Below are 51,753 nucleotides of genomic sequence, written 5' to 3'. Positions count from 1 at the left end.
TGGCTAATGGCTAATGGCTAATGGCTAATGGCTAATGGCTAATGGCTAATGGCTAATGGCTAATGGCTAATGGCTAATGGCTAATGGCTAATGGCTAATGGCTAATGGCTAATGGCTAATGGCTAATACTATAACCGCAAAATATTCCCATGAGCAATTAGCAATTAGCTATTAGCAATGCCAACTTGGGTTATTTAACTAACCACAGCGGGAAGAGAGTATTGTGGTGTAGGCGTCCCGCCTGCTAATAACCAATTGACCAATTAGCAATTAGCAATTAGCAATTAGCAATTAGCAATTAGCAATTAGCAATTAGCAATTAGCAATTAGCAATTAGCAATTAGCAATTAGCATCAAAAACTAAAAGTTGTCCGAATTGTGCCTAGATAAATTGTGTCGTTATCCCGGTTGTGTTCGGGATTGGTAACCACCAAAAAACCCAAGGTAACGGCGATATTATCCATGACTGGATAGCGATAGAAAGCTTCGAGTTGCAATGAGGTATCGGGGTCTTCATAGTCGCTACCATCAACGGCAAAATCGTTACTCAAGACCTTTGGCGGTACACCAATCATTAAACCAACTAAACTGCCTTCTTTAATTAAATCCTTCGCCGCCAGCGTCAGCGCCCAGTTTAAAATGTTTGCTTGAGGATTGTCGGGTAAATCGGTAGCGGTGGCGCGGGTGAAGCCCACCCAGCCTGATAAAGTTAAATTAGGTGTGAATTCGATACTAGATTGCACTCCTAAAGAGTCGGCAGATATCGCTTCACTTTCGTCATCAAAGGGATCCTTGGCGCGATCGCTTCCCGTTCCCGTATTGATGTTATTGTAAGACCGCACGTAGGTTAAACCAATCGCCGCCGAGTCATTGGGTTCGAGGGTGAGTTGCGCGATCGCACCATAAGCACCCCCGCCAATTCCAATTCCCGGATCGTTCGCTTCTTCTGCTAAATATCCCAAACTCAAACTAACAACATCGTTAAATTCATAAGTCACGCCTACGCCGCTACCGCCGCCTTGTCTATAGATGGGATTTCTCGTTGCGAACCGAGAAATTGCCCCCTCAGAAGAGGAACCAAAAAGAGGATTGAGAGTATCGGCTATATCGTTCAATCCACCCCCTACTGCTTCAAGTAAAATTGTTGCTTTTTTCCCCAGGGGAAAGCGATAGTTCAAGCGATTTATTTCAAATTGATTGCCGCTATCCCCTTGAAAGGATAAGCGAGCCATACTTGTTTCCGTCGCTCTATCTAATCTGGAAATATTACTAGCTTGGATGCGAGTTCTCAAACGATCTTTGCCAGTAAAACTGGTATCAAAAGTCAGCCTGGTTCGCTGACCAAATGTGAGGTTATTGTCCGTGCGTTCCCCACTCCCATCTGCTCTTTCAGTATCCCCCACACTGCTGACTGCAAACAGCACTTGCCCAGTCAGTTTAGTACTTAAAGAAAATGGCTCTGCCGTCCCCTGGCGATTTTCGATTCTCTCAAATTTTCCTTTAATTTCTGCTAACTCTGTGGCAAATTCTGCCTGCAATCGGTTGATTGCTTCTATCTCTTCTTTTGTTACTGGACGCAGATACTCCATCGCCGCGTAAAGTGCTGCCGCAAATTCATAGCGGCTGATCGGACGGTTTCCCCGCCATGTTCCGTCTGGATAACCTTCAATTACTCCGTAGGTTTCTACTAAAGATCGGAGTGCTTGATAAGCCCAATCTGTGGGCTGAACATCGGTTAATTGCCACACTGGAGTAATGCGTTCTCTGGGTTTATTTTGTTGATTGGGGTTGGTTGGAAAAATGGGAGTTTGCGGTTGTGTTGTCTGAGCAAATGGCAGGTGGATCGCGAAGGAATTTTCGATGTAAATTAAGCTTAAATAGCTCCCCAATATAAGACTTTGACCTAAGTTTAACAACCTGTTCAATTCACCCTCAACCACTGTTTTTGCTCTACTACTTGCAGCCAAATTATATTAAAATTTTATAATTTTTTCATGAATCATAAATGAGAAAATTCTCACAATTGGTAATTGGTCATTGGTAAAATTGGTTTTCATTACCCATGACCAATTACCCATGACCGATTACCCTCGTTCCCACGTCTGAAAAGGGAACGCCATTACCGATTACCGATTACTCCGGAGTTTATAACCGATCCCTCTGACTGTCTCGATATAGTCGCCTTTGAGCTTTTTACGCAGATATCCCACATAAACATCTACGATATTGGAACCGGGGTCGTAGTCGTAACCCCAGACATGTTCTAACAAGCGATCGCGACTCAAAACTTGCCCCGGATGACGCAGAAACATTTCCATTAAAGCGAATTCCCGCACAGAAAGATCGAGAGTGCGATCTCCTTGCTTCACCCCGCGCTTGCGTAAGTCTAATGTAACATCTTCTACCCGTAAAACCATCTCTTCGTTTGCTTTTGGTGAGCTAGCATCGCGCAACCGCAAGCGTACCCGTGCCACTAATTCTTCCAAGCTAAACGGCTTGGTCATGTAATCATCGGCACCACTTTCTAATCCAGCCACGCGATCGCTAACATCGCCCCTAGCTGTGAGAATAATAATTGGAATTTTCTCTCCCCGACCCCGTACTTCTTCGAGTATCTTCCATCCATCTTTACCAGGCAGATTTATATCCAAAATCAGCAGGTCGAAATTTTCGCTACAAGCTATAGAAGCGGCTTCATTACCGTTGGTAACCTGGGTGGTGGTGAAGCCATTTGCTTGTAGACCTTTTTCCAGAAATTTGGCAATTCGCTCTTCGTCTTCAGCAATTAGAATGCGGTTCATTTAAAAATACCTCCTGGGGGGGTTCCGGTGGTAAAATCAGGGTGAAAGTAGAGCCTGCACCCGGTTTGCTAACCAGTTCGATTGAACCGCCGTGAGCTTCTGCGATCGCGCGGACAATAGCTAATCCTAAACCCATCCCCTCCGGACGACGGCGACTCGCAGAAGCACGAGCAAACCGTTCAAAAATCCGCTTTTGGTCGGCAAGGGAAATTCCCGCACCCGTATCCCTTACCCAAAGATGAACTTTACCCTGAATTAGCGTCGAACCCAAAGCAATTTCATCTCCTTCTTTTGTGTGCTGAGTTGCATTCTGCGCCAAGTTCACTATCGCCTGAGTTATCCGCTGACGATCCGCGACAATGCGTCCTTTTCCCTTACCTTCCAAACGCCAGTTGCGATCGCCTAAAGCTTTTGCCTTAGCAAAAATTTCCTCAGTCAGCAAACCAATATCCACCAGTTCTAGCATTAAAAAATCCGGTTGTTCTGCTTTAGCTAGCAGCAAAAGGTCATTGACAAAACGATTCATTCGATCCAACTCATCCGTCACCAACTCGATCGTTTCCCTTTGCTTGGGAATTTCGCTTCCCAACAATTCCAAATAACCTCGAATAATTGTAATCGGCGTTCGCAATTCGTGTCCCACATCATCGATAAAGTTTCGCTGATTTGCAAAAGCAGTTTCCAAGCGCTCCAACATTTCGTTAAAGGTAGCAGATAATTCGGCAATTTCATCGTAACCCTGCACGGGAATTCGTCGAGTCAAGTCAGATTCGCTAATTTCGCGAGCCGTTTCTGTAAGTTCGCTTAGGGGAGCCAGCACCCGTCCAGCCGTAATCCAAGCTAAAGTTGAGGCTACAGCTAAGACAAAAATTCCCACCTGAATCACAACAAAAACAGCTTCATCTACTTCCTCACGTTCACCCGAAAGCCAATGGACGACCACAAACACCCCTCGAACTTCGCCTTCAACGAGCACGGGTTCTGCTGCATAAAGGATCGTAGCTTCAGGCGTTAAAACTTCTCCCCGACTTGGCTGGGTTACTTGCGCCCATTGCTTGATAATGTTTGAATCCCCGCTTAAAGGTGGTGGCACCGCTCTGGGGCTAGCTCTCTCCAGTTTTCCGTCTAAAATAGCGAGCAAAAACTCATCATCCTCGGGAATATTTCGCGCCATAAATAGCTTGAAAATTCCATCCACATCACTCCCAAAAGGTTCTCCCGTCTTGGGGTTTTTCCCCTCCCTAACCAGTTGGCGGAACTCTTCTACTTCTTGAATCAGCGACTTTTCAATTCGCCTTTCTAAGCGGGCAAATAGAGTTTGACGAATTGCCAGAATAGATATTACGTCAGAAAAAGCAATCAGCAAGATTCACCAGCCTAGAATACTTGTGCGTGTCCCAAAAAGTACTCGGCGCCATCCTGTCTGCTGATTCTTCATGCATCACTTTAAATTTCTTTGATTCATCATCATATTTTATGACAATAGTTCGCCATTCGTTGTTCCTTGTTTTTTGCCACAATCAACAAAAGCACAGCCCAGCCATACTCCCAAGAAAATTGAGTATCAATGGTCACAAGTATTTATGCTGTTCGTAGTCAGGACTAAAGTCCTGATAGCGGTTTGCCACGGGCGAGAAATACACTTGTAGCCATTTGCAGTCGAATCAACGGGGGTAGGGACTAAGGCTAAAGTAAGTGTCCCATTCCTCAAAGTTTTTCTCCTGCCTTGTCCCTACTAAGCAGATTGCTGTAAAATCCAATCTTGTAAAATTGGATTGACTAATTCCGGGGCTTCATCTTGCGGACAATGTCCCACACCTTCCAAAGGTATAAACTTTTGTACTTGTGGGTAATTTGCCAATTCTCGCCCTAAATCAAAGGGTTCCCAAGGGTCATCTGTTCCCCACAACATGATGGCAGGACAGGGTAAAATTGGCAACAAATCTTCCGGTAATGGCCCGGAAGAATAGCGGGTAAAGGCAGCAAATACATCCACCGCACCCGAATCGAAAGCGGGTGAAATTAGCATATCAACCAATTCATCTGTAACGGCTTCGGGATGCTTGTAAGCTTGCAGGAGAATTTTACGTACCGCTTTAGGGTTGGCAATTTGACTGAAGAATAGCTGTGCAATCCATCTCACCCCTAGCAACTGTTGAACCACAGATGCGCCAAAGCTGCGATACCAAGGCATGTGGATGCGCTTGCGTTCGTGCAGCATCCGCAGGGAACAGTTGATTAAGGCAACTTGTTTGGCAATATCTGGATAATCTACCGCAGCTTGCATAACAACGATACAGCCAATCGAATTACCGACTAAAAAAGCGGCACCGCCGACGACTTCTTTACAGAAATCGGCTATTTGCTTTCCCCAGGTTTCAAAGGTGTAATTCATCTCGACTCCAGGGGTGGGTTTTGCCGAACCGCCAAAACCAATTAAGTCAATCGCGTAAACTCGTGCATTTTGTGCTAGGACGGGGATATTTTTGCGCCAGTGTCCCCAGGAAGCGCCAAATCCGTGGACTAGAACGACTGCGGGACCAGAGTTTCCTTGAGTTTGATAGCAGATGGGGAAACCTTGCCAAGTCCAAGTATGAGTCGTGGTGGTGGAAGCAGTATCGATCATCGGAGTGGGAATGAATGGTGCGATTGCCTATGGCAGCGTGCCATCTATTATTGTTACAATTCTTTATAGATTATGGAATGTGGGCTGTGATGGTTTTTCCGCTACCCGTGCAGCCTGGGTCAAAATTATGTCAGGATCGAGATAATGACTTGGTGATTTTTGCAGAGGCTGGTGCAAACTCCTATCTGGAAAAACCGACCAAACGGCAGATAACCGATTAAAATTCAATTGTTAAATCCAAAATCTCAAATCTCAAATCTCAAATCTCAAATCAAAAATCTCCCTGATATGGAAAAAACCGGCACAACCATTGGCAGCTACGCTCCCGATTTTGAACTGCCGGGAATCGATCGAGCAGTTCACCACCTGGCTCGCTATCTGGAAAAGTACCGAGGGGTTGGCGTTATTTTCATGTGCAATCACTGCCCTTACGTTAACGGGTGTATCGACCATCTCAAACAAATTCAGGCGGATTTTGAGAGCGAAGGGTTTACCTTGATCGGCATCAACGCCAACGATGCTAGCTTGTATCCCGAAGATAGCTTTGACAACATGCTTTGCTTCGGGGACGAGTATCAACTCAACTTTCCCTACTTGCGAGATCCAACTCAGGATGTGGCGAAGAGCTTTGGTGCGACGGTGACACCCCAGGCATTCCTGTTAGACGATAAAGGCGTGCTGCGTTACTGCGGCAGTATTAACGATCGTCCTCAAGCACCGGAATTGGTGGAGATGGCTTATTTACGCAATGCGATCGCTCAATTGCTCAAAGGAGAACCAATCAACCCATCCTTTACCGAACCCGTCGGTTGCTCTTTAATCAAATGGCGACCCTGAAGACGTGGCAATAGGTCATGAACCCCACGCATAAATGCGGGGGCTGGTAAAAAAAACATTCTTGGCATAGCTCGAATATTGCAGCCTGCCCACATCACCAGACTAAGACTTACTTTGTCACGGTAGGAACAAGCGTTAAAATTCCTACCTACGAATGCATGAACCAGTTTGAGCTGCTAGAACTTCAGCATTAAACAGGTGTACAAGGGTTAAGCCAGTGTGTTGAAGAAAGTACCGATTCTGAACATTGTCGTTAGCGAAGCGGGGCGTTAGCCCTGTTCACATTACCCCGCAAGGGAGATTAAAACTCATGTTTGTGTTTGTTTCAACCGTTGTCGTCAAAATTTGCAAAAAACTCATTGGCTAGATGCTGCAAATGTAGGAGCCTCAACCCCTGATGCAAAAATTTTGGTGTCAAACCCTTTGATTATCAAAGCGACAGGGAATGGCAATCGTCTGTGGGGAACAAATGCTTTTGGTTTTCCAATTCGACATCGCTCAAATACCAAGAAACACTTTGGTTTTAAAACAGGCGATATAGTTAAAGCTGTTGTCACCAAGGGCAAAAAAATTGGCTCTTATGTGGGTCGGGTTCAATGCCCTCGCAACAGGTAGTTTCGAGAGCGCAACGGCTACAGGTCGGGTAGCAGGGATTAGTTATAAATATTGTTCGTTTATTCATAGGAGCGACGGTTATGCCTATCAATAAAAATACTCAAAACAAATCAAAGAAGACTTACAAAAAGAAAACCCGTCACTCAAAATCGCTCTCGACAAAACCTCAACCCAACAGTGTGCAGAAAATCAGGCTATATCCTAGCCCCGAACTGCACAAGGTCACAGAAGTGCTGGCTGGCTCAGTACTGTAACGGCAAGCAGCTTGTTTTGCAGCTGACGATGCCTTCCGCAGCGGCAAAAAATATGGAGGGATTGCCAAGTTTAAATCGGCATCAGCCACCAGCCAAACAATACAGTTCAAGCCTGGTAATTAACGCAAGTTGCTAGTTATAAACAAGCGCGTTGCCAGCTTGCTAATTGCCAGCTTGCTAATCTTGGATTTTTACCAATCTCGCCATTAGCCATTAGCCATTAGCCGCTCCCAGAGAGATCACTAGCAACTTGAGTTAATTACAAAAATGCAACGTGGTATTGCCAAGGGAGACATCGGACGCATTCAAAAGCAGTGTAGACACCTTGACAAACTAATTAGCCGTTCTACCAAGGTTTCTTGCCGACAGGGGAGAAAGATCACGATTGCTGCTGGTCGAATCAGAGAAAGAATCCAAAATATGAGCAAATATTTGCACAACAAAAACACTAATTTTTTGGTAAAATACTACATGGATTTTTCTTCCTACTTTTGAATAAAGTCAGATGGCGAGCCAAAATAATTCGGAAAAACCCCGCATAATTAACAACAATTACGCGACTAAACTGTTGATATTTTTAATAAAACTTTGAGCCAAAAATAAAGCAATAAAAGGCGTGATTGTTGTTCTGTGCAACGAATCATAGAGGTAAAAAAAAGGCGGAAACTGTGGCTACATTCACCACAAGCTTGGTGGCGTAAAAGTGTTCAAATGCCCAGATTGTGGGATTCGTATCCCCCGTGATGTCAAGGGCGCACGTAATATTTTATTGCGTGCAAAGCAGGCAACTGCCTTTACCGTAACCCATGATTATATCGTGCTTTCTGATTTGTCAGAATTGACGGATGCTATAGTTAATCACGTTTGGGCGTTTTGATTAGCTTAAAAGTTGCACATCTGCCCCCTGTACTGCTATCTTAGGTTGGAGATTGTTTGACTTGATAAACAATAATTATTGTGGTGGGAATATTCTGGCGGAGGTCTAGATGGGGATAGCATACCGGCGGGTATTGCTAAAGCTGAGCGGTGAAGCCTTAATGGGTAACCTTGGCTACGGAATCGATCCGGCGGTGGTTCAAGAAATCGCTCAGGAAGTGGCAGAAGTGATCAACAGCGGCGTTCAAATCGCTATCGTTGTTGGTGGGGGTAACATCTTTCGCGGCGTCAAAGCCGCGTCAGCAGGGATGGATCGCGCAACGGCAGACTATATCGGCATGATCGCAACGGTAATGAATGCCATGACGTTGCAGGATGGGTTGGAACAAATCGGCGTGCCGACGCGCGTGCAAACCGCGATCGCCATGCAGGAAGTCGCAGAACCATACATCCGGCGTCGCGCCATTCGTCACCTGGAAAAAGGACGAGTGGTAATTTTTGGCGCTGGATCGGGAAATCCTTTCTTTACCACCGATACAACGGCGGCGCTGAGAGCGGCTGAAATTAACGCCGATGTGATTTTTAAAGCCACAAAAGTAGATGGGGTTTACGATAGCGATCCCCACGTGAATCCAGATGCCAAACGCTACCAAAGCTTGACCTACGGTCACGTTTTGGTTAACGATCTGCGAGTGATGGATGGGACTGCGATCGCTCTATGTAGAGAGAACAACATCCCAATTATGGTGTTTGACCTGGGAGTTCGCGGCAATATCCATCGCGCAGTCATGGGAGAACCTGTGGGAACAATTGTCGGAGGTTTTTGTGAAGTTAGCTGATGCTGAAAGTCATATGCAAAAAGCGATTGAGTCTACTCAACGCTCGTTTAATTCTATCCGCACGGGTAGAGCCAATGCCGCACTCCTCGACCGGGTAATGGTAGAATACTACGGGAGTCCAACACCTCTCAAATCTCTAGCCAACATCAATACCCCGGATGCGAGTACGATTGCAATTCAACCCTACGACCGCAGCAGTTTGAACTTAATCGAAAAAGCCATTTCCATGTCGGATATCGGCTTAACTCCTAGTAACGACGGTTCGGTGATTCGGTTGAATATTCCTCCCCTTACCAGCGAACGCCGCAAAGAATTAGTCAAAGTAGCTGCTAAGTATGCCGAAGAAGGAAAAGTTTCGATTCGCAATATCCGCCGCGACACCGTAGACAACATCCGCAAGCAGGAAAAAAGCAGCGAAGTTTCTGAAGATGAAGCGCGGAACATGCAAGATAAAATTCAAAAACTGACCGACAAGTACATCGCCAAAATTGATGAACTGTTAGCCGAAAAAGAAAAAGACATCACCACGGTATAAAGTAACCGATGCACCAGCGATTAGCCTCAAAGGGATTGCCGTTCGTAGTAGGCGCTGTCTTCGCCGTTCCGTTCCAGTTCGTAGTAGGCGCTGTCTTCGCCGTTCTCGCGGACAACCCTAAAAGGCACTCGCTGGCTGGACAAAATGTTTTGGGCGAACAATGTAAGCACAGTGGAGTGGATAACCCAGGATTTGATAGATCGCATCTACATACTTGATCGCAATTTCCCGACTTTGGTAAGAGCGAACGATCCGTTCGGTGCCGTTGGCGTAGCGAATGCAAACTTCCCAAATCATAAGGCAAGGCTCGCATGGGTAAAAAAATAAATCGTTCCGGTCGTAAGTTAACCAAAACTTCATCAATAATCCTATTACCTACACAAAAAATTTGCATACCGTGTAACTAATGAATTGTATGCTGGGTAAACTTACTTGTGTAAATTTCTGGGGAAAATTTGAGTAGCGAAAATTACGGAAACGCCAATATCAAAGAAATAAAGATGACAAATGAGGTATAAAGGAGTTACCAATGAGTTGTTAAAGCAATCGGCTGCTAGGGTAACACCCTCAGGACTTACGCTCAAAGGAGGCCAGAAACCCGGTTTCGACCGTCGAACGCGAGTGCGTGCCGGAGGCATATCTCTGGTTGCCTTTCCCAAGGATTTTGCGGAGAAACCGTGAATATGAGCGTAAGTCATAACCCTTTTTTGTCAAAATCTAAACCCCTTTTTTATTCAGGAGCAAAATTTCAGCGATATGTTTGACTGCATTATTGTCGGTGCTGGCGCTGCAGGTGGAGCCGCAGCGTATCATTTAGCAAAGCGAGGGCGCTCGGTTTTAGTGGTGGAAAAAGAAAGCCTGCCACGGTACAAACCATGTGGGGGTGGGGTATCGCCCGCAATCGCCGAGTGGTTTGATTTTGACTTTAACCCAGCAATTTCCCTGAAGGTGAATGCAATTCGCTACACCTGGAATATGGAAGATCCCGTAGATATACAGCTGAGCAAGCTGGAACCGATTTGGATGGTACGGCGGGATGTATTTGACCATTTTTTGATCGAGCAGGCACAGAAACAAGGAGCCGAACTGCGAGAAAATACGGAAGTTAGCGGGATTCAGTTTAAGAGCGAAGTCTGGCAAGTACTCACCCCCAACGGTCCGGTTGAAGGTCGCTACCTGATCGCCGCCGATGGAGCAAAAGGCCCAATGGCAAAATGGCTCGGTTTCAAAGACCGTAAAAGCCGACTCGCGGGTGGTTTAGAAGCACAAACCCCCACAGCCAATGGCACCGATGCCAAGATCAACTTCGAGTTTGGCATCCTCAAAAACGGCTATATTTGGAACTTCCCCAAAGCAGACGGCTATTCTATCGGCGCCGGAACGTTCCAAGGCGGGGAACTGCAAGACTCTAACGGCGTTTTGACTAACTACGCCACCCAGTTTGGCTTAAACGGCGCCACCAGCAAGCTTTTCACCCATCCTATTTGCTTGTGGAATGGCAATCAAAAACTCCATACCCAAAACGCCGTATTAGCTGGGGAAGCCGCCTGCATGGTCGATCCGTTTACCGCAGAAGGCGTTCGTCCTTCTATCTTGAGCGGCGTGAAAGCAGCGGAAGCAATCGACCGCGCCATTGGCGGCGATTTAGACGCCCTCGAACAATACACCCAAATTATTAACGAAGAATGGGGTGCAGATATGGTATGGGCGCAACGCTTAGCAGCTGTTTTCTTCCGTATGCCTAAAGTTGGTTACAAAGTCGGCGTCAAACAACCTGTTGCTAGCCAAATTATGGCTCAAATCCTCTGCGGTAAACAGCGTTATTCAGACGTAGCAACCTATGGGATAAAACGACTGAGTGCCAGTTTACTTCCCGGTTTTAAAGGCTAGTAGGTTGGTCGCCAGAACGCACTCAGCGTTCTGGCGATCGCGATGGCAAAGAGAAATATTGTTGAAAGGGATAGTTGAGAATTCCTAGTACTTGGTTTAGTTGAGGCAAGACAAAGTAGTCGCTCAAATCAATTTCTAGAACGGATGAGGAAAGTCGCAGGAATTTCCAGTTAGTTCCGGTTGTGACAGCTCCATATACAGGTAGCGTTATTCCCTGTCTATTGTTAAAGCGCTGTGCGCCTACCAGTTGGGCTGTACACTGTCCTAATCCAGTTTTAATATTGTCGTCTTTGGCTTCAACAACGGTCACAATTGGGGTTGAGATTTCAATTTGGTTAGATGAAGCCGATAGGATAAAATCACATTCGCCGTTAAGTCCTTGTTCGACATCGACTGTCAATGTGTTGCCAGAAAAGTAGCTAACCTGTCCACCATAGCGCGAGTAAACGTCTAATAAAATTGGGGCAATTATTAGCTCTGATTTTGCTTTTTCAGTGCCAATGTTGGTGGCCAGCAACTGATAGCGATTGAGGAATTCTGATAATAAATTTGTGGGTTCAATTCTAGGAATTGCTGCAAATAAATTGGGGGTATTAACCAAGGTGAGCTTAAAGGATGCCAATGCTAAATTGAGGCTCTTGAAATCCCTATATGCCATCTCTATACTCCTCGTCCCCAACCTTTTATGGTGGACTGTTAAGTTGCTGCTATTTTGACATTAGTTTAAAGATCGCTGCTGGTAGGCAAGATACACCGCTTCTAGAAACACATCCGGCGTTACGCCCGATGGTAGAGGTGGCGAGTCAATAATACTTCTAACTTGGCGAGTTAGTTCTAAACTCAATTCGGATTTAGCTGTGGGTAACATGGCATTGCGACGCCGTAAATACTCGCGAATAGTCGCAAAGTCATCGGGTAATAGCTGGGATAAATTAGTCATTTCTGGCAATTTTTGAGCGAGTTGTTGGGCAGATTCGGAAATGGGAAAATTGGCAGGGGCGACTTGAAATTCTTCTTGCACTACAATCGTTCCCGCGACTAAATCTCCCAGTCGCTTTTCCCGACGATTTAAGAAAATTAAAAATGCGCCTATAAATAGTAGGTCATCCACTGGACGCAGTAATGCTCGCAACGTCGCTTGTTGAATACCAATTCGCCGTCCATCGTCGCGAATCACGCGAATTTTAGCCCAGCGTTTTCCGGGGGTTTGTCCCTGCCACATTACCTCAAAAAAGACAAAGTAACCAACATAGATAAAAAAGTTAATTAAGATAGCGATCGCAAATAACCAAAGTAATATTTTTGGTTGATTGGGAAACGCATCCGCGATCCCAACAGTGAAAATTCCCCAAGCAATCCAAAACAAAAGGATGCTTAAACCCAAAGCAATATAATCGAGCAGCAGTGCTAAGGCGCGATTACCTATTCCCGCCAGAGTAAATTCTAGTTCTACACTTTCTGGTGTTTGGAGTGTAACTCGATTAAAAAAGCGCATAAAATTCGATAATTTGTGTTTTGATGGGTAACTGAATAGATTTAGCGATCGCGCATCTGCAAATCCAGCCCTTCGCGACGGCTGCGAAGGTCGTAATACATAACAGCTTTAATCGCTTGCCAAAAAGGCATCACAACTGTCCCACCCAATAAACTAAAAGCCAAATTAATAAAATAAACAATCCAATATTCTGGGGTATTCTGCTCAAAACGCAACTGGAAAATAGATGGGATATATCCAGTTACCATCTGAATCGGCAACGTTACCAAGAATGCCACAACAACAATGTATTGTATTCTTCCTACTGCCCCTTCAGTCAACTCCCAACTTCTATCAATACTTTGACCTCCTCCTCTAATATTCTCTTCCACGGCTAGGGGTACTTCAGCGATTGACCAGCGAGAGTAAAAACGAATAATCATAACTATCCCAACTATGAATAAGACTATAGCCGCGATCGCACCAAGGATAGCGCCTGTTTGTTGTCCCAAAATGAGAACGGGAATCAAGAAAGCCAGGAATATTGCTACATAAATTGCTATGTAAAGCCCAAACAGTCGAAGCGCGATGCCAAAACCAACACCTAGAAACGACCACATGCGCGGATTTATCGTTTCCCTTGCATGACTAACGCTTTCAGGTTTGCTAATCAATTCTTTAAAAGCCAAGCGCGAAATTAACCCAGAAATTGCCGAATACTTTGCCCACCCATAAATAGGTAGCAAAATCCACAGATGAGCAAATATAGATTGGACAAAATAACTTTTGAAATTCGAGCGGTACAGCACCAGTCCAGCACTGACGACGTTCCCGACACTCATAGGGCGGAGAGGACTTTGAGACATTGCTTGTACTCCTGCAACAACATTCGGTTTGAGGCGATCTTAAGTTACTCTGGACATAGTCGGCAGAAAATTTTATGAATATTCAACGTTGGATTGCACGGCGGGAACCCGATTGGAAGCGTCTGGATGCACTTTTAAAGCAAGTTGAAAAAAAAGGACTTAAATCTTTACAAGCAAATGAAATCAAAGAACTAGCTAGCTTATACCGTTCCGTTTCGGCAGACTTAGCTCGCGCGCGCACCCAGCAAGTCGGCAACACCTTAGTGCAAGACCTGCAAATCCTCACATCTCGCGGCTATAACCAAATTTACCAAGGTTCCCGACGCCAAGAATGGCAAGGCGTAGTTGAGTTTTACCGCTGGGGACTACCCGCAGTCGTGCAGCAAACCTGGGGATATATTGCCGCTGCAACGGTTTTATTCCTGCTAGGATGCCTTGTCGCTTGGTGGTATGCGTGGCAAGATCCCGCGTTCCTATCCCTAATCGTACCGGAACATTTGAGCCGAATGGTGCGCGATGAGGGTAAGTTGTGGATGGGACGAATTGTCGGAATTGAACCTTTAGCATCCAGCGATATTACTATTAATAACCTGAGAGTATCATTTGGGGCAGTTGCCGGTGGAATTACCGCCGGAGTATACACGGCATTTTTGCTTGTATTCAACGGACTTTTAATTGGTGCAGTTGCTACCCTCGTCGGTCAAAATAATCTCGCCTATCCGTTTTGGGCATTTGTATTTCCTCACGGTTCTTTGGAATTACCCGCGATATTTTTTGCAGGAGGTGCGGGTTTTTTAATTGCCAGAGCGATTTTATTTCCCGGTCAATATCGCCGCGTCGATGCGCTGCTAGTTTACGGTTCTCTGGCAGTTCAACTGGTATTTGCCATCGTACCGATGCTGATGATTGCGGGGACGATTGAAGGCTTTTTCTCGCCCAATCCCTTAGTTCCAGAACCTTTAAAGTATCTTGTAGGTATAGTATTGTTTACTCTTTTGGTGAGGTATTGCAGTCGCAAGAAAGTGGCTAATGGTTAATTGCTAATTGCTAATTGCTAATTGCTAATTGCTAATCGAGCATTTTTCGTTCCATTAGCCATTAGCCATTAGCCATTACAGCGTATCAGGATCGATGCCCCTCGATCTCAATTGAGCTAATAATTCTTCCCGCAACTGACGCTCTTGTGCTGCTTTCTCTTCGGCGGCGATCGCTTTTTGTTCGGCGGCGATCGCTTTTTGTTCGGCGGCGGCGGCGCGTTCATCACCAATTAAGAGTAAATTGCCTTGCATATCCCACCAGCGTAACCAAAGTCGCGTCTGGTTTTGATAAGTTCCCTGCCAAACTCCTAATTCTACCTCCAAGGGCGTAATCGGATAGTGACCACGTTCGTTTGGAGTCATTTTTTGATAATTTGCTTCGATTAGGTGGTACATTTCCAAACTGCCGTTGTTGACTTGGAATATGCCGTAAAAAGGAATTCGCATAATCGTTTCATACACCCAAAATTTTCCGGGTTTTTGCACCTATCCGCTAGTAAAAATACGTAATGGTGTTGTATCTTTTTCTTCACTGCTATCACCAGAAGCAAATTCTAGCGCAATAGTTGGGGTAATAAACTCTCGCCACAGCACGTAGGAACGACGAACGACACCATCGAGGTCGGGAGGTACGCCCAGGACGCAAAACCAATCTGGAGCTTCAGCACCTTTCTCTGGTGGGTCGGTTTCTCGCCAGTAAATGCCGCTGTCTTGTCCGATACAATATTGTCCATCTGGTCGCAGTCGCTGCAAAACAGGGCCAATTGAGTCGGTCAAAATAATGCTTTGGGGATGTTCCTGAAAATTTTTCACAAACCTGCCATCCGACTCTGGGAGTTGGGTATGGTCTGGAAAACTAGGAGGAAGATCGATTTGCGGTACTGTCTCAGTCATCTAAAAATCCTCGGAAAGTGTGGAAACCGTGTGTATGCGCGACCAGGTCGGAACACGACGCGGCGGTAATAAGAGCAGTCACAATTAATCCAGTTGAGCGTCGGATCAACTGAACCTTGTTTTTACTGAACTGGCCTAACCGTTTCCAGTTAGAGTCAGAGACAGAAACTTGTTTTTCCGTGTCGCCGCTAACCCAGCCGCAACAAGTCTTTTTGCCTTGGGTTGCGATCGCTAAATCGCCTTTCCTAAAGCCATGTCGGGTAACAGTACCGCCATACTTTCTTCTCACTCCACCCTTGGATGGAATCATGAGGTGTAGCTGACGGCGCGATATAGGCGGGCGTCGGATTACCGCAAAAATGGCTGGCGTAACGGCTACCTCTCCTTTCCATCCCATCGTGTATTGGTTGATGATGCTGTAATGGATAAAACTACTGCAAGCTAGCGCCACACCATCTACTGCATGGGTCGCAGGTATCGCATCACCTTTGGCGTGTTTTTGTTTTACCAGTCTTAATTGCGTGCGAATATTTGCAGTTTTCCAACCCTCGACTTGATGCACCTTTCCGTATACTTTCAAGTTTTCCAGTTGCCACAATTGACCTACCATAACGGGACTAAAACCTTTGTCCCCTCTGGCTTTAACAATTTCGTAAGCAATATCGGTGACAGGGTAAATAGCAGCTAATTCCTTGACAACTCTCAACTCTAGTTGGCGGTTAGCCCGGATACTAGGAGGAAGTTTATTTTGACGACGATTATCAAATCTAGTTTGACGATGAGCGCGTTTACTATAAGGTAGCTTGCGATTAATTCGCCGTCCTCTACGTCCACGTCGCATCATTGCTCGTTGGGACATTCGTTCTTTAACCGTCTTGAATGGTAGTTGCAGGTGAGCCATCCACAGGGTGAATTTGGATGATTGAACACCAACGCCAGTAAACAGCTTGCCAGAATCAATCCCAACAGCAATGGGCTGTTTTTTCCGTCCCGATGGTTCAGCAACTAATCGAACATAGTAAATACCTAAGTCTGACCAATGCTCTGTTGCTTTACCCTCTTTTACCCAGCGTCTAGCACGACTAGGTAAGGTAGGCATCGCTGGTGAATTGTCTGGGTTTTGTACTGGTACTCGCATCAGAGATAATCCTTCGAGTAAAGTTGTTAGTCCCCTTGCTCACCTAACCCAAAATGGCTTGCCTTTAAGCAACACCGCGACAAAACGGTTTAGAGATAATCCAGACTGGGGAAGTATCTGGAAGTCTGTATCAGGGTTAGGCTCACGAGCTATTCACCAATTAATCAGGTATTTGTCTACCCAATCTCCGTCTCTGAGCGAGCGGAGAAGGTGAAACTTCGACAGGGAAATTAAGTTCCATTCGTGACATCCTCCCACACTTCCCTTACGGGTAAGTGTAAGCTCTCCAATCCTCACGAACTGGCATTCCTGGTTTTTCTTCCGCCCTTACGGGAAGAAGGTTTCGCCTCTGACCTAGACTGACTACAAGCAGCCCCCGGCAGACCGACTGCAACAGGCTCTTTCGATTCGCCACAGTCCCTGGCTACTAACTGTTTTAAACCCCGCAACCGAATGACTTCAGCCGATGCATGGTCACTTCGGAGTCTCATAACCACATCCACTACACTTATGAGTTCGCTCGGACAATTCTTTTTTGCCTGTATGCGCTGCACATTTTGGACAAGTTTGAGATGTTCCCCTTTTCAAATTTGGTTTTTCGCTTTTATTTGCAGATATCGGTCAACTAATTGCTCGCTAATTTGATTCGCGGGTGCATCTAAAACTAGCACTCCTTTTTGTTTCAATTGGGCAAAAGCAATTTGACGTTGGGATAATAAATCTAAGGCGACGGCGCGGGTGTAAGCTCTGGCGCTAGCTTCTTTCCCCTCAACATCGACAGGAATATGGGCTAGTTTATCAACTTGCGGATCGCGCAACGTGACGCAAAATGGGAGATAGCGGGGCGTAAGTCGTCCCAAAGCGGCGAGAAGTTCGGCAGAGGCGGTAATATCGACTAAATCCGTCATTAAAACCACTAAAGCCCGCCTTGTTTGTTGATTGACCAATTTGGTCACCGCACCGACATAATCTGGTTCTAGCAAGACTGGTTGAATCGGGGTCAGGCGTTCGATTAACTTGGAAAGTTGCTGCTGACCGCGTTCGGGCGCAATCCAGGTACTCACTTCCCGGTCAAATACTCCTACGCCTACTCTATCTCCTCGGTTTAATCCCGCTAGCGCTAGGGATAACGTAGCATTCAAACCCCAATCAAATCGCTTTAGCCCCTGTACCCGTGCCGTCATCAAGCGCCCTCGATCCAATAAAATAATCAAGGTTTGCTCTTGTTCCGGTTCTAGGACGCGCACTTGTAAGGATGTGGAAGGCGTTGCTCCGAAACGGCGGGCAGAGGCTTTCCAATCGATAAAACGCGGGTCGTCTCCTGTACGATATTCCCGCAATTCGGCAAATTCCGTACCCACGCCCATGCGTCGCGCTTGGCGCATTGTGCCGGTGTTTTGTAATGTGAGGCGAATCGATAGTTGTTTGAGTCCGATTAAGTCTGGATATACTGCGACTTTGGTAGTTGCGGCTATTTTCCAATCATCCCAGGCTAATCCCCACGCGCCTAGCTGGCGTACTTGAATATCTCCCCAAGCAAATTCGCCCCGCTGGAGGGGACTGGCGGTGTAAGTTAATTCTTTGGTGGTATTGACAGGAAGGGATGTTTGTAGTAGGGGATTGGATACCCAAAAATCGGCGGGGTAGTAGTCGCGGATGGTAATTATAGCTGGGCGATTTGATGATGTTACGGATAGGGTAATGGGGTTTTCCCTTGCGATGGAGAGTCGGGTGAGGGGATGTCGGGCGATTTGGACTCGGTGGGGGCGCGATCGCATTCCATCAATTATCATTAGTCCCAGAACGATACCATCGAAGATGAGGGTGCTGGTGATACCGATGCTGATGGTGGATAGGGCGGCTAGGATTGGTGCGATCGCTAATCCTAAGACTAATAATAAATAAACTCGTGCTGAAGGAATCATTTTGTTGAACCGCAAAGACGCGAAGGACGCGAAGGTAAGAGTTAGGTAGGGTTTGTTCGTTTTTCGGTCTAACAGGACTTACGTAACTGGCACATTTAATTGGGTTTGTAGTAGCGCTAAAGCGCCAGATCTGGCGCTTTAGCGCTACTACGAGCCTCAAAAATAATACGCTTGGTGTGATATTTGCGTAATTCATATTTAAATTTGGATTGAAGGTTAGGGATATGTCTATTAGGGAAATTCTGCAAAATTATCGTGCTGGTATGGCAATTTATGCTCGCTGTCACGCGCCTACTGTTGTTTCTCAATGGGAAGCTTTTAAGAATGAATTTATCGAGTTTTTTGAGTCTCCTAGTTTGTCGGAATTTTGGGATTTTTTACACTCTGCGGGTCGATTGTTTTGGAAGTTGACGGGGATACCTCTACAATTATTGGCTTGGCCTACTGTGAGGAAACATGGTCAGAGATATGCGCTTTATGGTTGTATTCGCAGCGAGCGTAATTGTGAGGGTAATTGTCGCCAGTTTTAAGCGTCTCGATGTACGGTTTCGGGTGAAAATGCTGGCAGACAAATGGCTATGTATTCTGCACCTTCTGCCTCTGGGGTGCTGTAGCGAATCCATTCACCTTTGTTGGCAATTACTGCTTGTCCGGCGCGAATTTCTAGAACGCCTCCTTCGTATTCAACTCGCAGCATTCCTTTAAGAACTATGGTGAATTCGTCGAATTCGGGGCGTTGTCCTGGTTCTATCCATCCGCTAGGCGATCGCATGTGGGCAATGCTAGCTGCTTCGGTTTTGCTGTTAACTCTACCGATATATTCGTCGATTAGTTTGGGTTTGTTTCCTGCTGCTTCGATGCGGGTGGGTTTTTCTATTAGTTGGGGCATGGTTGTTTACCTTGGTACGGGTATTTGGGTGAGTAAGGAAGCTATGACGGCTTCTATTTGCAATCCGTCTAGTTGTGCTTCTGGCTTTAATATTAATCGATGGCGCAACAGGGGTGCAGCTACTATTTTAATATCATCGGGTGTGACAAATTCTCTTCCGGATAGCCATGCTTGTGCTTTACTGGTTTGTAACCAAGCAACTGCGGAACGAGGAGATGCGCCTAAAGCTAGGTCGGGATGTTTGCGGCTGCGTTGGACTAATGCTAATAGGTAATCCAGGATTTTTTCGTCTACTTGAACGGCAGCGATCGCACTACGCGCTGTTAAAATGTCTTCGACTGTTGCTACGGGTTTTAACCTGGCTAAGTCTAGGCGTCTGGATTGAAATCCAGCTTGACGATTTAATAACATTTGCTTTTCTGCTGTCGCATCGGGATAATCGACAATCAGTTTGAATAAGAAGCGGTCTAATTGGGCTTCTGGTAAGGGATATGTGCCTTCAAATTCTAAGGGATTTTGGGTGGCAATTACCCAGAATAGTTCGGGAAGGGGCAAGCTTTCCCCATCCAGGGTGACTTGCTGTTCTTCCATTGCCTCTAAAAGTGCTGCTTGGGTTTTAGGCGGTGTCCGGTTTATTTCATCTGCTAATAATATCTGGGTAAATATGGGGCCTTTTTTTAAGGTGAATTTGCGCGTGTTTAAATCAAAGATATTGATGCCGATGATATCGGCAGGTAAAATATCCGGAGTTAGTTGAATTCGTCGATATTCTGATTGCAATAGGGTTGCCAGCACTTTGACTAACAGGGTTTTTCCCGTTCCCGGTACGCCTTCTAAAATTACATGTCCCCCAGCTAGGATTGCCACCAGCATCTGCTGTACGAGGGTAGCTTGACCGACGATAACTCGGTTGAGCGCTTGGCTGAGGCGATTTAATACGGTTAATGCGTCATGGGTCATTGGTAATTGGTGATTGGTGATTGGTAATTGGTAATTGGTGATTGGTGATTGCAAGCTTGCAAGCTTGCTAATTGCTAATGGGTAATTGGTGATTGGTTTTAGATTACCCATTACCCATTACCCATTACCTATTACCGATTAAACGGATTTTTTGCCATTGTTCTAACCAGGTTAGCAAGTCTCGTTCTCCAATTCGACGTTTTTTAGATTGCCGTTGCAAAACTTGTTCTAGTTCGCTGGCAGGACGACCTGTTTGTTGTACCCAAGCTGCTACTAGCGTTTGGGGTGAGAGGAGGACTGACCCTAATCCCAAGGCTTGTTGTAATTGTAGTTGTTCTTGTTTCCCGATTACCTCGATTACGAATTCTCTGCTTTCGGCTTTTTGCAAGACTCCGGCTAAAGCTTTAATGTATGCTTCGCTATTATCAACCCTCGGTGCTGCAACGGAAATGGGGGGTCCCAAACGCCGGTTTTTTGCCAACACCAGCACTAAAAGGATAACGCCTGCTTGCACCATTGCGGGGAATAAGGGTGTGTTGGCGAGGTAAGTTACCCAGTCTTTCCCGTCTTCCTTAGCAATGACTTCTTTATCTTTATAGCCGTGGATATATTCATCTACCCAAACAGGATTTTGGATTGGTAATTGGTAATTGCTAATTGCTGATTGGTAATTGCTAATTGCTAATTGGTAATTGCTAATTGCTAATTGCTCCTCTGCTCCTCTGCTCACCTGCTCCTCTGCTCCTCTGCTCCTCTGCTCCTCTGCTCCTCTGCTCACCTGCTCCCCTGCTGCTACAGTTACCAGTGAGGCTAGAAATTCAAAGTTACCCGCTTCGTCTTGATAGGCGTTGGCGGCAAGGTGAGGGGTGGTAGCAAAAATTACTTGTCCTTTTCCTAACTTTTGTTGCCAAACGATCGCACCAAAGCGATCGCTCAATCTTTGCTCTTCTTCTTTACCCAGTTTTTGCCGCCGCCTGGTTTCAATTTTGACCCTACCTGCGGCACTTTCTTGTAAGGTACTAAAGGATGCTTCGGTTACTGGACTTCCCACGCCCAATACTACTAAAGTATTGCCTTTCTCTATCCAATCGAGTTCTTGCTTGTAGGGCCATCCCCTTCCCAAACCGCTGTTGACGCGCAATAATGTCATGGGATATCTGCTGTTGGGGAACTGGTCAAAGGGTTTTTGCCATCGCTTTACAGGTGTTCCCCGCTTTTCCATAAAGGCGTACCAAGCTCCGTATCCATCGGGAGCGCGACTGTAAGTCGAACCGCTTGTAGTCCGATTACCTGTAGTCGGAGCCGCAAACAGCGTCAGTAATATTATTGCTGTTATTGCGATCGCCAAGATCCATATCCAACGTTTTTTCATCGGTTTTGCTAATTGCTAGTTTGCTAATTGCTAATCTTAGATCTTGCACCCCGTCAGGAGGCAGAGCCTCCCGGATCTCGTTCCCAGGCATTGCCTGGGAACGAGGTGAACGAGGCTCTGCCTCGTCTGGTGACTGGTGGAAAATCTCAGCGAGCGCATTTTTACCATTAGCCATTAGCCATTAGCACTCTGAATATCTCGGTATGCTTGCTGGCACTGCTCAAATGCTTCTGGGGTAATTTCCTGATTGCCAAACCACAGTCTCTCGTGGGTTTGCAGTAAAATTTGATACGAAGCGTGATGGGGTAATTCCTGAGTGAGTTGGATATACTCGCCATCGGTGCGACTGGGTTGGTGGGGGACAATGCGAGTATCGTTGAGTTGCTGCAACATTGCCATATAAAGCGCCCTTGCTGCCTCGCGGTAGTCGCTTTGGCGGTATAATTCACGCGCTCGCAACAACCAAGTTTCTGCTGTTAGTTCGCTTTCTGGCACAGTTGTCTGTCTGCCTGGTTTTAAGTTTAGCCAGTTCCAGTACGGCTGCATCTGTGGCATCAGCCACAAAACTAGCCGGATCAAAACCCATCCCAGTATCGCCCAAAATGCTACTCGCACTAACAGCCAGGTTAGTGAGTTTAACCACTCAGGGGTGGATACATTCGGTAGATTAGGCAGTCTGGGTCGAAGTTGAGACAGTTGCAACTCTAACCACTCGCCTACACGCTGCTGGAGTTGCTGAAGTTGCCAACCTAAGCTAGTTTTTTCAAAGGCATTTGTTGACATGAGGTATGGTGAATCAGTTTGGTTTTACGAACCTTATTACCATTTTCGCCACCATCCGCCCATCAGGGGATGGCAACATATTGAAAGCGAAAGCGTCCTTTTTCCGCGCCAGATGCCCTTCCCTTACTACTTTCTCTCCCTGGATGTCACAAAGTTTCCACATGACGATCTACTTTTACAAGGTTAACGAGCCTTATGGCTGTTTTTCTAATTTTTCTCCCCACGGTATTCACATCCACGGTCAATATTGGCCTACTGTGGAGCATTATTATCAAGCGCAAAAATTTGTAGGCACGAACCACGCACCTATCATTAAAGTGATTCACGGGGTTAAGACGCCAGAGGAAGCTGCTTCCCTGGGACGCGATCCGGTTCGCAAAGTCCGTCCCGACTGGGAAGATGTCAAGCTTCCCCTGATGCGAGAAGCCGTTCTCACCAAGTTTCTCACTCATCTAGATATTCAGGCTATTCTCCTGGATACTGGCGATCGCTTGCTCGTCGAAAACTCGGCTACCGATTACTATTGGGGTTGTGGAAAGGATAAAACTGGTCAAAACCATTTGGGAAAAATTCTCATGAGCGTTCGTCAAGAAATCCAGCAACGCTTGACCGGGTTGATCTAAGCCACCCTTTCTCTAACGAAAGCCGCCTCTTGTTGATCCTGCTGGCGATCTCGTCGATTATCATCCACTTCCCGTCAATATCCCTTCCCCCCAGTTGGGATTATTATATTTCTTTACGAAAAAGTTAGGAATTGCAGGTAATATATTAAAATAATCTTTGCTCCAATCCACGCAAGGGCTTTGAAACCCCCTTTCCCTGGTTTTACTCTGGGAAAATAGGCGAGTTCCGCGGCTTCCTTGTTACTTCCTGCCACGCCGGAATTCAATGCCCTGCTGCCATCGCATATACCCTAGGTTTATTATTTCAGCCAGCAATGGGTCAGCGGCTGAAAACTCTGATGAGTTTAGGCAACTCTATAGCAATTTTTATTAAGAAGTTAAAATTTTATTAAGAAGAAATGGGAATGGGCAGAGTAAAAATTTATAATAGGCACAAAAATTTTGTGGATATAAAATGAATTTAACAGGAAAAAACCAAGAAATGCAGCCAGGGATTAACCAGGAAACATTGCTGCATCGGATGACGAATCGGATTCGTCAATCTTTAGAGCTACAAGAAATATTAACATCAACGGTAGCGGAAATACGCGATTTCTTGGCTACAGATCGGGTGATGGTTTATCGATTTAATAACGATAGCAGTGGCGAAGTAATTGCCGAATCGATCGATGGAAATCGTCTACCATCCCTGAAAGGTTTGAATTTCCCGGCGGACGACATTCCACCGGAAGCGCGAGAGATGTTTCTACTGGCACGCCAGCGCACGATCGTAGATGTAACAACGCAGCAGATCGGTTTAAGTCCCTTAGATTGTCCGGAAACGGGGAGGCCCCACGCTGGCGAGCATATTTGCTACAGATCTGTAGACCCCTGTCACGCAGCTTATTTGACCGCAATGGGGGTGCAATCTTCGTTCATCGTGCCCATCCTGCATTATGACATCGGCGACGCCCAGGCGAAGCCCCAACTGTGGGGGCTGTTGGTATCGCACCACTCAGAGCAGCGAAGGATTTCCGCAGCAGAGGTGGAAGTCGTGCAACGGGTGGTGGATCAGGTATCGATTGCGATCGCCCAAAGTAACCTGTTATCTTCCACCCGCTCCAGAGCGATGCGAGAAGCAACGGTGAACCGAGTCGCTACCTTATTGCACGACTGTCCGACGATTGAATTTCAAGCGGCACTACAAGCAACCGTCGCCGTGTTTGGCGGGGCAGGAGGCAGACTTTATATCCAGGCACCTGCCACCGATGCTGAAGTAGCCAACTCGACGGAAGTAGAAGTTTATACCTGGGGCGAAGGGCCGGAGTTGGAGAAATTGGGACTGGGGGAGCCGCTCGAACAACACCCCGACTGGCAGGAAGTCAGCGGATATTGTGAAACGGCACGAGGAATTCGCCCCTGCGCGATCGCAGACTTGTATAAAGCAGCCCGATGTGATGCGATCGCCCCCAGTTTTGCCGATACTCAAATCAGGGGTTTGCTTGTCGTCCCCCTAGAATATCGGCAACAATTTTTGGGATATCTCAGTATTTTCCGCAAGGAAATCGACACCGAAACTCTGTGGGCGGGACAGTTCGATCCGGATGCGCGACAACAGTTTCCCCGGCTTTCGTTTGAAGCATGGCGACAGTTAAAAAAAGGCCAAGCTCGCGAATGGACGCAAGAAGAAATCGAACTGGCAACGGCGTTGGGGAATCAATTTGCCATGGCGGTGCAGCAGTATCAGCTGTATCAACAGGTACAACGGCTCAATAGCGATCTGGAACTTCAGGTGCAAAAGCGCACCGCTCAATTACAACAATCGTTAGACTTTGCCAAAGTCTTAAAGCAAGTCACCGACCAAATTCGCAGCACCTTAGAATCAAAAACGATTCTGCAAACGATCGTGCGCGAGGTGCGAGCTTTATTAGATACAGACCGAGTCCTGATTTATCAATTTACCGAAGAAACCCAAGGCGAAGTGGTGGTAGAAGCGATCGCAGGCAATTGGCCTTCCGTGTTGGGTGTAAAAGCGCCAAAAGACTGCTTTCCACCAGAATACGTCCCAAGTTATAAAAACGGGCGTGTAGGAGCCATAGAAGATGCAGCCAATGCCAATATAGCCGCGTGTCATGCAGAGTTTTTGCAAAGCATTCAAGTGCAAGCCGACCTGATCGTACCGATCAAGCGGGGCGACGATTTGTGGGGATTGTTAATTGCCCACTCTTGTCGCGCTCCCAGAGTATGGACCGCAGCGGAAATCGAAGTACTGCAACAACTGGCAGATCAGGCAGCAATCGCGATTTTGCAAGCCGAACTTTACGAACAAAGCCGCGACTTGGCATTAAAAGAACAGGCGAAAGCACAACAGCTAGAAGCCGCCCTAGATGAGCTACAACATACCCAATCGCAACTGATTCAAACCGAAAAAATGTCTTCCTTGGGACAACTCGTCGCTGGCGTCGCCCACGAAATTAACAACCCGGTTAATTTTATTTCCGGTAACATCAACTATGCCAGCGAATATACCCAAGACTTGCTAGATTTGCTGCACCTGTACCAAAAGTACTACCCGGAACCCCACCCGGAGATTTGCGATCGCATCGCAGAAATCGAGCTGGACTTTCTCGAAGAAGACTTAATTAAACTGCTCGCTTCGATGAAAGTAGGAACCGACCGCATCCGCCAACTTGTATTATCTTTGCGTAATTTCTCCCGTCTCGATGAGTCGGAAAGAAAGCCGGTCGATATCCACGAAGGAATAGAAAGCACCCTGTTAATTTTGCAACACCGACTCAAACCGAAAGCGGGGCATCCGGGCATTCAAATTATCAAAGACTACGGCAACTTGCCCCCTGTCGAGTGCTACGCCAGTCAGCTCAATCAGGTATTTATGAACATCCTGAGCAATGCCATTGACGCCTTAGAACAGTCAGCTGTTAGCGCCAGGAGCCATTCGGTTCAGGGTCAAAAAACTGGCACTCCCAAGATTCAAATTAGCACCCAAGTTATCGATCGCGAAAAGGTAAGAATCTGCATTGCTGACAATGGATCTGGAATGCCACCCCATGTTCAAGCAAGGATATTTGACCCATTTTTCACCACCAAGCCGGTGGGTCAAGGAACCGGGTTAGGACTGGCTATTAGTTACCAGATTGTGGTCGAGAAGCACAAGGGCTTACTACAGTGCCTGTCCCAACCCGGTCGGGGGACCCAATTCCAAATCGAAATTCCCCTACGAGCGTCAGTGTTAGCCTCTACAGGGAACAGGCAGAGTGCAGGTGAGCAGGTGAGCGGATGAGCGGGTGAGCAGGTGTGCAGGTGAGCGCGTGAGCCGGGGAGAATGTACGTTCTTTTGCCCCTTTTGCCCCTGGAGCACCTTTTGCCCACCTGCTCACCTGCCCTTATTTCTTAGGTGCTGAAAGCTGACGCTTCCATTGCTCAATCGCGGCTTTGGCTTTTGGATATGCCGGTGTGTTGTTGGGCACTAGAGATGCGGTTTCAATCGCTTGATTGATAAATCCTTCGGATGCCCTAGACTGAGCCAGGTTCAAAATACTTTGACTCCACTGGTTGGTCAATTGCTTCGCTTCGGCAGATCCTGGTTCTCCTGCGGGAATTTGGCGCACCAGGTCGATCGCTTGGTTGTAAGAAGAAGCTTGTCCGGGTTGAACTAATTTTTTAGCAGCTTGCAGGGTATTGCGGTTCGTTTGCTGCTTCTTGGCGGCGCCGCGCCAGAGGGCAATTAACTTTTCAGCTTCCTCGTGAATTGGCTGATCTTTGGGAACCAAACTCGCGGCGGCGATCGCTGCCTCAAAATTCCCCTTTTCGGCTCGCCCTTGGGCTGTCTCAAAAATCACTTGACTCCAGCGAGCGATCGCTTGTTGCGCTTCGTCGTACAGGGGTTCCCCCGGTTTGATTTGGCTTGCTAATGCGATGGCGCGACTAAACTGAGCCACCTGATTAGATTGCAGCAAGGTTGTCGCCTGTTTCAGGCGAGCTTGAGACCGCTGTTCCGGCGATCCGGGGTCTGATAAAGTCGGTACCGTTCCCGGAGTCGAACCCGCACCTTGGCGAGCCGGTTGCCTACCCCGTCCAAAAATACTCACTAATACCAGCAACAACAGCAGTACGCCACCCGTCCACAGCAGCAGTCGTTGCCAGAACGACCCTTTCCTTGCTGTTTCCACATTTCCTGCTGGGGCGGGCGTCGGTTGACCCGGTGCTGCGGCAACTGCTGGCGGGGCTTCTGCAAACCCTGGCTCAGCTCGGTTTAAAGCCTCCTCGAAGGGGTTCTGAGGGCCTGAAGCTCCTGGTATGGTGGCAACGTTTTGCATGTGTTGCTTCACCGCTGCCAGCGAGGGGCTGAGGGTTGCAGCTATCGCGCCTCCCTCCTGTGCTTGGTGCTGGTTTCCTGCCGAGTTTGTATTGACTGCTGGCGCGTTATATGGTATAATTACGCGCTCCATATTTTCTGGAGGCTGCACCACAATCGCCGGGTCTTGACGAGGCAACGAGTACTGTTCGCTTAAAGCAGGCAAGCGTCCTCGCAAACTCTCGCTTAGGTCTGCCAAGGTTGTACCGGCGCCGGTTCGCAGCGCTTCAATTAGCGACTGGGCAAACAAGCCGTGATGCAGATCCGCAGCTTCTCCGGCGCTTTGGTTGGGTTGGCAAGAAAGCAGCGTGGGAATTTGCATATCGCGGGCCAATTCGAGGGTTTGGGTGCCGGTTCCCACACCAACGCTCGTGAATGGAGGATGCTTGATATCGAGCAAAACCAAGGGCATGACGGCGGGGTTGGTTTTGAGGCCCTCAAACAGCGAGCGCACGGCTATGCCGGTGTTGGCAATGTTCGCCGCGTTACCATCAATCGGCATCAGGTAGTCTTGTCCTTCCCAAGTGACGCCATAGCCGCTAAAAAAGCACCAAACCACATCTCCGGGACCGAGGGGCGACCCCGATCCTTGCCCATCTTTGCATAACCAGTCAATCCATTTTTGTAAATTTGCTTTACTGGGATAGGTTGACTGACCCTCCACAAACGGCGAGGTGTCGGTCAACAGCAGACAGCGATCCGGCATAAAGCCTGTTTTGCCTACGAGATAATTCCACAGCGCCTGTGCGTCTGCTTGGGCGAAATTTAAAGGCTGGAAGTGTTGGTATTGATTAATACCAATTGCCAGCAGCCAGTGATTGCTCATCGGAAATAACCCCCTGTCGATGGTGCCAATACAGTGATATGAGAAGCTAGCAGCAGAAATTTAGGAGTATAGTAATGCGAATTGCGTCTTATGGTTTAGTAGTTTGGCTGGGATTGGGTAGTAGCATCTGCTTGGTGAGTGACGCGATCGCGCCAAAGATTGCACGAGCTTATACCTCTCGCGTTAACGTTATTTTGGAACGCCAGCCAAATGAATCATACGACACTTTGGTGCGCCGTGCCGAAGCCGTTGCCAGGGCGGCTGCTCAGCGCAGCTTCGACAACGACATTTTGGCGACGGAAGCAGAAATTATCATTACAGGTCAGCATATCGGTTTATCAGCGCCAATTTTAACTTTGACCGTCAGTCGCGAAAACTGGAGGAGTCGTCCCGATGCGCGACGCTGGTCTACTTATTATCCCAACTCGAAGCAACTCTTGAGAATAGATGACCCCGTAGTTGCGGCTACTCCTGCTCAAGCTAGGCAAAGACCTGAACCAACTTTAGGCACGGGGGTGATTCAATCAACTTTGAGATGGTCCTCAACCGATGACCTGGACTTAGAAATTATCGATCCCAGCGGTCAGCGAGTGTTCTTCCAGAACAAGCGGGTAGCATCGGGAGGTCAACTCGACGTGGATAGCAATGCAAACTGCCAGGATACCATCACCAATCCGGTCGAGAATATCTTTTGGCCTCCCTCCGGCGCGCCACCGGGTAATTACGTAGTCAAGGTGAATCTTTACCAACGCTGCGCCACTGGGTCGGGTGCGATTCCTTTTAGGTTGAGGTTGCTGGTGGAAGGAAGAGAACAGAATATCACGGAAAATGTGGATGACAGCAAGAAAACCTTTGAAATCCCCTTCACCCTGGGTGGGGGAGCAACTCCCGCACAACCCGCCTCACCCGGTAATGCCGCGCCTGCTGCCCCTGCTGCCCCTGCCCCTGCTGCGCCAGCAAATCCTAGCTCAACTCAGCCTTCAACCAATACCAGACCAATTAATCGCGCCAGGGTTGGAAAGCAGCGTGTAAATAACCGTTCGCAACCCGCTAGATAAGGCAGGCGCAACATTTCGCAAGATCGGTCTACAGGCTGGGAGTGTCTACGCCATAATGCAGATTAGAGTCACTACGCCCAGAGCTACGGTAAAGAAAGAGGACAACCAACCGCTCCGAAAAACCTATGCAGAACTAGCCAAAGCTGGTCAGATCTGGAAAAAGCGTCGGAGCGTGCAGTCTAAGTCTTAACTGACTACGTTTATTTGGTCATGACACCTACAGGTGAACGCCAGCTTGTAGCTATCTGTCGAAGGTGGTTAAGAAATTAGCGAATGGGTTTATAGCTATAGTGCCGCCTTCCTAAAAAGCCATTTGAACATTGACGAGGCAAACATTACTTAGCAATAAAGATGACAGAATATGTCAAATTACGCACTTCTTATCGATGGGAACAAGACACCTCTTAATCCAGTACATGCAGCAAAAGCTCGTAAATTATTGGATTCTAGGAAGGCCACCGTATTTCGGCGCTATCCGTTCACTTTGATGCTAAAGCGAGTCATTGAGAACGCGAATGTGTATCCGCTCACGCTCAAAATCGATCCAGGTTCAAAGTTTACTGGCATTGCGCTAGTAACTAATCAAGGAAATGTTATCTGGGCAATGGAGTTGCAACACCGTGGTCAACAAATCAAGGCTGCTCTCTTACATCGATTAGCGGTACGCTCTTGTCGCAGAAATCGCAATACTCGTTATCGGAAAGCTAGTTTCTTCAACCGTAAACGTCCCGATGGTTGGTTGGCTCCCTCTCTTGCTCACCGCGTTTTTACAACTGAAACCTGGGTAAAACGACTCCAAAAATTTGCGCCAATTGGTTCTATCGTTCAGGAAGTAGTTAAGTTCGATACGCCAGCCATTGTGAATCCAGAAATCTCTGGAACCGAGTACCAGCAAGGAACGTTACACGGCTATGAATGCCGCGAGTACTTGCTACAGAAGTGGAACAGAGCGTGTGCTTACTGCGGTGTCAAAGATGTCCCGTTGGAAATTGAACACATTCAACCAAAGTCAAAAGGTGGTTCAGATCGGATATCAAACCTAAGTCTTGCTTGCCACAAGTGCCAGCGTAAAGGAAATAAGGATATCAAAGACTTTCTCAAAGGGAAACCAGATGTTCTCAATACTGTATTGCGACAAGCAACCAAACCGCTAAAAGATGCTGCATCAGTCAACGCTACTAGGTGGGCGTTGTTAAATGCGCTAAAACGATTTGGACTACCTGTAACCACTGGAACCGGCGGACAAACTAAATTCAACAGGATGCGATTTGAGTTACCAAAAGCACACTGGATTGATGCAGCTTGTGTTGGTGTGGTTGAAACCATAAAACTTGTTACAACCAAAATTCTCAAAGTAAAAGCCACTGGTTTTGGTGGCAGACAACGTTGCCAGACAGACAAGTTTGGCTATCCTATTAAGCATCGCCCATTACGTCCCATTCACGGTTTTTGTACTGGTGATATTGTTCGCGCCGATGTCTTGAAAGGCAAATATAAAGGGACTTTTACGGCACGAGTCTGTCCAATGTCTCATGGTTACGGTGAGTTTGTAATCGACAAAAAACGGAGGTCAATCAAATTGGACTATTTAACGCCCGTTCATCGTCGGGATGGTTACGACTATGCCTAAACCTCCGCAAAATAACCATAAATGTACAGATATGTAGAGTTTTTGCGCTCCAGTTTCAAACCCGCGATTTACTGGCGCGTTGAAGGCAAGAATTATGTGGCAGTCTAAGTATTTGGCCATCGCTCCGTTAAGTCTAGCGGCTTTACTAGGATTGGGAGGCAGTGTCTGGCTGGCTAATGGTGCGCTCGCACAGCCAGTTTCCCAAGCCGATACCGCTCGCGTTAACCTTTTCCTTAATCGCCAACCCAATGAAAGCTACGATACCTTTATCCGCAGAGCCGAGGCAGTCGTAACAGATGCCGCTATTCGTACCTTTAACCAAAACCCTTCTAGCAGAGCGGTTGCCGTTACCGTTGTCGGGCAAAATGAAGGTTCTGCTGCACCGATTCTCTCTTTAGAAGTCAATCGTCAAGACTGGGTGCGCAATCCCAGTCCCCAACGCTGGGCAACCTATTTTAAGAGTGCCAGATCTCTTTTAAGGCTCGATAACACCGCCCCGAATACCCCCGGTATTGCCGCAGCAGGTGCAACACCCGTTGGCACTCCCGGACAAGCAGTTCCCAATGGCACCGCCGTACCGGGAAATGGTCTCGGACAAGCACAAGTTCTACCCAATGGAGCTATAGTGCCAGCAGGCATCGTGCTGGGACAACAACAAGTGCTACCAAACGGCACTATCGTTGTACCCACCGTTGTGCCGGGACAAGTGTTACCAAATGGCACCATCGTTGTACCCGGAACTGTGCCGGGACAATTGGTACCCAATGGCACAACCGGCACAATCGGCACCCCCGGAACGACGAATTTCAACGGCAATACCGGCACCCCCGGAACCACGAATTTCAACGGTACAACCGGCACCCCCGGAACCACGAATTTCAACGGTACAACCGGCACCCCCGGAACGACGAATTTCAACGGTACAACCGGCACGCCTGGAACGGGGAATTTCAACGGCACGAATGGTTCTACCGGCAATGGGGGCTTTCGTCGCAATTTCTAAAATTCCGTACCAAGGAAGTTGAAAATGTTTTCTGCCCCAATATCGGGTAGTGGCGATGGGGTAACGGGAAACCTCAGCGCGCACTACCCGATACCAGTTTGATCTATGTGGGGAGTCCTAACATTCAGCTAAAATAGAAAGGTTGTCCAATTTTCCAAGATCGTCATGGCGGTTCCTAAGAAGAAAACATCCAAATCCAAACGGGATAAGCGCAGAGCTACCTGGAGACATAAGGCGGCAATTCAAGCACAAAAAGCCCTCAGCTTGGGCAAGTCGATTTTGACTGGGCGGTCTAAGTTCGTGTATCCGTCTAAGGAAGACGAAGAAGAGTCTCAAGAGTAATCTCCTAGTCTTAGATGTGAGACGCATCGGTTTGACTAGCCCAGTTTATTTTTCGGTTCGCTGCCCGATAGCTGATTTTGTAACAAAATGTAACTATGGATGCTGACATGACAGGAACATAGCAGTTCTGTCGGGTCAGCACGGAAAACTTTATTGTGGCTGGTAATATGATCGGAAAGTTTTTCAAGAAGCCGGGATCGGAAATGAGCGATCGCATCCCCCCAGGTCAATATGAAACCAAAGGTTTCCCCGTCTTGACTTATGGTGAAACTCCCAAAGTCAGCATCGAAAACTGGGAATTTCGGGTCTGGGGTTTGGCTCAACCAAAGACTTTCACTTTCGCCGACTTTATGGCAATGCCCCAACACGAGTTTACCGCAGATTTTCACTGCGTTACCCGTTGGTCGCGGCTAGATGTGAAGTGGACTGGGGTGAAAGTCACAGACTTTATGCAGCATGTGGAAGTAGACCCCAAAGCAAGTCATATTATGGAACACTGCTACGGCGGCTACACTACTAATATTTCTATGGCAGACTTCTGGCGGGAAGAAAACTTTTTTGCCCATACTTTGTTTGGCGAACCGTTACCCGCAGAACATGGTGGTCCTTTACGCCTTGTAGTTCCCCATCTTTATGCCTGGAAAAGTGCTAAATGGCTCAATGGTCTAGAGTTTTTAGACCAAGAAGAATTGGGTTTTTGGGAACGCAATGGCTATCACCGCCGGGGCGAACCTTGGGCGGAAGAACGCTATAGCGGCCTGTTTTAATTTTAGATTGTAGATTGTAGATTGCAGATTGAGTTAAATTTGGCATCTGCGATCGCAAAGTAACTATATGTAGGGTGCGTTAGCTTTCTTCGTAACGCACCATCACAGTGTATTTGCGTAAGCCTGTAAAAAATCGTCTTTAGGCATCGGTAACCTCTGCCGGGGCGGGTTTATTAAACCTTAGCGCTGGTAGCAAATATCTCTCGTAAAACCCGCCCCTACTATACACTACCATTGCTACCGAACATGATATTATACTAAATCCGCTTTCATTACCCCCTTTATCGCGAACGACTTAAGTCGCGCCTACACAAACAAAGACCGCCTGCGCGGTCTGTAAGAATAAAGGGGGTTGTTAACCCGGATTTGGTATTACGCAGCAACTCCAGATATGGTGGAGATGGTGCGTTACGACGACAGCTAACGCACCCTACATTGAGATTGTTGGCGTCAGACCTGAATCTGAAATCTAAAATCTGCCATCTGCAATTTCCTTAACCAATGATTTTTTTGAGTAAATCTAGCTTACCTTTATAGGGTGCGTAGCGCAATTTCAAATCCATGAGAAAAGACCGCTTCAACACGCTTTTTTGATGGGAGAAGATATCAAAACTGGCTTGGCCGTGATAGCTGCCAATACCACTGAAACCAACACCCCCAAAGGGTAAATCGGGTATGCCTACTTGCATTACGGTGTCGTTGATACAGACACCTCCCGATGAAGTTTCTCGCAAAACTCGCTCTTGATAATTTTTGTTTTTGGAAAACAAATAAAGGGCTAGAGGTTTTGGCTGGGCGTTAACAATGCCAATAGCTTCTGATAGATTATTATACTCTATTATTGGCAGAATGGGGCCAAAAATTTCCTCTTGCATGAGCGGCGCATCTAGGGAAACATTATCTATCAGAGTGGGGGCGATGTATAGGGTTTCGGGGTTGGTTTTTCCACCTACAATTATTTCGCCGTTTAGGAATGCTGTGAGACGATCGAACTGTTTTTGATTGATAATTCTGCCGTAATCTGGATTGTTTTCCGGGTCATCGCCATAAAATTCTTTCAGGCATTTTTTGATGTTTTCTATCAAATCTTTTTTGATGGTTTTATCGACTAAAATATAATCGGGTGCGATGCAACTTTGACCGGCATTGATGAATTTTCCCCAAGCAATTCTTCTAGCAGTATGTTCCAGGTTTATATCGGCATCGACAATACAAGGACTTTTGCCGCCGAGTTCTAGGGTAACGGGAGTTAGTTGTTTGGCGGCGGCTTCCATGATAATTTTACCAACTGCCGTGCCGCCGGTGAAAAAGATATGATCGAACTTTTCTTTTAATAATTGTTGGCTGGTTTCGACGCCGCCTTCTACGACCGCGATGTAGGCGGGGTCAAAGTTTTTTTGGCATATATCTGCGATAACGCGAGACGTATGGGGGGCGAGTTCTGAAGGTTTTAAAATGGCGCAGTTTCCTGCGGCGATCGCTCCCACTAACGGCGAGAGCGTTAGCTGAAACGGGTAGTTCCAAGGCGCGATAATCAACACAACGCCCAAGGGTTCGGGATAAATGATAGCTGAAGCGGGAAATTGTTCTAAAGGAATTTCTGTTACTTTCTTGGGTTTTGTCCAACTTTTAATATGCTTGATGGCGTGATTAATTTCTTTTTTAACTACTGCAATTTCCAAGGCATACGCCTCAAGGGTTGGCTTTTTGAGGTCGGCATTCAGATCCTCAATGATAGCAGCTTCATTATCTAAAATAGCTTGGTTTAAAATCTTGAGCTGTTCGAGGCGGAACGAGACATCTTTAGTTTTTCCCGTGGCAAAAAAGAGCCGTTGCTGACGAATTATTTCGCTAATTTCTAATTGAACTAGCATTTGAGTTTTTCAGTGTAGATTTTCAGTTTTGTATTTTAGACTATTTTTGGATTTTAATGGTTCATTGCTGTGGCAACAATGAACCATTAACCGCGAAAGATTAGGAATTTCAGGATTGCTGGGCGGGTAGAGAGATAATAAACAAAGATCCTTGACCGACTTCTGACTTGACCTGAATTGTTCCTTGATGAGCTTCCACAATGCGCTGGGACAGGTGTAACCCCAAACCGCTACCGGAATGCTTGTGACGTCCTTGGCGAAATCTTTCAAACAGCCAAGCTTGTTCTTCTTTTGGGATGCCTGGACCTGTATCTTGAATTTCAATGGTTACCTGGGGTCTAGCACCGTTAGGGGTGCTATTAGCGCTGTTGAGGTGGACATCGATGGCACCAGTGTCTGTGAATTTAATTGCATTGCCGATGATATTGGTGAAAACTCTATGGAGTTCCAAGCGATCGCCTGCAACGGTAAACTGGTCTGGATGACCGGAATTGTTCTGGGAGAATGCCAGAGTTAGAGACAGTTTTTTATCCCCGGCTAAGGGGGAGAGTTCTGCGATAATCTCTTTGAGCAGATCTCGCAAGTCAACTGGGGAGAAGCTTAAGGTTTTGCGACCTGCTTCGTAACGATACACTTCCAGTAAGGTATTGGTCATTGCCAGCAGGTTTTGGTTACTGCGAGTCATGGTAGAAATTACTTCCAGCATCGTGGGGGACAATTCTCCCAAAGCGCCTTGCAGCATTAAATTTAGCATCCGATCTGCGGCGATTAACGGCGTGCGTAAGTCGTGGGTGAGGCGGGAAACAAAATCTTCTCGCTGGCGTGCGATCGCATCGCGTTCGTCCACGCTATGCTTAAGTCGCAACAGCGCTCTCACCCTCGCCAGCAATTCGTCTACTTCCACGGGTTTGCGGATAAAATCATCGGCTCCGGTGTCTAACCCTTGGGCTACACTAGGCTGGTCGTAGGCGGTGATCAATAAAATTGGGATAAACGGTAACGATGTCATGGCGCGGATGCGCTGGGTGACTTCGTAGCCGTCCATTCCCGGCATCATTACGTCTAGCAATACTAAATCCGGTAATTCCTGCTCCAGCTGCGCCAGTGCGGAACGACCATCTGCTGCGGTGCTGATTTTGTAACCTTCTTCTTCCAAAATCGCTTGAATCAGAAATACGTTATCGGGAGAATCGTCTACAACCAGGATACGATCTGGCTTTGAGGTTTGAGACGAGAATATACTTGTCATAGTGCCGAGAGGTTTTGCCATAAAGCTGATAAAAATTGATCTTTGTCTAGTACCTTTTGTATTAGTTTTCACCTAAACTGACCAACTGACCTCATTCCCCCGATGTATTTCTGCTGGAGAGACAGGAAAGCGGGTGCAAGATCCGAGCCGCTATGTAGAGTCAATAAAAGAAAATTGTATAACTTCTTTTGTGCGCTGCTCGCAAGCCCCACCAAATTTACGCGTTCTCCTATAGTTTTTAGGTAACTAATGCAACCAAATACTACAAACACTACTGAGAGTGCCAGCGGGTGGGAGATGGCGAACGCGCGCCCTATGCTCTATCTTCGGGTGGAACAACTGTTTCCAGTTCCACAATTAACGGCGGTAAAGCGTTTTGAACGGTATCCCAAACAATAGCTAAATTCACCTTGTCATACTGATGAATCATCCTATTTCTCATTCCAATCATGTCACTCCAAGGTATTTGAGACAGTGACAGTCGAGTTGCTTGAGATAGTCTTTTAGCCGCCTCTCCAATAATTTCAAGTCTTCGCGTTACAGAATCTTGGCATTGGATATCTGCCTCAAATTCAGTCAAAGTCTTACCAGAGACATAGCTCAAAGCTAGTTTTGCAGATATCAGAATATCCAGCAGGTAATCAAGGTCACGAGTTGACATAAATAATTTCTGCGCTCCCAAGAATATTTTGACGACGTAGATAGTTGAGGCTTTCCTCAATTCCCCGTTTGCTGACCAAATCAACCTTGCGCCCAAAGATTGATTCTAACTCTTCTTCCATATGAACCATATCAAATAAAGTCCAATGAGCATCTGGTGCAAACGTCACCAATACATCAACATCGCTGCTGTCTGGACGAAAATCATCGCGCAAGACAGAACCAAATAAGGCAAATTCGGTAATTTTCCAGCGCTGACAGAATTCGGCTATTTTATCGGTTGGTATTTGGATATTTTTGACTTTCATATATATGCTCGCAGTTGTTTTTAGTTGTATCAACGACAAGGTAGGGACTAAGGCTAGAGTAAGTTTTGTGACTAAATCAAAGTTATTCGGATGCCGTGTCCCTGCAACAACGATCGCACTTCATTCAATCTTCCCCTTTGCCTTGGCTGTGTCGATGGCACTTTGTATCAACAACTTCACAAAATTGGACATAGATCGCTTTTCGACCTCACATAGTGCTTGTAGATTATTCCTGGTTTCTGCTGTCACAGAAACTGAAATGCGTTTGCTGTTACTCATGTACTTCTGTTGTATGGAAGTTTCATCCATTCATTATATTACACACTACTTGGTTGTTTGGCATACCGAGCATGAGAAATGCTTACTAATGCTTACTAAGGCTTACTAATGCTGATTTAGTATGATTTAATAGGACTTTAAATTCCGAAATTTATATGGTAAGGTGTAGTAAACCAAAGAAAAACATGGAAGATTTTTCTATGTTTTTTGCAATTCTCATCAAATAGTCAAAAGCCAGCGCCCAACTATGGCAAGTACAGCGCTGGCTCTGGCTCCAATTTAGAAAGGAGATTACTCTATTATGGCTGACAACGATCGTCTTAAGCCTTGGGCAGTCGTGCGTCTACTGCCAACGCTGCAATGGGTGACCATCAGCCGATACAAGAGTCGTTCTGATGCAGAGGGACATTTGCGCCTGTTCCGTCAGCGAATCCCTAACAAGCGATTTGAGGTAGTGTTCGATCTGGGCGATCGCACAAATAACTCTGTTGTAGCGGGCGATTATAGCGGCTTGCAGCCGCGTGAGGGAAAGCGTTATCGCTTTGTTTGTGTAGCGGCACCCTTAAGGGTGCCGCTACACAAACAAAGGTGTACCTCACTAAGAAAGCAATCCGCTGTAAGATCGAGATGCCCACCTCACAAAGTCACAAAAATTTTGTGGGGTGGGTACGGGAGATCGGGAAAATATACTGTCATATGATGTCCGGTTGAATACCCATAATTAGGACTGACGCGGAGAAACGGGGACGCGGGGACGCGGAGAGTTTTAATTAAGGGTGAAAAGCCTGACATGATATCAGTCGCTAACAAGCGATCGCATTGTAAGAGAGATACTTTGAAAGTAAGCTCTGGTAGACTGAAAGCATTAATTGGGCTAGGTTGACCTATGACGATTTCGATCGACCAACCAATACAACAGAAACCACTCAGTTTTGACGAGTTTCTCGCGCGTTATGGTGGCGAGAATCGCTACGAACTGATCGATGGAGAGGTGTTTGACTTGGAACCAACAGGTTTGCATGAAGAGGTTGCAGCCTTTATTACTACAAAGATCTGCGTTCAGATCGACGGAACAGGCTTACCTTGGTTTGTTCTTCAGCGAGGACTATTGCGCCCTTCTAACATTGAGATGACAGCATTTCGACCTGATGTTGCAATTGTCGATTCCCTACGGGATAGCTTCGCTTCACGAAATGAACTTACCAATGAACCGCTTTGGTCTGACCAGTCGATCTTGACGCTGGGTAGTTCGATCAAATTTGTGGCGGAAGTTGTGAGTAGCAACTGGCAAAATGATTATGCTCGTAAAGTTGAAGACTACGCGGTTTTAGGCATTCCCGAATATTGGATTGCAGACTACGCAGGATTAGGGGGTACTCGACACATTGGCAAACCCAAGCAACCTACCCTCTCTATCTGTACGCTAGCGAACGGAGATTATGAAATTCAGCAACTTCGGGGTAATCAGACGATCGTCTCTAAAACCTTCCCAGATTTAAAATTGACGGCTGAACAGGTTTTGAGGGCTGGTAGGTAAACTGAAAGCATTAATTGGGCTAAGATGAGGCGCGATCGCTATGACACAAACGCCACTGCGGAAATCTCCAATCCAGGATCAACGCATCGTCGATCGGGGACGAACCTGGACACAGTTCAAACACATTCAAAAAGGATTTGAAGGCTCCACTGGAATCCGTTTATTTTACTATAATGGAACAATTGAAATTCTCATGCCAGGACGCGAACATGAACTTTTTGGGCACGTTATCGGTTGGTTGGTGACATGCTTTCTAGCTCAGAAAGGAATTTTCTTTCAACCTACAGGAGCCATGACCCAAGAGCGAGAAGGAGAAGCATCAGCTCAAGCCGATCAGTCTTATTGCATTGGCAGTGTTAAGCCAATTCCCGATCTTTCAATTGAGGTTATTTTCACCAGTGGTGGCATCGATAAACTTGCACGTTATCGCGCGTTAGAGGTTCCCGAAGTTTGGTTATGGCAAGATGGAGTTTTAATGTTATATGCGCTTAACACCAGTGGCTACGAACGCATCGATCGTAGCAAGTTACCCGGATTAGAAGACCTCGATATTGATTTATTCAAACGCTGTATTCTGATTGCAGAAACAGATACAGGAGAAGCGATCAGAATTTTTCAGAAAGCGATCGCGCAATAGAATTACGATCGGAACTCATGAGGTTAAAACTGCACCACGATCTAAAAATAACCAAAAATTAAAGCGGATTTGGTATCAATTATTAGCTGGCAATTTGATGGCACTTTTTGACCTCAGCGACCACCGCTTCTACCCTTTGTCTAACTTGGGGTAATGTACTTTCTGCCAATGGTTTATCCCACAGCCATTGCCCTCCATACTTAGCGCGATAATTAGTTGGTAATTGCTCTGGAAATTCCTGTCCTGACATGACGCCAAAAGCTAATGTCCAGGCACGGGGTACAACGGAAATATCATATCCGCCACCGCCCAATGCCAGCCATTTGGGAGCTAATTTATCTAAAGCTGCAAATAAATTTGTCTGTCCGTTTGTAGTTAAATTCATTCCTGCTAAAGGGTCTTTGTAGTGGGTATCAACTCCTAACTGAGTGACGACAATATCAGGTTTAAACCGTTCCACAAGGGGGGGAACCACTTGATTAAATGCCCACAAGTAAGTTCGATCGTCTGTACGCGGAGGTAAGGGGACGTTAACGCAGTAACCCTTGCCTTTATCTACCCCGATTTCATCAACATATCCGCTGCCAGGAAATAAAGGAACCTGATGCAGAGAAATAGTTAATACTTGGTCGTTATCGTAGAAAGCTGCTTGCACGCCGTCCCCGTGATGCACGTCGATATCGACATACGCCACGCGCAATCCTTGTTGCAGTAACCAGTGAATTGCTACTGCCGCATCGTTGAAGACGCAAAAACCCGATACTCGATCTGGGAGGCTGTGGTGCAATCCGCCACTGTAGCTGAAAGCGACATCGCACTCTTGTTTGATTAACAATTCTGCCCCTAAAAGAGCGCTGCCTACCTTTAAGCTTTCCGATGCAAACATATCAGGAAAAATCGGGTTATCTGCCGAATCAAATCCATACCGGAAGCCCTCTTTTTTATTGCTATCGTTGTTGAGCGATCGCACCACTTCAATATATTGTCGAGTGTGGAAAAGAGCTAACTCATCATCGGTAGCAAGGCGAGGCGACACAACCCGAACGTTGGGTGCATTAAAAGCATTGTATTCACAAAGCAATTCAAACGTGCGCTGCAATCGTTCAGGTTTAAGGGGATGATTTTCTCCGTGTCCTCGTTGCCAAACATCAGGAGAAGAAAGAAAGATGGCTTGGCGCATATTGGCTTCTTCCTCATAAATATTGTTTTATTTTAACATAACAAGCAGCATGGCAATCTGGGAGGGTGAGGAAGGTAGGAAGCTGAGGAGATGGAGAGCAATAGATTCAAATTTCCCTCTGCACCTCCCTTGTCTCCCTTATCTCCCTGCTTTAGCTAAAACAAAAAGTACCGCTGCGCCATTGGCAAAACTGTCGCAGGTTCGCAAATTAACAACTCGCCATCTGCCCTCACTTCGTAAGTTTCCGCATCGACTTCCATGCGGGGTAATGCATCGTTTAATTTCATATCCCGCTTGCTAATTTGGCGCGTCCCCGCAACTGCAACGGCAGATTTTTGTAACTTTAATTGCGCCGGAATTTCTCTTTCTAATGCCGCTTGGGAAACAAAGGTTAAAGATGTAGCTGTTCTTGCTCCTGCAAAACTACCAAACATCGGGCGCATATGCACGGGTTGCGGCGTAGGAATACTTGCATTCGCATCCCCCATCTGGGAGTAGGCGATCGCACCCCCCTTAATAACCATTTCCGGTTTCACCCCAAAAAACGCTGGTTGCCAAAGACACAAATCCGCCAATTTCCCCTCTTCCACAGACCCCACATACTGTGCAATCCCATGGGTAATCGCCGGATTGATAGTATATTTTGCCACATACCGCTTCGCCCGAAAATTATCATGCTCAACTCTTGCAGGATGGGCATCAACTCTTGTGGGATGGGCATCTTGCCCGTCCAAAAGCAACCCCCGCTGCACTTTCATCTTATGCGCCGTCTGCCAAGTGCGAATAATCACTTCTCCCACTCTGCCCATCGCCTGAGAATCCGAGGAAATCATGCTAAAAGCGCCCAAATCGTGCAAAATATCCTCAGCGGCAATAGTTTCCCTGCGAATCCTTGATTCTGCAAACGCCACATCCTCTGGAATCCCCGGCGACAGGTGATGGCACACCATCAACATATCCAAGTGTTCGTCTAAGGTATTCAAAGTATAAGGGCGCGTCGGATTGGTCGAAGAAGGCAACACATTCGCTTCACCGCACACTTTGATAATGTCCGGTGCGTGTCCGCCCCCCGCACCTTCCGTATGGTAGGTATGTATGGCGCGACCTTTAAACGCGGCGATAGTAGCTTCCACAAACCCGGCTTCGTTGAGAGTATCGGTATGAATTGCTACCTGTACATCGTATTTTTCCGCCACGGTCAAACAGGTATCAATTGCTGCGGGGGTGGTTCCCCAATCTTCGTGCAACTTTAAACCCATTGCACCGGCGAGGATTTGTTCTTCGAGTCCTTGGGGCTGGCTGCTATTGCCTTTGCCCAAAAATCCCAGGTTCACGGGGAAGGCGTCGGCGGCTTGCAGCATTCGGTAAATATGCCAAGGGCCGGGTGTGCAGGTGGTAGCATTTGTACCCGTGGCGGGGCCAGTACCGCCGCCCAGCATGGTGGTGATGCCGGATGCGATCGCTACCTCAATTTGCTGCGGGCAAATAAAGTGAATGTGCGTATCAATTCCACCTGCGGTGAGAATCTTTCCTTCTCCAGCAACGACTTCGGTGCCGGGGCCGATAATAATATCAACGTTATCTTGAATATAGGGATTTCCGGCTTTACCAATTTGGCAAATTTTGCCATCTTTTATCCCAATATCGGCTTTGACAATCCCCCACCAATCTAAAATTAGGGCATTGGTAATCACCATATCGACAGCACCATCGGCGTTAGAAATGGGAGATTGTCCCATCCCATCGCGGATAACTTTACCGCCGCCGAATTTGACTTCATCGCCGTAGGTGGTAAAATCTCGTTCGACTTCGATGAATAATTCTGTATCGGCTAAGCGGATGCGATCCCCCACTGTCGGGCCATAAGTTTCGGCATAGGCGCGGCGATCCATTCTATAGCTCATATGATGACCTCTTGACTAGCTTTAATTTTTTTGAGCTTTTATTTATTAAATTAAATAATTGTACTCAACACAAGATGCTATAGCAAATGAGATTATACTTGAAGAAGATGCAATCAGCGAATTATTGACCAGTTTACCCGCTGGCTGCAACAATTATGCCAAACTTCCGATTTTCCCTAAAAAATATCGCAATAAGCCAACACCTAAAAAGAATGATTATGGGGAAGGAAAAGACAGAAGACGAAACAGAAACAAAGGTTGAAGCAACGCCAGAAGAGCAAGCTGAAATATCGGAATTAGAAAGCGTATTGCAGAACTTAGACGCCAGCTTTAAGCGAGTAGATAAGATTGAAGATCCAGTTAAAAAAGAATACAAATTGCTCCAGGAAGCTAAACGAATGGAGATGCCAGCCGAAAGCTACCGGCGCATGTTTGAAAATTACTACTTGGAAAGATTGCCAAAGAAACCTGAGAATCAGTGGCTGAACCCTTTGAAGTTTTTAGACCAGCGACTGGGGGACTTTGTTAAATGGTGTGAAAATATTTCCCTATATAGTTTAGCTACAGTTATTGGTCAATTTACCCTGTTGGCAGCAATGGGAGCCTACTTTATGGAAGCTCCCCAGCGACAGCAGGAATTGCTAGATTCAGCGCGGCAAGAAATTAGAAATCAGAAGGGCGTTGAATATTCAGAATCGAGAATTGAAGCGCTTGAGACGCTCAACAAGTACTGCGAAAGTCTATTAGGAGAACAGGCTCCCAACGCCAACTTGGAAGACATTAAGCTGAATAAGTGCTATAAATTTCAATTGGGATTAGCAACTTTTGCCAAATGGCCTCCCCAATTCTATAGATATGAAGGAATTAACCTTTCCCAGATGAACCTGGCTGGCGCTAATTTAAAGGGAGCCAACCTGTCGGGAGCGAATCTGGAGGGAACGAATCTGGAGGGAGCGAACTTAGAGAGAGCCAATCTCAAAGGGGCAAATTTGAAAGGGGCGAATCTCAAAGGAGCAGTTCTCCGCGCTGCTAGCTTGGAGGGAGCCAATTTAGAAGAAGCCAATCTCGATAGCACTCGCATGAGCCGAGTTTATCTCAGGGGTGCGAACCTAAAAAAAGCCTCCATCACTGGTGCTAGATTGCTTTGGGCAGACCTTCAAGGAGCGACTCTCACCCTAGCCAATCTCACAGAATCTAACCTGAATCGCGCTAATCTTCAGGGAGCAGATCTCTACAAAGCTAACTTTAAAGGAGCTTCCCTGCGATATGCGGATTTGCGGAATGGCACGATAATAATCGGGGCTGATTTTGAGCGTGCTAACCTGAAGCGAGCTAAGTTTTGGTCAGCAGATCAAGTGAAACGATCCTACAACTGGGAAAAAGCGTTCAAAGATGATGATTGGTCAGAAAAAATTGCCAAACCTGGTGCAGATAAGTACAAAGTGGGATTGCTGATTGCAAATAATACCGCGATTTTTAAGTTGTATCAGCAAGGCATGGAGAGTGCAGCCAAGGAAAACCCACAAATTGAAATTATATCGCTCAAGACTGGAGAGACTATCGAAGAAGAAGCCCAAGGAATCAAACAATTACTCGCCGAGGATGTGGATGTAATTTTAGTTAGACCCCTAGACCCGGAAGAATCCATATCTGCTATCCAAAAAGCTTACATCTCTGGCGTAGTACCGCTCAATATCGGCGATTGCCTGTCGAAAGAAGGGCAGAAAGTAGCGTTTGCTTGTTACGAAAGCGATTCGTTCAAAATGGGCTACGATTTGGGCAAGTATCTGGGAAATTGGGCCAAGAAAAATAGACGGGGTCAACAGCTAAATGTTGGTCTGGTGGATGGGGCAGATTCGAGTCGCCTTTATCCATATTTCCAGGGCTTTCAAGCAGGTATGAAAGATTCCGGGGTGAGTTGGAATCAAACTGCATCGACGAATGCACAAACCGAAGAAGATTTGCCAAAAGTGAAGGAAATGCTGAAAGCTAACCCGAATATCAATATATTGTGGGCAGGCGCTCCGGTAAATACTTCGATGAGCGTCAAGGCAGTTGAGGACTTGAAGTTAGAGAACAAAGTGTCTGTGTTTGGGATTATTCCTTTAACTCGGACCTGGGCAAACGCGCTGCTCAATCCGAATCACCCCCTGCAATCTATTGTCGATGAATCGCCAGCTTATGTGGGTTATAAAGCAGCCCTACACGGGATTGATGTGATTCAGGGCAAGACTTCGAGAGAATATCAATATACAGCATACCAGCATCGATTGCTCACCCAAAATGACAGCAAAACTGTCAACCAGTTACTCAGTCAAACTCTCGATGTGGAGAAAAACGAGCTAAAACCACCGCTCGAATTGAAGAAAGATGCTGGTATACCCTCTGAAATTCTCTCTAGTTTGAACACCTCGATTGCGTCGCCCCTGCCAGCTATTACGGATAAGGCAACCATCGAGAAGTTGCAAGAAGAACTGCAAAAATTAATCGTACAAAATTCGCAAACATCCACTACTACTGAAGACAATCAAACACCCGCCACTTTCAGCGATACGTTAGTTTATCGGGTGCTGGTAACCAAAGAAGTAGAGATTGTTTCCTACGAACCCATCGGTAAACTGTCGGTTGATTTTGTGGAAAAGACTCCCCTGCCCAAATTGTCAGTCAAAGACAAGGAAACTAATCAACCTCCCAAGGAAATTAAGGGGCCTGTAGCTGAATATAAGGTTCTGATCGCGCCCAATGGTACGGTTGAGGTTAAATGGGGAGAATCTTTTATCCAGGGTGAATAAATTAATTGCAAATTTCAGCTGGCAATCTGCAATTCAGAAACCCGGTTTCTACAATAATACCTTCGCCAATTTTCTGCAACGCCCGCACGCTAAAGCATGGGCAGCGCCAGCGGGCACACAAACTCTCGCAAGGCTAACGCAGGCTGAAATCCTTTCCCAGCCAGCCTTCGCGGGCTTTGTTTGTATAGCCACACCCTTAAGGGTGTCGGATTTTGACGAAGGTATTGTACAAGAAACCGGGTTTCTAGAATCTAAAAAGGAATGCCCAAGTCTATTGATGCTTCTTCTCCCAGCCATAATTTAAGTTTTTCCTCATAAATATCGGCAATTGTCTTATTGATAAATTCATATATTTCATCTAGTTTGTTTAAATCATCTCTTGGTATTGTAAAATTGTTTCCATAGGGATAAACCGAGACGACAAAAGTATTGCGCTTTTTTCTAATTGATAAAGAAAAGCTCACTTTCTCCTGGGCAGAATTATTAGGTTCTTGAGGATTTTCATATAATGTCATGGCGATTTCAAACAAGAGATATCCATCCTCGTCTACATGCATTTCCCCAGTTTCTATCGGACATTCAAAATATAGACTCATCCGATGAACCAGAAAATCAGCAAAATCCTGGCAAGAATGCTTGTATTCGATAGATTGCTTCCTAGCAGCAGCATAAGCTTTGCAAAGTTCCTCAAATTTGGACATCTAAACACCCTCACCAACTTGGAATCTTGTCAGAGGGGAGGCAAAATGCCCGCCCCTCAATATTCTATCTTCAAGGAACGTAAACTGGAGTGGGTTCAACTCCTAATTCAGCCCTCCATTGTGCCACAGGTTTATCCCAATGTTCTTCCCATTTTTGCGCTAAAAATGGTTTGGCTTTGGCTCCCATTCTATATCCTACAGCAATGCGATCCAACAACCTTTCTAAATTTTCTGGCTGATTAAACAACATTTTCAACATCCCGCCGGAGATTAGTACTGCGGACATCGTTCTGTGGGTCTGCGCCAGTTCAAATGCTTTCAATCCTATTTCTTCAATTTCATCAGCACCAAAATTTGTCAAGACATGCCAAATATCATGAGTTTGACGGATGCGTAAAAAAATGTAGCTGATGTCATCATCACCCACTGGTTTGCGGTAAAAATTGGGGTCGAAACCGGCTTTTGTTAAATAAGATGCGTAGGCGTATCCCAAAGAATCTTGAGGACATTTGAGCAACGCATCCAAATCAACTGGTGGAGGGGTATATCGTTGTTCAACAATCTGGGCTACCCCTGGCTTAGATTTAACATACTCGACCATGATTTGAGTGGCTTTGGTATGCCGCAGGCTATCTTCAATATCAAAAACAGATTCAGTTTTACCGGGGTCTTTTATTAGCGCCACCATTCCTTTCAATGTGGTTAAGAACTCAACGTTGATGCGGCGTTTTTCACTAGATAGCATAGAAGATCCTGACAGGAATGTGTTCGAGTTTGGTATATTTACAGATCAACAAAGATTTTCTGCGATCGCATCACCCATTCCAGGTATTTTTGCCACAATCCTATTCACTCTCCCCATCTAACCTACCGTTGATTTTGCCATTGAAGCCATAAACTTGACGGCTACCGGCAAACGGAACTAATTGGACTGAGCGTTCATCCCCTGGTTCAAAGCGTACTGCTGTTCCTGCTGGAATATCCAGCCGCATTCCTCTTGCTTGTTCCCGGTCAAATTCTAAAGCTGCGTTGACTTCGTAAAAGTGAAAGTGAGAGCCAACTTGAATCGGGCGATCGCCTGTATTTGCTACTCTTAACCGCACTGTAGCACGCCCTGCATTTAATTCAATTTCACCCTCTGGCGTAATTATTTCACCTGGAATCATTGCCTTATTTCCTCTTACTAACGAATCGGATCGTGAACTGTCACCAATTTTGTCCCATCAGGAAAAGTTGCTTCCACTTGCACTTCATGCACCATTTCCGCTACGCCTTCCATCACGTCTTCCCTGGTTAACAAAGTTGTGCCATAACTCATTAAATCTGCAACGGTGCGACCATCTCTTGCCCCTTCTAAAATTGCCGCAGTAATATAAGCCACTGCTTCGGGATAATTGAGTTTTAAACCTCTAGCTTTACGGCGTTCTGCTAACAAGGCAGCGGTGAAAATTAGTAATTTATCTTTTTCTTGTGGTGTGAGTTGCATGGCTATTCTTCCGGTTCAGATGCAATAATTTTCTCAAGTTCGGCTATCAAGGGTGGCAAATCTTAGGTTATTGTATCCCAAACTAGATCCAACTTAATATCGTAGTAGCCGTGAATCAGGCGATTTCTCATGCCAATAATTTGCGCCCAAGGTATTTGGGGCAATTCATTTTGACGTTGGTTTGTAATCCGAGATGCAGCTTCGCCAATAATTTCGACGCATTTGACCAGAGATAGAGTTAGCATCCGGTCGTTGTCGAGGTCGCTTCTTGTTCTATTTTGAGCAAAAGAAATAGCTTCCCGTGCAGCGTCCAGCATATGACGCAACCGTACTGAATCATCTATGAACATATATCACCTGTGCTGAATCAAGTACTTTTTGCCGAAAGTAACGACTTAACTCTTCTGGAAATCGTAAATCCACTTGACGCCCGATCATTTCTGTGAGTTCAATTTCCCATCCTGCTAAACCCAAAAAACCAATGCTTTTTCCGGGCCTCAATTCTATTAAAATATCGACATCACTATCAAGTCTAAAATCATCGCGCAAAACTGAGCCAAAAAGCGATAGTTTGCTGATTTGATTTCCCTGACAAAAATCGGTTATTTTGTCTAGGGGAATGTCAATAGGAAGTTGTTGATCGTTCATCTGAGGTTTCTCGTTATTAGCGTTGCCAAACTCGCGGTAATATGGCGGGACGTTCTAAAAAAGATTGACGTAACAGATGCCATACGGCTATAAACCAGTTTCTCACTTCTGTTGTGGAATTGCCACGATATCGGCATAATAACCCTTCGGTTAAGCGGGTGACGCCGATCCCCCCCCCTGCCCCCCCCTTGTTAAGGGGGGGGTGTGTTTGCCAGAGATTTCGCGCTTTTTCTACTAACTCCGGTGTCGCGGGTTGTCCTACCCAAGTTAAACTCGCCACAATCGGATATCCAGCTAAACTGTGGGGACTGTTGATCGTTTCTTCACTAGCAAATAGCCTTTGTCTGTCGATCCACAAAGGGCGTCCTTGCTGCCATATTTCCGTATTACTTCGCCACTCTCCCTGCCAGAATTTTTCTCCTCTAGCACTGCGTCCAAACCGGGTAATTTCCCAAGCTAACCAACTAGCTCCTGGAGCTAATTCTACTCGCATATCTTGCCGATAAATCGCGCCGTTAAAAATTATTGTTTCCTGGGGTAACCATTCTAAATTTGCACCTGCGTCCAGTTGCATTTGCATCGAAATTTGTGCTGTTTGTCCGTTACTGCGATAAATTTTACTCGCAGCAGTGGTGGTAATTAAAGCTTGCGCGTCTTTTTGCAGGTGGAAGTTGAACGAGAGGCGATCGCTTCCCACCATCCCCCCAGCCGTGTGTAAAATTACACTGTGACAAACTTCTTCCCCTTCTGGATAAAACGGACGTTGCACCTTTAGCGGCGCTTGCGCTTGATTATAAATCACTTGGGTAACGCCCCGGCGACGAGCATAGGCTAAATCCAGGCTACCATGCCAGCCCCATGACAAGTTATCTGTTGTTTTGGGAATTTGGTTCACTTGAGGAAATCCGACATTATTTACTGAGAATACCGATCGCTTTTGTGCTTAGCAACCGAGCGGCTACAATTTTATGAGTATGATTCTCATTTTTATTTTTGATTAAACTTAAGAATTAAAATCAAATATTTACAATAAGTTTACCATTATTGTAGAAAAAAATCTACTAAATTGGCTAAATTGTTTTTGACGATGCGAAGCTAATTGCAATTAAACAAAAGTAAAGTATCAGGGAGAGATTATGCCTGAAGTTCTGTTCAAAGTTGACTTGAAAAAACCGTTTACCGAGCAACCTCTGGTGGGTCACAATCGCTGGCATCCGGATATTCCAGCGGTAGTTTCTGTTAATCCGGGGGCGGTGTTTCGGATTGAATGCAAAGACTGGACGGATGGACAAATTGGCAATAACGATAGCCCGGATGACGTGCGGGATGTAGATTTAACGGTTGTTCACGTATTAAGCGGGCCAATTTATGTTAATGGGGCGCAACCAGGAGATATTTTAGTCGTTGATATTTTGGATGTGGGAACGCTTTCGGAATACGAATGGGGATTTACGGGGATTTTTGCCAGGGAAAATGGGGGAGGTTTTCTTACAGATCACTTTCCAATTGCCCAAAAAGCGATTTGGGATATACAGGGAATTTATACGCGATCGCGTCACATTCCCGACGTCAGATTTGCCGGAATTCCCCACCCCGGTTTAATTGGTTGTGCGCCTTCCCACGAACTACTAGCAAAATGGAATAAGCGAGAAGCAGAATTAGTCGCAACGAACCCGGATCGAGTACCGCCTTTAGCAGCATTACCAAACCCAAAAAATGCGATTCTCGGATCGTTGCAAGGTGCAGACTACGACCGCGTTGCACAGGAAGCTGCCAGAACCGTTCCACCCCGCGAACATGGGGGAAATTGCGATATCAAAAATCTCTCTAAAGGTTCGCGGATTTACTTCCCAGTTTATGTGGAAGGGGCGAAACTTTCCATGGGAGATATTCACTTTTCCCAAGGCGATGGGGAAATATCGTTCTGCGGTGCAATTGAGATGGCGGGTTACCTGGATTTGCACGTAGATATCATTAAAGGCGGTATGGAAAAATACGGCATGACAAATCCGATTTTCAAACCGGGGCCGGTGGAACCTCGTTATTCAGAATACTTGGTATTTGAAGGGATTTCCGTTGATGAATTTACGGGTCAGCAATATTACCTGGATGCTCACGTTGCCTATCGGCGTGCTTGTTTGAATGCGATTGAGTATTTCAAGAAGTTTGGCTACACGGGAGAACAGGTTTATTTACTTTTAGGTGCAGCACCCGTCGAAGGACGAATTAGCGGCATTGTCGATATTCCCAATGCTTGTTGCACCCTGGCAGTTCCCACCGCAATTTTTGAGCGGAATGTGCTGCCTTCATAGTTTAATTCTTTGTTATTCTTCCCAGGCTCCCGCCTGTCTGTTCTCCTTGTTCTCGTTCCCAGGCTCCCGCCTGGGAACGCCATTGTTCTCGTTCCCAGGCTCCCGCCTGGGAACGCCATTGGCGAGGTTATACCTCGCTGTTATCGCCAGAGGCGGAGGATTTCGTTCCCAGACCGGATCCCGGGAACGAGAGAAAATCCAAAATCTGCAATTCTTCAATCTGAAATCTAAAATTCTGTTATGCCACTTTACGAATTTCGCTGCGAAACTTGTGGAACCTTCGAGCAATGGCGCAGTATGAGCGAAGCTAGCAAACCGATGCTTTGCCCAACTTGTCACGTCGAAGCTAAACGCATTTATTCAATTGCTGGGATGATGCTATCTTCTTCGTTGAAAGCTCACATTGAGGGGAGTGCAGAACCTCGCATTATCCATCGCCCTGAAAACCAGAAATCAGCGACGCAGCAGCATTATTGCCATAGCGATCGCGGGCGTCCTTGGATGATCTCTCATTGAGAGGGGAATTTGCGGCGATCGCGCCCTTTCCAATTGTTGAGTAGGGGCACGGCGTAGCAAGGCGCTGCAGCTGCACCACCAGACTCTTGGCTGCCCCGCCCCGGGCACGGCGTAGCAAGGCGCTGCAGCTGCACCACAAGACTCTTGGCTGCCCCGCCCCGGGCACGGCGTAGCAAGGCGCTGCAGCTGCACCACCAGACTCTTGGCTGCCCCGCCCCGGGCACGGCGTAGCAAGGCGCTGCAGCTGCACCACAAGACTCTTGGGTGCCCCGCCCCGGGCACGGCGTAGCAAGGCGCTGCAGCTGCACCACAAGACTCTTGGGTGCCCTGCCCCGGGCACGGCGTAGCAAGGCGCTGCAGCTGCACCACAAGACTCTTGGGTGCCCTGCCCCGGGCACGGCGTAGCAAGGCGCTGCAGCTGCACCACAAGACTCTTGGGTGCCCTGCCCCGGGCAC

Annotated in this window: 56 protein-coding genes and 1 pseudogene; 23 read left to right on the top strand and 34 right to left on the bottom strand. The window is 46.6% G+C overall.

What is annotated here, in order from left to right:
• Nucleotides 1-353: 353 nt before the first annotated feature.
• The 4 genes from MiSe_RS20300 to MiSe_RS20285 form a co-directional block, all read right to left on the bottom strand.
• A complete protein-coding gene (locus MiSe_RS20300; RefSeq protein ID WP_226584289.1) occupies nt 354-1,940 on the bottom strand; it encodes an iron uptake porin in 1,587 nt (528 codons plus the stop codon).
• Between the two features lie 186 nt (nt 1,941-2,126).
• Nucleotides 2,127-2,801, bottom strand: coding sequence for a response regulator transcription factor (locus MiSe_RS20295; protein WP_226584287.1), 675 nt, complete (start codon nt 2,799-2,801; stop codon nt 2,127-2,129).
• Entirely contained in the window at nt 2,779-4,167 is a 1,389-nt protein-coding gene (locus tag MiSe_RS20290) for a sensor histidine kinase (protein ID WP_226584286.1), read from the bottom strand. The genes MiSe_RS20295 and MiSe_RS20290 overlap by 23 nt, the downstream gene beginning before the upstream one ends.
• Before the next feature lie 369 nt (nt 4,168-4,536).
• Entirely contained in the window at nt 4,537-5,427 is an 891-nt protein-coding gene (locus tag MiSe_RS20285; RefSeq protein WP_226584284.1) for an alpha/beta fold hydrolase, read from the bottom strand.
• 14 nt (nt 5,428-5,441) lie between these two features.
• Between MiSe_RS20285 and MiSe_RS20280 the strand changes: the two genes are divergently transcribed.
• The 6 genes from MiSe_RS20280 (at nt 5,442) to frr (ending at nt 9,383) form a co-directional block, all read left to right on the top strand.
• Complete coding sequence (locus MiSe_RS20280) at nt 5,442-5,648, top strand: hypothetical protein (protein WP_226584282.1); 207 nt, start codon at nt 5,442-5,444, stop codon at nt 5,646-5,648.
• Between the two features lie 67 nt (nt 5,649-5,715).
• On the top strand, nt 5,716-6,264 hold the full coding sequence (locus MiSe_RS20275; protein ID WP_226584280.1) for a thioredoxin family protein: 549 nt from the start codon (nt 5,716-5,718) through the stop codon (nt 6,262-6,264).
• A gap of 411 nt (nt 6,265-6,675) precedes the next feature.
• Nucleotides 6,676-6,879, top strand: a complete 204-nt coding sequence (locus MiSe_RS20270; RefSeq protein ID WP_226584279.1) for a hypothetical protein — start codon at nt 6,676-6,678, stop codon at nt 6,877-6,879.
• Nucleotides 6,880-7,836: 957 nt separating this feature from the next.
• On the top strand, nt 7,837-8,010 hold the full coding sequence (locus tag MiSe_RS52790) for a hypothetical protein (protein WP_444980524.1): 174 nt from the start codon (nt 7,837-7,839) through the stop codon (nt 8,008-8,010).
• 109 nt (nt 8,011-8,119) lie between these two features.
• Nucleotides 8,120-8,848, top strand: coding sequence for a UMP kinase (gene pyrH, locus MiSe_RS20260; protein WP_226584277.1), 729 nt, complete (start codon nt 8,120-8,122; stop codon nt 8,846-8,848).
• Entirely contained in the window at nt 8,835-9,383 is a 549-nt protein-coding gene (gene frr / locus MiSe_RS20255) for a ribosome recycling factor (protein ID WP_226584274.1), read from the top strand. The genes pyrH and frr overlap by 14 nt, the downstream gene beginning before the upstream one ends.
• 117 nt (nt 9,384-9,500) lie before the next feature.
• Here frr and MiSe_RS20250 read toward each other — a convergent pair whose 3' ends face one another.
• Together MiSe_RS20250 and MiSe_RS20245 are read right to left on the bottom strand one after the other, a co-directional pair.
• Nucleotides 9,501-9,680, bottom strand: a complete 180-nt coding sequence (locus MiSe_RS20250; RefSeq protein WP_226584272.1) for a family 2 glycosyl transferase — start codon at nt 9,678-9,680, stop codon at nt 9,501-9,503.
• Between the two features lie 131 nt (nt 9,681-9,811).
• Nucleotides 9,812-10,081, bottom strand: a complete 270-nt coding sequence (locus tag MiSe_RS20245) for a hypothetical protein (protein WP_226584269.1) — start codon at nt 10,079-10,081, stop codon at nt 9,812-9,814.
• Nucleotides 10,082-10,139: 58 nt separating this feature from the next.
• Between MiSe_RS20245 and MiSe_RS20240 the strand changes: the two genes are divergently transcribed.
• Nucleotides 10,140-11,273, top strand: a complete 1,134-nt coding sequence (locus MiSe_RS20240) for a geranylgeranyl reductase family protein (RefSeq protein ID WP_226584267.1) — start codon at nt 10,140-10,142, stop codon at nt 11,271-11,273.
• A 22-nt stretch (nt 11,274-11,295) separates the two neighbouring features.
• On the opposite strand, the gene MiSe_RS20235 is transcribed toward MiSe_RS20240, so the two are convergent.
• The 3 genes from MiSe_RS20235 to MiSe_RS20225 are packed head-to-tail and all read right to left on the bottom strand — an operon-like array spanning nt 11,296 to nt 13,613.
• Entirely contained in the window at nt 11,296-11,931 is a 636-nt protein-coding gene (locus MiSe_RS20235) for a hypothetical protein (protein WP_226584264.1), read from the bottom strand.
• A gap of 60 nt (nt 11,932-11,991) precedes the next feature.
• Nucleotides 11,992-12,768: an RDD family protein gene (locus MiSe_RS20230; protein WP_226584261.1), complete on the bottom strand. Its 777-nt coding sequence runs from the start codon at nt 12,766-12,768 to the stop codon at nt 11,992-11,994.
• 41 nt (nt 12,769-12,809) lie between these two features.
• Nucleotides 12,810-13,613, bottom strand: coding sequence for a hypothetical protein (locus MiSe_RS20225; RefSeq protein ID WP_226584258.1), 804 nt, complete (start codon nt 13,611-13,613; stop codon nt 12,810-12,812).
• A 74-nt stretch (nt 13,614-13,687) separates the two neighbouring features.
• On the opposite strand from MiSe_RS20225, the gene MiSe_RS20220 reads away from it, so the two are divergent.
• Entirely contained in the window at nt 13,688-14,650 is a 963-nt protein-coding gene (locus tag MiSe_RS20220) for a stage II sporulation protein M (protein WP_226584255.1), read from the top strand.
• A gap of 75 nt (nt 14,651-14,725) precedes the next feature.
• Here the strand turns inward: MiSe_RS20220 and MiSe_RS20215 are convergent.
• From MiSe_RS20215 to MiSe_RS20200, 4 genes and pseudogenes are all read right to left on the bottom strand, one after another.
• Nucleotides 14,726-15,544: pseudogene (locus MiSe_RS20215) on the bottom strand (Uma2 family endonuclease).
• Entirely contained in the window at nt 15,537-16,685 is a 1,149-nt protein-coding gene (locus MiSe_RS20210) for an RRXRR domain-containing protein (protein WP_444980525.1), read from the bottom strand. Before MiSe_RS20210 ends, MiSe_RS20215 begins: the two are co-directional and overlap by 8 nt.
• A gap of 471 nt (nt 16,686-17,156) precedes the next feature.
• Entirely contained in the window at nt 17,157-17,270 is a 114-nt protein-coding gene (locus tag MiSe_RS52785) for a zinc ribbon domain-containing protein (RefSeq protein WP_373872822.1), read from the bottom strand.
• Nucleotides 17,267-18,607: a DUF58 domain-containing protein gene (locus tag MiSe_RS20200; protein WP_226584251.1), complete on the bottom strand. Its 1,341-nt coding sequence runs from the start codon at nt 18,605-18,607 to the stop codon at nt 17,267-17,269. Before MiSe_RS20200 ends, MiSe_RS52785 begins: the two co-directional genes overlap by 4 nt.
• A gap of 224 nt (nt 18,608-18,831) precedes the next feature.
• On the opposite strand from MiSe_RS20200, the gene MiSe_RS20195 reads away from it, so the two are divergent.
• Nucleotides 18,832-19,137 (top strand): hypothetical protein, encoded by a 306-nt coding sequence (locus MiSe_RS20195; protein WP_226584249.1) that lies wholly within the window; start codon nt 18,832-18,834, stop codon nt 19,135-19,137.
• On the opposite strand, the gene MiSe_RS20190 is transcribed toward MiSe_RS20195, so the two are convergent.
• The 5 genes from MiSe_RS20190 to MiSe_RS20170 all read right to left on the bottom strand — a co-directional run bounded on the left by MiSe_RS20190 (nt 19,134) and on the right by MiSe_RS20170 (nt 22,611).
• Nucleotides 19,134-19,496, bottom strand: a complete 363-nt coding sequence (locus tag MiSe_RS20190; protein WP_226584247.1) for a cupin domain-containing protein — start codon at nt 19,494-19,496, stop codon at nt 19,134-19,136. The two genes, MiSe_RS20195 and MiSe_RS20190, sit on opposite strands and share 4 nt — an antisense overlap.
• 6 nt (nt 19,497-19,502) lie before the next feature.
• The gene (locus MiSe_RS20185) at nt 19,503-20,456 is read right to left on the bottom strand and encodes an AAA family ATPase (RefSeq protein WP_226584245.1); all 954 of its coding nucleotides are present in this window, start codon (nt 20,454-20,456) and stop codon (nt 19,503-19,505) included.
• Nucleotides 20,457-20,580: 124 nt separating this feature from the next.
• Nucleotides 20,581-21,828 carry a DUF4350 domain-containing protein gene (locus MiSe_RS20180; RefSeq protein ID WP_226584243.1) on the bottom strand — a complete coding sequence of 416 codons (1,248 nt, stop codon included), beginning with the start codon at nt 21,826-21,828 and terminating at the stop codon, nt 20,581-20,583.
• Nucleotides 21,743-22,003, bottom strand: coding sequence for a hypothetical protein (locus MiSe_RS20175; protein WP_226584241.1), 261 nt, complete (start codon nt 22,001-22,003; stop codon nt 21,743-21,745). Before MiSe_RS20175 ends, MiSe_RS20180 begins: the two co-directional genes overlap by 86 nt.
• Complete coding sequence (locus tag MiSe_RS20170; RefSeq protein ID WP_226584239.1) at nt 22,003-22,611, bottom strand: DUF4129 domain-containing protein; 609 nt, start codon at nt 22,609-22,611, stop codon at nt 22,003-22,005. Before MiSe_RS20170 ends, MiSe_RS20175 begins: the two co-directional genes overlap by 1 nt.
• Before the next feature lie 161 nt (nt 22,612-22,772).
• Here MiSe_RS20170 and ybiA point away from each other — a divergent pair, with 161 nt between their 5' ends.
• Both ybiA and MiSe_RS20160 read left to right on the top strand, forming a co-directional pair.
• Entirely contained in the window at nt 22,773-23,234 is a 462-nt protein-coding gene (gene ybiA / locus MiSe_RS20165; protein WP_226584297.1) for a riboflavin biosynthesis intermediates N-glycosidase, read from the top strand.
• Between the two features lie 454 nt (nt 23,235-23,688).
• Nucleotides 23,689-26,514, top strand: a complete 2,826-nt coding sequence (locus tag MiSe_RS20160) for a GAF domain-containing sensor histidine kinase (protein WP_226584238.1) — start codon at nt 23,689-23,691, stop codon at nt 26,512-26,514.
• A 103-nt stretch (nt 26,515-26,617) separates the two neighbouring features.
• On the opposite strand, the gene MiSe_RS20155 is transcribed toward MiSe_RS20160, so the two are convergent.
• The gene (locus MiSe_RS20155; protein ID WP_226584236.1) at nt 26,618-28,414 is read right to left on the bottom strand and encodes a caspase family protein; all 1,797 of its coding nucleotides are present in this window, start codon (nt 28,412-28,414) and stop codon (nt 26,618-26,620) included.
• Between the two features lie 74 nt (nt 28,415-28,488).
• Here MiSe_RS20155 and MiSe_RS20150 point away from each other — a divergent pair, with 74 nt between their 5' ends.
• The 5 genes from MiSe_RS20150 to MiSe_RS20130 all read left to right on the top strand — a co-directional run bounded on the left by MiSe_RS20150 (nt 28,489) and on the right by MiSe_RS20130 (nt 33,214).
• The gene (locus MiSe_RS20150; protein ID WP_226584234.1) at nt 28,489-29,472 is read left to right on the top strand and encodes a DUF2135 domain-containing protein; all 984 of its coding nucleotides are present in this window, start codon (nt 28,489-28,491) and stop codon (nt 29,470-29,472) included.
• 361 nt (nt 29,473-29,833) lie between these two features.
• Nucleotides 29,834-31,102, top strand: a complete 1,269-nt coding sequence (gene iscB, locus MiSe_RS20145) for an RNA-guided endonuclease IscB (protein WP_226584233.1) — start codon at nt 29,834-29,836, stop codon at nt 31,100-31,102.
• Between the two features lie 94 nt (nt 31,103-31,196).
• Nucleotides 31,197-32,105: a hypothetical protein gene (locus MiSe_RS20140; protein ID WP_226584231.1), complete on the top strand. Its 909-nt coding sequence runs from the start codon at nt 31,197-31,199 to the stop codon at nt 32,103-32,105.
• A 165-nt stretch (nt 32,106-32,270) separates the two neighbouring features.
• Complete coding sequence (rpmF, locus tag MiSe_RS20135; protein ID WP_226584229.1) at nt 32,271-32,447, top strand: 50S ribosomal protein L32; 177 nt, start codon at nt 32,271-32,273, stop codon at nt 32,445-32,447.
• Nucleotides 32,448-32,614: 167 nt separating this feature from the next.
• Nucleotides 32,615-33,214 (top strand): sulfite oxidase-like oxidoreductase, encoded by a 600-nt coding sequence (locus MiSe_RS20130; protein WP_226584294.1) that lies wholly within the window; start codon nt 32,615-32,617, stop codon nt 33,212-33,214.
• A gap of 494 nt (nt 33,215-33,708) precedes the next feature.
• On the opposite strand, the gene MiSe_RS20125 is transcribed toward MiSe_RS20130, so the two are convergent.
• The 5 genes from MiSe_RS20125 to MiSe_RS52780 all read right to left on the bottom strand — a co-directional run bounded on the left by MiSe_RS20125 (nt 33,709) and on the right by MiSe_RS52780 (nt 37,584).
• A complete protein-coding gene (locus tag MiSe_RS20125) occupies nt 33,709-35,088 on the bottom strand; it encodes an aldehyde dehydrogenase (RefSeq protein ID WP_226584225.1) in 1,380 nt (459 codons plus the stop codon).
• Nucleotides 35,089-35,197: 109 nt separating this feature from the next.
• On the bottom strand, nt 35,198-36,337 hold the full coding sequence (locus tag MiSe_RS20120; RefSeq protein ID WP_226584223.1) for an ATP-binding response regulator: 1,140 nt from the start codon (nt 36,335-36,337) through the stop codon (nt 35,198-35,200).
• 313 nt (nt 36,338-36,650) lie between these two features.
• Nucleotides 36,651-36,998, bottom strand: a complete 348-nt coding sequence (locus tag MiSe_RS20115) for a HepT-like ribonuclease domain-containing protein (protein ID WP_226584221.1) — start codon at nt 36,996-36,998, stop codon at nt 36,651-36,653.
• A complete protein-coding gene (locus MiSe_RS20110) occupies nt 36,985-37,305 on the bottom strand; it encodes a nucleotidyltransferase family protein (protein WP_226584219.1) in 321 nt (106 codons plus the stop codon). Before MiSe_RS20110 ends, MiSe_RS20115 begins: the two co-directional genes overlap by 14 nt.
• 120 nt (nt 37,306-37,425) lie before the next feature.
• On the bottom strand, nt 37,426-37,584 hold the full coding sequence (locus tag MiSe_RS52780) for a ribbon-helix-helix domain-containing protein (RefSeq protein ID WP_226584291.1): 159 nt from the start codon (nt 37,582-37,584) through the stop codon (nt 37,426-37,428).
• Between the two features lie 301 nt (nt 37,585-37,885).
• Between MiSe_RS52780 and MiSe_RS20100 the strand changes: the two genes are divergently transcribed.
• From MiSe_RS20100 to MiSe_RS20090, 3 genes are all read left to right on the top strand, one after another.
• Nucleotides 37,886-38,284 (top strand): hypothetical protein, encoded by a 399-nt coding sequence (locus MiSe_RS20100; RefSeq protein WP_226584218.1) that lies wholly within the window; start codon nt 37,886-37,888, stop codon nt 38,282-38,284.
• A 186-nt stretch (nt 38,285-38,470) separates the two neighbouring features.
• Complete coding sequence (locus tag MiSe_RS20095) at nt 38,471-39,121, top strand: Uma2 family endonuclease (protein ID WP_226584216.1); 651 nt, start codon at nt 38,471-38,473, stop codon at nt 39,119-39,121.
• 40 nt (nt 39,122-39,161) lie between these two features.
• The gene (locus tag MiSe_RS20090; RefSeq protein WP_226584214.1) at nt 39,162-39,758 is read left to right on the top strand and encodes a Uma2 family endonuclease; all 597 of its coding nucleotides are present in this window, start codon (nt 39,162-39,164) and stop codon (nt 39,756-39,758) included.
• Between the two features lie 82 nt (nt 39,759-39,840).
• Here MiSe_RS20090 and MiSe_RS20085 read toward each other — a convergent pair whose 3' ends face one another.
• On the bottom strand, nt 39,841-40,938 hold the full coding sequence (locus tag MiSe_RS20085) for an acetoin utilization protein AcuC (RefSeq protein WP_226584212.1): 1,098 nt from the start codon (nt 40,936-40,938) through the stop codon (nt 39,841-39,843).
• A gap of 155 nt (nt 40,939-41,093) precedes the next feature.
• Nucleotides 41,094-42,842, bottom strand: a complete 1,749-nt coding sequence (gene ureC, locus MiSe_RS20080; RefSeq protein WP_226584211.1) for an urease subunit alpha — start codon at nt 42,840-42,842, stop codon at nt 41,094-41,096.
• Between the two features lie 58 nt (nt 42,843-42,900).
• On the opposite strand from ureC, the gene MiSe_RS20075 reads away from it, so the two are divergent.
• Entirely contained in the window at nt 42,901-43,104 is a 204-nt protein-coding gene (locus MiSe_RS20075) for a hypothetical protein (protein WP_226584208.1), read from the top strand.
• Nucleotides 43,061-45,634, top strand: a complete 2,574-nt coding sequence (locus MiSe_RS20070; protein ID WP_226584205.1) for a pentapeptide repeat-containing protein — start codon at nt 43,061-43,063, stop codon at nt 45,632-45,634. The genes MiSe_RS20075 and MiSe_RS20070 overlap by 44 nt, the downstream gene beginning before the upstream one ends.
• A 251-nt stretch (nt 45,635-45,885) precedes the next feature.
• Here the strand turns inward: MiSe_RS20070 and MiSe_RS20065 are convergent, their stop codons facing one another.
• The 7 genes from MiSe_RS20065 to MiSe_RS20035 form a co-directional block, all read right to left on the bottom strand.
• Complete coding sequence (locus MiSe_RS20065; protein ID WP_226584203.1) at nt 45,886-46,335, bottom strand: hypothetical protein; 450 nt, start codon at nt 46,333-46,335, stop codon at nt 45,886-45,888.
• A gap of 70 nt (nt 46,336-46,405) precedes the next feature.
• The gene (locus MiSe_RS20060) at nt 46,406-47,080 is read right to left on the bottom strand and encodes a Coq4 family protein (protein ID WP_226584200.1); all 675 of its coding nucleotides are present in this window, start codon (nt 47,078-47,080) and stop codon (nt 46,406-46,408) included.
• 100 nt (nt 47,081-47,180) lie between these two features.
• Complete coding sequence (locus MiSe_RS20055; protein WP_226584197.1) at nt 47,181-47,501, bottom strand: urease subunit beta; 321 nt, start codon at nt 47,499-47,501, stop codon at nt 47,181-47,183.
• A 17-nt stretch (nt 47,502-47,518) separates the two neighbouring features.
• Complete coding sequence (gene ureA, locus MiSe_RS20050) at nt 47,519-47,821, bottom strand: urease subunit gamma (RefSeq protein ID WP_226584194.1); 303 nt, start codon at nt 47,819-47,821, stop codon at nt 47,519-47,521.
• A 62-nt stretch (nt 47,822-47,883) separates the two neighbouring features.
• A complete protein-coding gene (locus tag MiSe_RS20045; protein ID WP_226584191.1) occupies nt 47,884-48,171 on the bottom strand; it encodes a HepT-like ribonuclease domain-containing protein in 288 nt (95 codons plus the stop codon).
• Entirely contained in the window at nt 48,158-48,469 is a 312-nt protein-coding gene (locus tag MiSe_RS20040; RefSeq protein WP_226584187.1) for a nucleotidyltransferase family protein, read from the bottom strand. Before MiSe_RS20040 ends, MiSe_RS20045 begins: the two co-directional genes overlap by 14 nt.
• A 16-nt stretch (nt 48,470-48,485) precedes the next feature.
• Nucleotides 48,486-49,364, bottom strand: coding sequence for an urease accessory protein UreD (locus MiSe_RS20035; RefSeq protein ID WP_226584184.1), 879 nt, complete (start codon nt 49,362-49,364; stop codon nt 48,486-48,488).
• 241 nt (nt 49,365-49,605) lie between these two features.
• On the opposite strand from MiSe_RS20035, the gene fmdA reads away from it, so the two are divergent.
• A complete protein-coding gene (gene fmdA / locus MiSe_RS20030) occupies nt 49,606-50,781 on the top strand; it encodes a formamidase (protein ID WP_226584181.1) in 1,176 nt (391 codons plus the stop codon).
• Nucleotides 50,782-51,021: 240 nt separating this feature from the next.
• Complete coding sequence (locus tag MiSe_RS20025; RefSeq protein ID WP_226584176.1) at nt 51,022-51,297, top strand: FmdB family zinc ribbon protein; 276 nt, start codon at nt 51,022-51,024, stop codon at nt 51,295-51,297.
• Here MiSe_RS20025 and MiSe_RS20020 read toward each other — a convergent pair.
• The gene (locus MiSe_RS20020; RefSeq protein WP_226584173.1) at nt 51,291-51,431 is read right to left on the bottom strand and encodes a hypothetical protein; all 141 of its coding nucleotides are present in this window, start codon (nt 51,429-51,431) and stop codon (nt 51,291-51,293) included. The two genes, MiSe_RS20025 and MiSe_RS20020, sit on opposite strands and share 7 nt — an antisense overlap.
• Nucleotides 51,432-51,753 lie beyond the last annotated feature (322 nt).

The organism is Microseira wollei NIES-4236 (assembly GCF_020521235.1).
GTDB classification, from domain to species: domain Bacteria; phylum Cyanobacteriota; class Cyanobacteriia; order Cyanobacteriales; family Aerosakkonemataceae; genus Microseira; species Microseira wollei.
The sequence above is the reverse complement of the archived record's forward strand: the minus strand, read 5'-3'. Positions and strand labels throughout refer to the sequence as shown.

Bases quoted from the DNA above. Each gene is read 5' to 3' on its own strand.
- MiSe_RS20195 (WP_226584249.1), top strand. From the start codon at position 18,832: ATGTCTATTAGGGAAATTCTGCAAAATTATCGTGCTGGTATGGCAATT.
- MiSe_RS20040 (WP_226584187.1), bottom strand. From the start codon at position 48,469: ATGAACGATCAACAACTTCCTATTGACATTCCCCTAGACAAAATAACC.
- fmdA (WP_226584181.1), top strand. From the start codon at position 49,606: ATGCCTGAAGTTCTGTTCAAAGTTGACTTGAAAAAACCGTTTACCGAG.
- MiSe_RS52780 (WP_226584291.1), bottom strand. From the start codon at position 37,584: ATGAGTAACAGCAAACGCATTTCAGTTTCTGTGACAGCAGAAACCAGG.
- ureC (WP_226584211.1), bottom strand. From the start codon at position 42,842: ATGAGCTATAGAATGGATCGCCGCGCCTATGCCGAAACTTATGGCCCG.
- MiSe_RS20070 (WP_226584205.1), top strand. From the start codon at position 43,061: ATGGGGAAGGAAAAGACAGAAGACGAAACAGAAACAAAGGTTGAAGCA.
- MiSe_RS20175 (WP_226584241.1), bottom strand. From the start codon at position 22,003: ATGGCTAATGGTAAAAATGCGCTCGCTGAGATTTTCCACCAGTCACCA.
- MiSe_RS20045 (WP_226584191.1), bottom strand. From the start codon at position 48,171: ATGTTCATAGATGATTCAGTACGGTTGCGTCATATGCTGGACGCTGCA.
- MiSe_RS20150 (WP_226584234.1), top strand. From the start codon at position 28,489: ATGCGAATTGCGTCTTATGGTTTAGTAGTTTGGCTGGGATTGGGTAGT.
- MiSe_RS20220 (WP_226584255.1), top strand. From the start codon at position 13,688: ATGAATATTCAACGTTGGATTGCACGGCGGGAACCCGATTGGAAGCGT.
- MiSe_RS20285 (WP_226584284.1), bottom strand. From the start codon at position 5,427: ATGATCGATACTGCTTCCACCACCACGACTCATACTTGGACTTGGCAA.
- MiSe_RS20120 (WP_226584223.1), bottom strand. From the start codon at position 36,337: ATGACAAGTATATTCTCGTCTCAAACCTCAAAGCCAGATCGTATCCTG.
- MiSe_RS20065 (WP_226584203.1), bottom strand. From the start codon at position 46,335: ATGTCCAAATTTGAGGAACTTTGCAAAGCTTATGCTGCTGCTAGGAAG.
- MiSe_RS20140 (WP_226584231.1), top strand. From the start codon at position 31,197: ATGTGGCAGTCTAAGTATTTGGCCATCGCTCCGTTAAGTCTAGCGGCT.
- MiSe_RS20095 (WP_226584216.1), top strand. From the start codon at position 38,471: ATGACGATTTCGATCGACCAACCAATACAACAGAAACCACTCAGTTTT.
- MiSe_RS20130 (WP_226584294.1), top strand. From the start codon at position 32,615: ATGATCGGAAAGTTTTTCAAGAAGCCGGGATCGGAAATGAGCGATCGC.
- MiSe_RS20100 (WP_226584218.1), top strand. From the start codon at position 37,886: ATGGCTGACAACGATCGTCTTAAGCCTTGGGCAGTCGTGCGTCTACTG.
- MiSe_RS20275 (WP_226584280.1), top strand. From the start codon at position 5,716: ATGGAAAAAACCGGCACAACCATTGGCAGCTACGCTCCCGATTTTGAA.
- MiSe_RS20155 (WP_226584236.1), bottom strand. From the start codon at position 28,414: ATGAGCAATCACTGGCTGCTGGCAATTGGTATTAATCAATACCAACAC.
- MiSe_RS20230 (WP_226584261.1), bottom strand. From the start codon at position 12,768: ATGCGCTTTTTTAATCGAGTTACACTCCAAACACCAGAAAGTGTAGAA.
- ureA (WP_226584194.1), bottom strand. From the start codon at position 47,821: ATGCAACTCACACCACAAGAAAAAGATAAATTACTAATTTTCACCGCT.
- ybiA (WP_226584297.1), top strand. From the start codon at position 22,773: ATGACGATCTACTTTTACAAGGTTAACGAGCCTTATGGCTGTTTTTCT.
- MiSe_RS20295 (WP_226584287.1), bottom strand. From the start codon at position 2,801: ATGAACCGCATTCTAATTGCTGAAGACGAAGAGCGAATTGCCAAATTT.
- MiSe_RS20225 (WP_226584258.1), bottom strand. From the start codon at position 13,613: ATGTCTCAAAGTCCTCTCCGCCCTATGAGTGTCGGGAACGTCGTCAGT.
- MiSe_RS20110 (WP_226584219.1), bottom strand. From the start codon at position 37,305: ATGAAAGTCAAAAATATCCAAATACCAACCGATAAAATAGCCGAATTC.
- iscB (WP_226584233.1), top strand. From the start codon at position 29,834: ATGTCAAATTACGCACTTCTTATCGATGGGAACAAGACACCTCTTAAT.
- MiSe_RS20185 (WP_226584245.1), bottom strand. From the start codon at position 20,456: ATGACCCATGACGCATTAACCGTATTAAATCGCCTCAGCCAAGCGCTC.
- MiSe_RS20170 (WP_226584239.1), bottom strand. From the start codon at position 22,611: ATGTCAACAAATGCCTTTGAAAAAACTAGCTTAGGTTGGCAACTTCAG.
- pyrH (WP_226584277.1), top strand. From the start codon at position 8,120: ATGGGGATAGCATACCGGCGGGTATTGCTAAAGCTGAGCGGTGAAGCC.
- rpmF (WP_226584229.1), top strand. From the start codon at position 32,271: ATGGCGGTTCCTAAGAAGAAAACATCCAAATCCAAACGGGATAAGCGC.
- MiSe_RS20180 (WP_226584243.1), bottom strand. From the start codon at position 21,828: ATGAAAAAACGTTGGATATGGATCTTGGCGATCGCAATAACAGCAATA.
- MiSe_RS20060 (WP_226584200.1), bottom strand. From the start codon at position 47,080: ATGCTATCTAGTGAAAAACGCCGCATCAACGTTGAGTTCTTAACCACA.
- MiSe_RS20250 (WP_226584272.1), bottom strand. From the start codon at position 9,680: ATGATTTGGGAAGTTTGCATTCGCTACGCCAACGGCACCGAACGGATC.
- MiSe_RS20190 (WP_226584247.1), bottom strand. From the start codon at position 19,496: ATGCCCCAACTAATAGAAAAACCCACCCGCATCGAAGCAGCAGGAAAC.
- MiSe_RS20125 (WP_226584225.1), bottom strand. From the start codon at position 35,088: ATGCTAGTTCAATTAGAAATTAGCGAAATAATTCGTCAGCAACGGCTC.
- MiSe_RS20055 (WP_226584197.1), bottom strand. From the start codon at position 47,501: ATGATTCCAGGTGAAATAATTACGCCAGAGGGTGAAATTGAATTAAAT.
- MiSe_RS20235 (WP_226584264.1), bottom strand. From the start codon at position 11,931: ATGGCATATAGGGATTTCAAGAGCCTCAATTTAGCATTGGCATCCTTT.
- MiSe_RS20090 (WP_226584214.1), top strand. From the start codon at position 39,162: ATGACACAAACGCCACTGCGGAAATCTCCAATCCAGGATCAACGCATC.
- MiSe_RS20115 (WP_226584221.1), bottom strand. From the start codon at position 36,998: ATGTCAACTCGTGACCTTGATTACCTGCTGGATATTCTGATATCTGCA.
- MiSe_RS20200 (WP_226584251.1), bottom strand. From the start codon at position 18,607: ATGATTCCTTCAGCACGAGTTTATTTATTATTAGTCTTAGGATTAGCG.
- MiSe_RS20280 (WP_226584282.1), top strand. From the start codon at position 5,442: ATGGTGCGATTGCCTATGGCAGCGTGCCATCTATTATTGTTACAATTC.
- MiSe_RS20085 (WP_226584212.1), bottom strand. From the start codon at position 40,938: ATGCGCCAAGCCATCTTTCTTTCTTCTCCTGATGTTTGGCAACGAGGA.
- MiSe_RS20245 (WP_226584269.1), bottom strand. From the start codon at position 10,081: ATGACTTACGCTCATATTCACGGTTTCTCCGCAAAATCCTTGGGAAAG.
- MiSe_RS20025 (WP_226584176.1), top strand. From the start codon at position 51,022: ATGCCACTTTACGAATTTCGCTGCGAAACTTGTGGAACCTTCGAGCAA.
- MiSe_RS20240 (WP_226584267.1), top strand. From the start codon at position 10,140: ATGTTTGACTGCATTATTGTCGGTGCTGGCGCTGCAGGTGGAGCCGCA.
- MiSe_RS20160 (WP_226584238.1), top strand. From the start codon at position 23,689: ATGAATTTAACAGGAAAAAACCAAGAAATGCAGCCAGGGATTAACCAG.